The organism is Micromonospora sp. NPDC047812 (genome assembly GCF_040704175.1).
Taxonomy (GTDB): Bacteria; Actinomycetota; Actinomycetes; order Mycobacteriales; family Micromonosporaceae; genus Micromonospora.
On the sequence record NZ_JBEYRY010000012.1, the window covers coordinates 1 to 56,329 of the forward strand.

The 56,329-nt window shown below is 73.8% G+C and carries 50 protein-coding genes, 1 tRNA gene and 2 pseudogenes; 24 read left to right on the forward strand and 29 right to left on the reverse strand.

The features are described 5' to 3' along the window. Positions 1–151 precede the first annotated feature (151 nt). The 3 genes from AB0883_RS27240 to AB0883_RS27250 are packed head-to-tail and all read right to left on the reverse strand — an operon-like array spanning position 152 to position 3,713. Positions 152–1,489 carry an NAD(P)/FAD-dependent oxidoreductase gene (locus AB0883_RS27240; protein ID WP_366644182.1) on the reverse strand — a complete coding sequence of 446 codons (1,338 nt, stop codon included), beginning with the start codon at positions 1,487–1,489 and terminating at the stop codon, positions 152–154. Continuing rightward, positions 1,486–2,793: a kynureninase gene (gene kynU / locus AB0883_RS27245; RefSeq protein WP_366644183.1), complete on the reverse strand. Its 1,308-nt coding sequence runs from the start codon at positions 2,791–2,793 to the stop codon at positions 1,486–1,488. The genes AB0883_RS27240 and kynU overlap by 4 nt, the downstream gene beginning before the upstream one ends. 20 nt (positions 2,794–2,813) lie before the next feature. Further along, positions 2,814–3,713: a tryptophan 2,3-dioxygenase family protein gene (locus AB0883_RS27250; RefSeq protein ID WP_366644184.1), complete on the reverse strand. Its 900-nt coding sequence runs from the start codon at positions 3,711–3,713 to the stop codon at positions 2,814–2,816. Positions 3,714–3,893: 180 nt separating this feature from the next. Between AB0883_RS27250 and AB0883_RS27255 the strand changes: the two genes are divergently transcribed. From AB0883_RS27255 to AB0883_RS27265, 3 genes are all read left to right on the forward strand, one after another. Further along, positions 3,894–4,349 (forward strand): Lrp/AsnC family transcriptional regulator, encoded by a 456-nt coding sequence (locus AB0883_RS27255; RefSeq protein WP_366644185.1) that lies wholly within the window; start codon positions 3,894–3,896, stop codon positions 4,347–4,349. An 89-nt stretch (positions 4,350–4,438) separates the two neighbouring features. Then, the gene (locus tag AB0883_RS27260; RefSeq protein ID WP_366644186.1) at positions 4,439–4,960 is read left to right on the forward strand and encodes a hypothetical protein; all 522 of its coding nucleotides are present in this window, start codon (positions 4,439–4,441) and stop codon (positions 4,958–4,960) included. A gap of 12 nt (positions 4,961–4,972) precedes the next feature. Beyond that, entirely contained in the window at positions 4,973–5,824 is an 852-nt protein-coding gene (locus tag AB0883_RS27265) for a class F sortase (protein WP_366644187.1), read from the forward strand. A 40-nt stretch (positions 5,825–5,864) separates the two neighbouring features. Here AB0883_RS27265 and AB0883_RS27270 read toward each other — a convergent pair whose 3' ends face one another. From AB0883_RS27270 to AB0883_RS27280, 3 genes are all read right to left on the reverse strand, one after another. Further along, the gene (locus AB0883_RS27270) at positions 5,865–6,398 is read right to left on the reverse strand and encodes an HNH endonuclease (RefSeq protein ID WP_210832062.1); all 534 of its coding nucleotides are present in this window, start codon (positions 6,396–6,398) and stop codon (positions 5,865–5,867) included. Positions 6,399–7,379: 981 nt separating this feature from the next. After that, a complete protein-coding gene (locus tag AB0883_RS27275) occupies positions 7,380–8,021 on the reverse strand; it encodes a hypothetical protein (protein ID WP_366644188.1) in 642 nt (213 codons plus the stop codon). 17 nt (positions 8,022–8,038) lie between these two features. After that, a complete protein-coding gene (locus AB0883_RS27280; RefSeq protein ID WP_366644189.1) occupies positions 8,039–8,731 on the reverse strand; it encodes a papain-like cysteine protease family protein in 693 nt (230 codons plus the stop codon). Between the two features lie 522 nt (positions 8,732–9,253). On the opposite strand from AB0883_RS27280, the gene AB0883_RS27285 reads away from it, so the two are divergent. The 3 genes from AB0883_RS27285 to AB0883_RS27295 all read left to right on the forward strand — a co-directional run bounded on the left by AB0883_RS27285 (position 9,254) and on the right by AB0883_RS27295 (position 12,399). After that, the gene (locus AB0883_RS27285) at positions 9,254–10,276 is read left to right on the forward strand and encodes a mechanosensitive ion channel family protein (RefSeq protein WP_233600133.1); all 1,023 of its coding nucleotides are present in this window, start codon (positions 9,254–9,256) and stop codon (positions 10,274–10,276) included. 229 nt (positions 10,277–10,505) lie between these two features. Beyond that, entirely contained in the window at positions 10,506–11,912 is a 1,407-nt protein-coding gene (locus tag AB0883_RS27290) for an MFS transporter (RefSeq protein WP_366644190.1), read from the forward strand. A gap of 97 nt (positions 11,913–12,009) precedes the next feature. Next, positions 12,010–12,399 (forward strand): globin, encoded by a 390-nt coding sequence (locus AB0883_RS27295; RefSeq protein ID WP_192581484.1) that lies wholly within the window; start codon positions 12,010–12,012, stop codon positions 12,397–12,399. A gap of 88 nt (positions 12,400–12,487) precedes the next feature. Here the strand turns inward: AB0883_RS27295 and AB0883_RS27300 are convergent, their stop codons facing one another. The 4 genes from AB0883_RS27300 to ettA all read right to left on the reverse strand — a co-directional run bounded on the left by AB0883_RS27300 (position 12,488) and on the right by ettA (position 16,071). After that, positions 12,488–13,075: a YbjN domain-containing protein gene (locus AB0883_RS27300; RefSeq protein ID WP_366644191.1), complete on the reverse strand. Its 588-nt coding sequence runs from the start codon at positions 13,073–13,075 to the stop codon at positions 12,488–12,490. A gap of 149 nt (positions 13,076–13,224) precedes the next feature. After that, on the reverse strand, positions 13,225–13,929 hold the full coding sequence (locus AB0883_RS27305; RefSeq protein WP_366644283.1) for a hypothetical protein: 705 nt from the start codon (positions 13,927–13,929) through the stop codon (positions 13,225–13,227). A 17-nt stretch (positions 13,930–13,946) separates the two neighbouring features. Next, entirely contained in the window at positions 13,947–14,393 is a 447-nt protein-coding gene (locus tag AB0883_RS27310) for a thioesterase family protein (protein WP_366644192.1), read from the reverse strand. Position 14,394: 1 nt separating this feature from the next. After that, positions 14,395–16,071 carry an energy-dependent translational throttle protein EttA gene (ettA, locus tag AB0883_RS27315; RefSeq protein ID WP_121399423.1) on the reverse strand — a complete coding sequence of 559 codons (1,677 nt, stop codon included), beginning with the start codon at positions 16,069–16,071 and terminating at the stop codon, positions 14,395–14,397. 331 nt (positions 16,072–16,402) lie between these two features. Here ettA and AB0883_RS27320 point away from each other — a divergent pair, with 331 nt between their 5' ends. After that, positions 16,403–17,803 carry a trehalose-6-phosphate synthase gene (locus tag AB0883_RS27320; protein WP_366644193.1) on the forward strand — a complete coding sequence of 467 codons (1,401 nt, stop codon included), beginning with the start codon at positions 16,403–16,405 and terminating at the stop codon, positions 17,801–17,803. Next, on the forward strand, positions 17,800–20,403 hold the full coding sequence (gene otsB, locus AB0883_RS27325; protein ID WP_366644194.1) for a trehalose-phosphatase: 2,604 nt from the start codon (positions 17,800–17,802) through the stop codon (positions 20,401–20,403). Before AB0883_RS27320 ends, otsB begins: the two co-directional genes overlap by 4 nt. A 141-nt stretch (positions 20,404–20,544) precedes the next feature. Here the strand turns inward: otsB and cobA are convergent, their stop codons facing one another. The 3 genes from cobA to cobC are packed head-to-tail and all read right to left on the reverse strand — an operon-like array spanning position 20,545 to position 24,054. Then, positions 20,545–21,828 carry a uroporphyrinogen-III C-methyltransferase gene (gene cobA, locus AB0883_RS27330; protein ID WP_366644195.1) on the reverse strand — a complete coding sequence of 428 codons (1,284 nt, stop codon included), beginning with the start codon at positions 21,826–21,828 and terminating at the stop codon, positions 20,545–20,547. 37 nt (positions 21,829–21,865) lie between these two features. Further along, a complete protein-coding gene (gene cobT, locus AB0883_RS27335; RefSeq protein WP_366644284.1) occupies positions 21,866–22,960 on the reverse strand; it encodes a nicotinate-nucleotide--dimethylbenzimidazole phosphoribosyltransferase in 1,095 nt (364 codons plus the stop codon). Next, entirely contained in the window at positions 22,960–24,054 is a 1,095-nt protein-coding gene (gene cobC, locus AB0883_RS27340; protein WP_366644196.1) for an Rv2231c family pyridoxal phosphate-dependent protein CobC, read from the reverse strand. Before cobC ends, cobT begins: the two co-directional genes overlap by 1 nt. A gap of 121 nt (positions 24,055–24,175) precedes the next feature. Here cobC and AB0883_RS27345 point away from each other — a divergent pair, with 121 nt between their 5' ends. After that, the gene (locus AB0883_RS27345; protein ID WP_366644197.1) at positions 24,176–26,308 is read left to right on the forward strand and encodes a transglycosylase domain-containing protein; all 2,133 of its coding nucleotides are present in this window, start codon (positions 24,176–24,178) and stop codon (positions 26,306–26,308) included. Between the two features lie 65 nt (positions 26,309–26,373). On the opposite strand, the gene AB0883_RS27350 is transcribed toward AB0883_RS27345, so the two are convergent. Beyond that, complete coding sequence (locus AB0883_RS27350; protein ID WP_357867275.1) at positions 26,374–26,943, reverse strand: GNAT family protein; 570 nt, start codon at positions 26,941–26,943, stop codon at positions 26,374–26,376. Beyond that, on the reverse strand, positions 26,940–28,328 hold the full coding sequence (locus AB0883_RS27355; RefSeq protein WP_366644198.1) for a cobyrinate a,c-diamide synthase: 1,389 nt from the start codon (positions 28,326–28,328) through the stop codon (positions 26,940–26,942). The genes AB0883_RS27350 and AB0883_RS27355 overlap by 4 nt, the downstream gene beginning before the upstream one ends. A 207-nt stretch (positions 28,329–28,535) precedes the next feature. Here AB0883_RS27355 and AB0883_RS27360 point away from each other — a divergent pair, with 207 nt between their 5' ends. Beyond that, positions 28,536–29,363 (forward strand): SURF1 family protein, encoded by an 828-nt coding sequence (locus AB0883_RS27360; RefSeq protein WP_366644199.1) that lies wholly within the window; start codon positions 28,536–28,538, stop codon positions 29,361–29,363. Positions 29,364–29,394: 31 nt separating this feature from the next. On the opposite strand, the gene AB0883_RS27365 is transcribed toward AB0883_RS27360, so the two are convergent. The 4 genes from AB0883_RS27365 to AB0883_RS27380 all read right to left on the reverse strand — a co-directional run bounded on the left by AB0883_RS27365 (position 29,395) and on the right by AB0883_RS27380 (position 33,673). Further along, the gene (locus tag AB0883_RS27365; RefSeq protein ID WP_366644200.1) at positions 29,395–30,987 is read right to left on the reverse strand and encodes an ATP-dependent DNA ligase; all 1,593 of its coding nucleotides are present in this window, start codon (positions 30,985–30,987) and stop codon (positions 29,395–29,397) included. An 81-nt stretch (positions 30,988–31,068) separates the two neighbouring features. Further along, the gene (locus AB0883_RS27370) at positions 31,069–31,275 is read right to left on the reverse strand and encodes a hypothetical protein (protein WP_121399432.1); all 207 of its coding nucleotides are present in this window, start codon (positions 31,273–31,275) and stop codon (positions 31,069–31,071) included. 77 nt (positions 31,276–31,352) lie between these two features. After that, positions 31,353–32,705, reverse strand: coding sequence for a dipeptidase (locus AB0883_RS27375; protein WP_366644285.1), 1,353 nt, complete (start codon positions 32,703–32,705; stop codon positions 31,353–31,355). A 344-nt stretch (positions 32,706–33,049) separates the two neighbouring features. Next, a complete protein-coding gene (locus AB0883_RS27380) occupies positions 33,050–33,673 on the reverse strand; it encodes a hypothetical protein (RefSeq protein ID WP_366644201.1) in 624 nt (207 codons plus the stop codon). Between the two features lie 232 nt (positions 33,674–33,905). Between AB0883_RS27380 and AB0883_RS27385 the strand changes: the two genes are divergently transcribed. Next, positions 33,906–34,307, forward strand: coding sequence for a rhodanese-like domain-containing protein (locus AB0883_RS27385; RefSeq protein ID WP_121400090.1), 402 nt, complete (start codon positions 33,906–33,908; stop codon positions 34,305–34,307). A gap of 271 nt (positions 34,308–34,578) precedes the next feature. Here the strand turns inward: AB0883_RS27385 and AB0883_RS27390 are convergent, their stop codons facing one another. The 3 genes from AB0883_RS27390 to ssb all read right to left on the reverse strand — a co-directional run bounded on the left by AB0883_RS27390 (position 34,579) and on the right by ssb (position 38,389). Further along, positions 34,579–36,123, reverse strand: coding sequence for a cobyric acid synthase (locus AB0883_RS27390; RefSeq protein ID WP_366644202.1), 1,545 nt, complete (start codon positions 36,121–36,123; stop codon positions 34,579–34,581). Beyond that, positions 36,120–37,271: a cobalamin biosynthesis protein gene (locus AB0883_RS27395; protein ID WP_366644203.1), complete on the reverse strand. Its 1,152-nt coding sequence runs from the start codon at positions 37,269–37,271 to the stop codon at positions 36,120–36,122. Before AB0883_RS27395 ends, AB0883_RS27390 begins: the two co-directional genes overlap by 4 nt. Before the next feature lie 323 nt (positions 37,272–37,594). Continuing rightward, positions 37,595–38,389, reverse strand: coding sequence for a single-stranded DNA-binding protein (gene ssb / locus AB0883_RS27400; RefSeq protein ID WP_366644204.1), 795 nt, complete (start codon positions 38,387–38,389; stop codon positions 37,595–37,597). 369 nt (positions 38,390–38,758) lie between these two features. Here ssb and AB0883_RS27405 point away from each other — a divergent pair, with 369 nt between their 5' ends. Next, a complete protein-coding gene (locus tag AB0883_RS27405; RefSeq protein ID WP_366644205.1) occupies positions 38,759–39,175 on the forward strand; it encodes an HPF/RaiA family ribosome-associated protein in 417 nt (138 codons plus the stop codon). 98 nt (positions 39,176–39,273) lie between these two features. Continuing rightward, positions 39,274–40,311 (forward strand): alpha/beta hydrolase, encoded by a 1,038-nt coding sequence (locus AB0883_RS27410; RefSeq protein WP_366644206.1) that lies wholly within the window; start codon positions 39,274–39,276, stop codon positions 40,309–40,311. Positions 40,312–40,397: 86 nt separating this feature from the next. On the opposite strand, the gene AB0883_RS27415 is transcribed toward AB0883_RS27410, so the two are convergent. Further along, positions 40,398–41,099 carry a hypothetical protein gene (locus AB0883_RS27415; RefSeq protein WP_366644207.1) on the reverse strand — a complete coding sequence of 234 codons (702 nt, stop codon included), beginning with the start codon at positions 41,097–41,099 and terminating at the stop codon, positions 40,398–40,400. Between the two features lie 165 nt (positions 41,100–41,264). Between AB0883_RS27415 and AB0883_RS27420 the strand changes: the two genes are divergently transcribed. The 5 genes and pseudogenes from AB0883_RS27420 to AB0883_RS27440 all read left to right on the forward strand — a co-directional run bounded on the left by AB0883_RS27420 (position 41,265) and on the right by AB0883_RS27440 (position 44,934). After that, positions 41,265–41,337 (forward strand) — tRNA-Arg (locus tag AB0883_RS27420). 165 nt (positions 41,338–41,502) lie between these two features. After that, a pseudogene (locus tag AB0883_RS27425) lies at positions 41,503–41,779 on the forward strand (transposase); the annotation flags it as partial. 234 nt (positions 41,780–42,013) lie between these two features. Beyond that, positions 42,014–42,298 (forward strand): annotated as a pseudogene (locus AB0883_RS27430) (cellulose binding domain-containing protein); the annotation flags it as partial. A 147-nt stretch (positions 42,299–42,445) separates the two neighbouring features. Beyond that, on the forward strand, positions 42,446–43,489 hold the full coding sequence (locus AB0883_RS27435) for a cellulase family glycosylhydrolase (protein ID WP_366644286.1): 1,044 nt from the start codon (positions 42,446–42,448) through the stop codon (positions 43,487–43,489). Between the two features lie 212 nt (positions 43,490–43,701). Continuing rightward, entirely contained in the window at positions 43,702–44,934 is a 1,233-nt protein-coding gene (locus AB0883_RS27440) for a hypothetical protein (RefSeq protein WP_366644208.1), read from the forward strand. A gap of 173 nt (positions 44,935–45,107) precedes the next feature. On the opposite strand, the gene AB0883_RS27445 is transcribed toward AB0883_RS27440, so the two are convergent. Beyond that, positions 45,108–45,704, reverse strand: a complete 597-nt coding sequence (locus AB0883_RS27445) for a hypothetical protein (protein ID WP_366644209.1) — start codon at positions 45,702–45,704, stop codon at positions 45,108–45,110. A gap of 95 nt (positions 45,705–45,799) precedes the next feature. Between AB0883_RS27445 and AB0883_RS27450 the strand changes: the two genes are divergently transcribed. The 6 genes from AB0883_RS27450 (at position 45,800) to AB0883_RS27475 (ending at position 51,360) form a co-directional block, all read left to right on the forward strand. Continuing rightward, on the forward strand, positions 45,800–46,357 hold the full coding sequence (locus AB0883_RS27450; RefSeq protein ID WP_366644210.1) for a DinB family protein: 558 nt from the start codon (positions 45,800–45,802) through the stop codon (positions 46,355–46,357). Positions 46,358–46,441: 84 nt separating this feature from the next. Next, positions 46,442–47,335, forward strand: coding sequence for a septum formation family protein (locus AB0883_RS27455; protein WP_366644211.1), 894 nt, complete (start codon positions 46,442–46,444; stop codon positions 47,333–47,335). A 196-nt stretch (positions 47,336–47,531) separates the two neighbouring features. Beyond that, complete coding sequence (locus AB0883_RS27460; RefSeq protein ID WP_366644212.1) at positions 47,532–48,710, forward strand: ATP-binding protein; 1,179 nt, start codon at positions 47,532–47,534, stop codon at positions 48,708–48,710. Between the two features lie 25 nt (positions 48,711–48,735). Then, positions 48,736–49,875 carry a hypothetical protein gene (locus AB0883_RS27465; RefSeq protein ID WP_366644287.1) on the forward strand — a complete coding sequence of 380 codons (1,140 nt, stop codon included), beginning with the start codon at positions 48,736–48,738 and terminating at the stop codon, positions 49,873–49,875. Then, a complete protein-coding gene (locus tag AB0883_RS27470) occupies positions 49,848–50,561 on the forward strand; it encodes a response regulator transcription factor (RefSeq protein WP_366644213.1) in 714 nt (237 codons plus the stop codon). Before AB0883_RS27465 ends, AB0883_RS27470 begins: the two co-directional genes overlap by 28 nt. Positions 50,562–50,634: 73 nt before the next feature. Continuing rightward, on the forward strand, positions 50,635–51,360 hold the full coding sequence (locus AB0883_RS27475; protein WP_366644288.1) for a hypothetical protein: 726 nt from the start codon (positions 50,635–50,637) through the stop codon (positions 51,358–51,360). On the opposite strand, the gene AB0883_RS27480 is transcribed toward AB0883_RS27475, so the two are convergent. The 5 genes from AB0883_RS27480 to AB0883_RS27500 form a co-directional block, all read right to left on the reverse strand. Then, complete coding sequence (locus tag AB0883_RS27480; protein WP_366644214.1) at positions 51,242–52,222, reverse strand: DJ-1/PfpI family protein; 981 nt, start codon at positions 52,220–52,222, stop codon at positions 51,242–51,244. The genes AB0883_RS27475 and AB0883_RS27480 overlap by 119 nt on opposite strands. A 4-nt stretch (positions 52,223–52,226) precedes the next feature. Continuing rightward, positions 52,227–52,835, reverse strand: a complete 609-nt coding sequence (locus AB0883_RS27485) for an isochorismatase family protein (RefSeq protein WP_366644215.1) — start codon at positions 52,833–52,835, stop codon at positions 52,227–52,229. 129 nt (positions 52,836–52,964) lie between these two features. After that, positions 52,965–53,723 carry a lysophospholipid acyltransferase family protein gene (locus tag AB0883_RS27490; protein WP_366644216.1) on the reverse strand — a complete coding sequence of 253 codons (759 nt, stop codon included), beginning with the start codon at positions 53,721–53,723 and terminating at the stop codon, positions 52,965–52,967. A 159-nt stretch (positions 53,724–53,882) separates the two neighbouring features. Beyond that, on the reverse strand, positions 53,883–55,940 hold the full coding sequence (locus AB0883_RS27495; protein ID WP_366644217.1) for a glycogen debranching N-terminal domain-containing protein: 2,058 nt from the start codon (positions 55,938–55,940) through the stop codon (positions 53,883–53,885). Next, positions 55,940–56,317 (reverse strand): SCP2 sterol-binding domain-containing protein, encoded by a 378-nt coding sequence (locus AB0883_RS27500; protein ID WP_366644218.1) that lies wholly within the window; start codon positions 56,315–56,317, stop codon positions 55,940–55,942. The genes AB0883_RS27495 and AB0883_RS27500 overlap by 1 nt, the downstream gene beginning before the upstream one ends. Between the last annotated feature and the right edge of the window lie 12 nt (positions 56,318–56,329).

Here is a 56,329-nt window from a genome sequence, read left to right on the forward strand (position 1 = left end):
TCGGCCACCTCGAACACCGGCTCACCCGTCACCGGACTGCGCTTGACGAACCGCCGCCCGCCCTCGACGAACTCACCACCGACGAAGTTGCGCAGCAGGCCCGGACCGTCGGGCGCCCGCCCGGCCATCAGCCGGGGATCCCAGGTCACTGTCATCGACGCCTCCCTCGGCTGATCGTGAGGCCGACCGCGCCGGCCAGCAGCGCCGCCGCCCCGGCGGCCACCGCCCCGAGCACCCGGTGCTGCCGGCGGACCCGGCGACGCACCTCCGCGTACGGGGTGGTCGAGAAGGACACCAGCTCGTAGCGGGAGACGTACCGGCCCGGCAGCACCCGCTCCAGCGCGTGCTCGACCTTCCGGCCGGCCTGGAACAGCGGCGAGGCGACCTTGTCCCGCATCTCCACGAAGTTCGCCAGCGCCATCTGCGCGATCGCCTCGGCGTTCTCCTGCCGCCGCTGCTGGAACAGCGGCAGCGCCTCCGACCAGTCGTCGGCGCACTCGTCCAGGCAGCGGTCCAGCTCGACCACGTCCTCGAAGGCGCAGTTCGCGCCCTGGCCGTAGAACGGGACGATGGCGTGTGCCGCGTCGCCGAGCAGGCCGACCCTCCCGTACGCCTGCCAGGGGGTGCAGCGGACGGTGCCGAGCACGCCCACCGGGTTGTGCTGGTAGTCGTCGACGAGGCCCGGGGCGAGCGGCGGCAGGTCCGGGTAGTGCTCGGCGAAGTGCCGCTCGACGGCCGCCGGGCTGCCCAGCGAGGCGAAGCTGGCGGTGCCGTGGGTGGGCCAGAAGAGCGTGCAGGTGAACGAGCGGTCCGGGTTCGGCAGCGCGATCATCATCGAGGTGCCGCGCGGCCAGATGTGCAGCGCCTCCGGGTCGAGGGCGAAGTCCTCGCCCAGCGGCGGGATCGTCAGCTCCTTGTAGCCGTAGTCGAGGAAGTCCACGCTCTCGGTCAGCAGCCCGTACGCCAGCAGCTGCCCGCGCACCGCCGAGCCGGCGCCGTCGGTGCCGAGGACGACCGACGCGGTGGCCGCGACCGTGCCCTGCGGGGTCTCGAAGGTCATCTCGCCGCTGGTCGGGTCGAGCCCGACGAGCCGGTGGTCGAAGGCGACCCGCACCCCGGGCAGGCTGGTGGCCGCGTCGAGCAGGGCGTTGTTCAGCGCGCCCCGGCTGATCGAGTTGATCGCCCGGTCGCCGGAGGCGCTGTACGACTGGAACTGCGCCTCGCCGTCGACGGGGTGGATCATCCGGCCGCGCATCGGCAGCCCGTCCGCCAACACCTGCTCGTCCAGGCCGATGCGGCGCAGCGCGTCCAGGCCCCGCTCGGAAAGTGCCAGGTTGATGGAGCGTCCCCGCTCCACCGTGCCGGTACGCGGGTCGGGTCGCCGCTCGTAGAGCGCCACCGGGTAGCCGCGCCGGGCCAGGAAGCAGGCCAGCAGGCAGCCGGCCAGGCCCGCGCCGACCACCGCGATCTCGTTCCGCTCGTCGGTCATGAGTTCACCTCCACCGTGGCGGCCAGCGCGTCGGCGACCCGCCAGCAGTCGTGGAACGTGGAATAGAGCGGTACCGGGGCGAACCGGATGATGTCCGGCTCCCGGGCGTCGGCGATCACGCCGTGCTCGTGCCGCAGCCGCTTGGCCAGCCCGGCCGCGCTGCCCGCACCGATGCGTACCGAGAGCTGGCAGCCGCGCCGCTCCGGCTCGCACGGGGTGACCACGGTCAGCGGACGGTTCGCGGTCACCTCGTCGAGCAGCCCGGCCAGGTAGCCGGTGAGCCGGAGGCTGCGCTCGCGCAGCGCGGGCATCCCGACGGCGTCGAAGAGTTCCAGCGAGGTCCGCACCGGGCCCATCGCGAAGATCGGCGGGTTGGAGATCTGCCAGGCCTCGACGGTGGCCGGCGGCCGGGAGACGGGGGTCATCTCGAACCGGGTGGCCGCCTCGGTGCTCCACCAGCCCTCGAAGCGGGGCAGGTCCGGGTCGCCGAGGTGCCGCTCGTGCACGAAGACGCCGGCCAGCGCGCCGGGACCGGAGTTCAGGTACTTGTAGGAGCACCAGGCCGCGAAGTCGACGTCCCAGTCGTGCAGGGCCAGCGGGACGTTGCCGGCGGCGTGCGCCAGGTCCCAGCCGACCACGGCGCCCGCCGCACGGCCGGCGGCGGTGATCGTCGGGATGTCCATCAGCTCGCCGGTGAGGTAGTTGACCCCGCCGAGCAGCAGCAGCGCCACCGTGTCGCCCTCGGCGGCCAGGTAGGCGGTCACGTCCTCGGTGCGCAGGGTGTCCTCGCCCGCGCGCGGGCGCAGCCGGACGACATCGGTGTCCGGATCCAGGCCGTGGAAGCGGACCTGGCTGCGCACGGCGTAGCTGTCCGAGGGGAAGGCGCTGTCCTCGATGACGATCCTGGTGCGGGCCCCCGCCGGCCGGTAGAAGCTGACCATCAGCAGGTGCAGGTTGACGGTGAGGGAGTTCATCACCACGACCTCCGCCGGGGCGGCGCCGACCAGTCGCGCGGCCGGCGCCGTCAGCAGCTCGTGGTACGGCAGCCAGGGGCGTTCCGCCTCCAGGTGCCCCTCGACCCCGAGCCGGCGCCACGCGTCCAGGTCGGCGAGGAGTTCGTCGCGGGTGGCCCGCGGTTGCAGGCCCAGGGAGTTGCCGGCCAGGTACGCGGCGTCGCGGAAGCGCCCGCCGTCGGCCGGCGGCACGTGGAACAGGTGGCGGTGCCCGGGGTGGGCGGCGTCGAGGCGGCGCGCCTCGGCCTCACCGGCGGCGAAGCTGGACGAATCGGATGTGGGGGTGGTCATGGGGTCGTCTCGCTCTCGGGTCACATCGCTGTCCGGGCCGACCACAGCTCGGGGAAGACCACCCGGGCCATGCTGCGCTGCAACCACGCCAGTCCGGCGGAGCCACCGCTGCCGACCTTGGCGCCCATTGTCCGCTGCACCGCCTTGACGTGGTGCTGCCGCCAATCGCCGAACTGCTCGGCCACCTCGGTGAGCGCCTCGCCCAGCATCCGCAGGTGGTTCTCCGGCCCGGGCTCGGCGTAGATCCGCACCCAGGCGGCCTCCACGGCGGCGTGCGGCTGGTGCTCGGCGGCGAACTCCCGGTCGAGCAGGTCGGCCGGCAGGTCGTGGCCCTGCCGGGCCAGCAGGGCGAGCACGTCGTCCCAGAGGCTCGGCGCCGCCAGGGTGGCGCGCAGCCCGGCGTAGACGTCGGTCTGCCGCCGGAACGGCCGGATCAGCGTCTCGTCGCGGAGGCCGAGCAGGAACTCCAGGTGCCGGTACATCGCCGACTGGAAGCCGGAGCCCTCGCCCAGCAGGTTGCGGAACCGGTTGAAGTCGGCCGGGGTCATCCAGCGCAGCCCGTTCCAGGCCGCGTTCAGCCCCTCCAGGTGCAGCGCGGCGCGGCGCAGCGGGGCCAGCGCGTCCCACACCCGGTCGCCCCGCAGCAGCCGCTGCGTCTCGCGCAGCTCGTGGCAGGTCAGCCCGAAGTACAGCTCCATGATCTGGCTGACCATCAGGAAGGACATCTCACCCGGGTCGTCGCTCAGCGGCTGTTGCAGTTGGTGCAGCGTGCTGGCGTGCACGTACGCGTCGTACGGCACCCGCTCGGCGAACTCCAGCGTCGGTTCGCCGCCGTTGCGGGCGGCGCGGGCCGCGCGCTGCCGCGGGGTCGCCGGGCGCACCGCCGCCTTGGCGGGTACGCGCACGTCCGTCTGCTTCACCGGTGGCCTCCCTCTGCTTCGTCACCCCGGGACGGCCGACGGTCGGCCGTTTTCGGGATGCCGACATGATCTCTCGGCGGAACCCCCGGATGGAATGCCGGATCAACGGCGCTCACCCCGTCTGACCTGCTACGCAGAAGGCATGAGCCGGATTCGGCTTCGAGAAAGTAAGGTCGCCTCATGGACGACATGGACTGGGCGCTGCTGCGGGAACTGCAGGCCGACGCGCGCCTCTCCTTCAGCGAGCTCTCCCGTCGGGTGCACCTGTCGCCGCCGGCCGTGGCCGAGCGGGTGCGCCGGCTGGAGGAGTCCGGGGTGATCACCGGCTACCACGCCCACGTCGACCTGACCCGGGCCGGCCGCACCGTGGTCGCGCTGATCCGGATGTCCTGTTACGGGGCGCGGTGCATCCTGCACGACCCGGACGTGGCGGGCTGGCCGGAGATCCTGGAGATCCACCGCATCACCGGCGACGCGTGCAGCATGCTCAAGGTGGCCGCCGGGTCGATCGACGACTTCGAGGGCGTCATCGACCGGCTCGCCCCGTACGGCCAGCCGTCCAGCACGATGGTGCTCTCCACCCCCCTGGCGTGGCAGCCCGTCACCCCGCTGCCCCCCGCCGACCGGCAGCGCTGACCCGCCCCGGGTTTGCCCCCCGGCCAGCGGGAAAGCAGGCCCTGTTGCCCGGGGGAGGATTCCGGTGATCGTCACCGGAAGGGGGGATCATGCCGGTGCTCACAGCGTTCCAACGTGCCCTGACCCGTGCCCTGACCGTCTTGGGGCTGGTCGGGGCCTTCGTCCTGACGACCGTCGCACCCGCGTGGGCGGGTGAGAACACCTTCGTCGAGGTGGTGCCCAACAGCGCGCAGGCCGGCACCCGGGTCAGCATCCGGGCCGGTTGCGACAACGCCAACAACCGCCAGGCCGACGTGCACTCCGACGCCTTCGGGCGGGTGATGCTGCGGCCGGACAACGGCTTCCTGACCGGCCAGGTCACCATCCCGGGCAGCAAGGAGCCCGGCGACTACCCGGTCGACCTGCGCTGCGACAACGGCAAGACCGCGACCACCACGCTCACGGTGCTGAACATGGAGCAGCCCAGCAAGGGCCCGGCCACCGGGGGCGGCGGCACCGCCGGCGCCTCGGGCACGGGCTCGATGCTGATGATCGGCGGCCTCGCGGTCGTGGCCCTGGCCGTGGGCTTCGGCTTCTTCGGCAACCGCCGCCGGACCGGGTCCGGTTCCTGACCCGCCGTCGCCATGGCCGGCTCCCAGAGGCGTACCAGGCGATCGGATCCGGGCCGGGTCCGGGCGACCACCCGGCGGGCGCTGCGGGCGTCCCGCCGGGCGGCGGCCGCGACCGCCCGCCGGCTGCGCCGGGTGGCCGGGGAGGCGGTGTCGGCGAGCGTCGCCACCACCGACCCGGCCGCCGGCCCGCTGCCCGCCCGGCCCCGGTACCGCCGGATCCCGGCCGGCCGCGGCCGGTGGACCCCCGGCCGGGGGCCCGGCCTGCCGGTCCTCGTGATCGGGACGCTGATGGCGCTGATCATCACGATGCTCGGCGTGGAGCGGATCGCCGGCGTGAGCGTGCTGCCGGAGCGGTTCCTCGCGGGGCTGCGGCCCGCGCCGAAGAAGTTCCCGGTGCTGCCCGCGAGCCGGCCCGTCGGCATCGCCATCGACCCGATCGACGTCCGGGCGCCCGTGCACGGCGTCGGCATCGCCCCGGACGGCAGCATCGCGGTGCCGGACGCCGCCCGCGCGCAGGAGGCCGGCTGGTACGACCAGGGCCCGACCCCCGGTCAGTACGGACCTTCGGTGATCGTCGGGCACGTCGACACCAGCACCGGGCCGGCGGTCTTCCACAAGCTGCGGGACCTGCACGACGGGGACCGGATCGAGATCGCCCGGCAGGACCGGTCGGTGGCCGTCTTCGAGGTGGACTCCGTCGAACGCTTCGACAAGGACCGGCTGCCGGTGGACGAGGTCTTCGGGGACTTCAGCCGCCCCCGGCTGCGCCTGATCACCTGCGGCGGGCGCTGGGTGGGCGGGCAGACCGGGTACGCCGACAACGTGGTGGTGTTCGCGTCCCTGGTCCGGGCCCGCACGTCGTGACCGGGCCTCGCGGGCCAGGTTTCCCCGGCGCGGGCGACGGTCAGGCCGCCTCGGGCTCACGCAGGTCGAGCCAGTCGGCCCAGCGGGGATCCGGCGCCCGGTGACCGAGCACCCGCCAGGCGGTGCCCTTCGGGGCCGCCGGCAGCGCGTGCAGCCGCCAGCCCAGCTCGGCCGGCGTCTTGTCGCCCTTGGTGTGGTTGCACCGGGCGCAGGCCGCCACGACGTTCTCCCAGGCGTGCCGGCCACCCCGGCTGCGCGGGAAGACGTGGTCGATGGTCTCGGCGGGGCCCCGGCAGTAGGCGCAACGCCAGCCGTCCCGGGCGAAGATGCCGCGGCGGGAGAGCCCGACGTGGGTGCGGTAGGGCACGCGTACGAAGCGGGTGAGCCGGACGACCGACGGCACCGGCAGCGCGTCACGGGCGCTGTGCAGGATGCCGTCGCCGTCGGCGACGCAGACCGCCTTGGCGGAGAGCACGAGAATGGCGGCACGACGCACGGACACGACGCACAGCGGCTCGTAGGTGGCGTTGAGGACCAGCGCACCGGAGCCCACCGTGGGTCGTATGTCAGGCATCGCGTTCACCCTCCCGGTTCAGCGGCCCCTGCTCGCCACCGCCGACCGGAAACGGGCACGGCGACCCACCACGGCCGACGCCGGCCGGATCACCGACGTCCGTGCGCCCATCGTCCCTGATCGGACCCCGGATTGCACGTACTAATGTGACAAGCCAAGTGGGCATCACCCGGAAACGGGCAGATCTGGCCCTGAGCAGGGCGGAACCCCTCCAACGCCTCTCGACGCTTGACACCCGTTTTCGATCTCAGTTGCGCCGGATCCGTGCCCGATGATCATGTCCCGCATTGGACTTGATGAATTTGATCAAGGCAGATAAGGATCATTGGAGTGCCCCGGGTGAAGCGGGAAGCCCTCTCGAAACGCTGGCCTTGGGGTTCTCCTGTCCGTCGTCGTCATGGCGTGCACCGGGGCGCTAGCCAGTTCCTGCGGCGTGGGCGGCGAGAGCCCGGGTTGAGGCGGAGCGGGGAGAGCATGCCCCGGATGCTGCGGTGGCCGTCCATCCGCTGCGGCTGAGCAGCGGAGATGGTGGCGGGCTGCGTCGAGTGCCGTGCCGGTCGTGGAGGATCCGAACTCGCCCTGGTGCGGCGGCATCCCTGCCCGGCTGGGCTACTCCGTCCCGGCCGGGCAGGGCGACCTTCGAGCAGGGAGGAGCCCCATGCCTGCCGGACAGCAGGGCCGCACGTGGGCCAGGCCGCAACGTCCCTCACCCAAGCCCGGTGATGAGCCGTGTATCGATCGGGAAGCCTCGGTGCAGTTCGCAACTCGGCACCACCTCGGCCGGGCCCAGTCACCATCACGACCACGGCGGCCCCCGGCGGCATCCTCGACAGGGTGAGCGGCCACCGCGAGTCGACAACCGTGCGCGCCGGGGCGTGAGCGGCCGCCAGGCGGCACGCGCGCCCCGGCGCAGCACGGCGGCGGGCCGCTTACGGCCCGCCGCTTGACCAAGTGAAGAAAGTCTGAACACACACGTTTCAGCTAACGACCCGGCAATCCCGGATTCCTATTTCTGTCTGCCGGCGGCTGTGGCGTTCGTGGGCCGTCTCCCGGGCTGGGGACTCGGCGGGATCGGTATTCGCGGGCCGCCGCGACGAGTTCCCGGAAGAACACGGATGGCGGTGTGATCTTGCCTTCGTTCCCGATTGGGGAGGGTGCTAGCGGTATGAGCAGGTCGGCGTGGGGTGAGTGCAGCCACAGGGCCATCTGGTAGAGCTCCGGGATCCGCAGGAGTCGTAGGTCGAATCCGGCTGCTTCGAGCTGCGGCAGGGCCCGCGCGGCTTTGATCGCGGTGGCGGTGGCTCCGACCGATGAGCTTCTGTAGAAACTCGGTGGGAAGGTGCGTTCTGGCGTCTCGGAGACTTCGGCGCCGGCGATCACGTTGCCGCCGGACTCCAGCAGGAAGCGCCACCCTACCGGCTGCGCCCGCTCCAGACCGCCATCGGCCTCGATATCGTCGGGCGCCAGGACGAACACCTGGTGCGGGGTGGACACCTCCACGTCTTCCGGGGCGACCTCGCCCAGCAATTTCGGGCCACCCCCGCCAGCCCTGGCGACATGGCCGAGCTTGGAGCGTGCTTCCTCCCGGATCCGACCCGGCGGCTCAGGCATGTTCAACGGCATTTCGAACCTCTCTTAGGCTAGTTTCTCCGAGTCTTGAAAGTCCGGTTCCATGTGCCGTTTACGCCGCCTGGATATCCGCCGAAAAGCGTATCCCATTCGACCCAGAGGATGGGGGTGTCTTCCAAGCCTTCGTGCTGCCCTCCCGTGTCCTCCCAGGGGTCGTGCACGAACACGTGTACCAGCTCGTTGCTGCCTGCCCGGTAGCTGTACCCCCAGATGTTGACGATGTGGCCGCTGAGCCCACCGCGCCAGCCTATGTTCATGACGATCGGGCGCCCGGCGTCTATCTCCGCCTTGACCTCTTCCTTCGTCAACGCGTTGAACCTCTTGAGCTCACCCCAGGTGATGGTATTGGTGTCACGGGAGAACTTGCCCGGGTCTTCACCGGCGGGAACTGGAACATCGTGCCCGGCCACTCGCAGCGCCGCCTCGTCCGGCCAGTGGCCGTTGTTGCATTCCCAGGGGCCGCCGCCAGGCGCACAACAGTCGTACGTCGGCTGATCAGGGTGTTGTGCGTGCCATTCAGCAAAGATCTGGTCCATCACCGGGGTGGCGAGCTGGCACTGGGTAAAACGCTCTGCGGCGGCGTAGTAGTTTGCGACGCTGACCGTCGTCGCGTTCCAACACCAGTTGGTCTTCTTCTGGAACTGCATCCAAGACGAATACGGGCCGATGAACTTGACCATCACGTCCGTGTCCAGTTGTGGCATACGTCGTCCCTTCACTGCGCCGGTTGTGCCGTCGCCGGGGTTTCGGGGCTCTGACGCTAGGGCCCGGAAAGAGCGTAGTCAATACATCGCAGAAAGTAGTCGGATTGCAGGTGAAACCCACACCAGACAAATCGCCGGGGCGAATGTCCTAGATCCGACACGACGTCAAGCGTCAGGTAAAAGTGGTTCTGTCACACTTTCCGCGAAGGGTTCCGTAGGTCCACGGCCTACCTGCGGCGGCCTCCGACAAGGCCTTTAGCGAGAATCCTTGCAGCGGCGTTAACCTTGTGCATTTTCTGCGCGGATTGTGGCGGGCACCGAAGTGGGTGCCGAACGAGGGTGAGGTACTCAACTTATCGAGGTGGCACCTGAGGGACGTCTCGTAACTCGATCCCGCGTCCCGCACGACGCCGTGGTCCCGGGACGCCGGGCGGGGTCACGCCGCGGAGGGTCGGCGGGATCCGGCCCCGCAGGGTGGGGTACGAAGACAGCGTGACCGTTGTCAGCCTGACGCCGCCCGCCCTGCCCGCCGTCGAGGCGCCGGACCCGGCTCCGTCGCCGACCTGCCTGGACGACGCCCTCTGCAAGAGCGTCTACGACATGACCGGCTCGGTGTGGTTCGCCGAGGGCAGCTACTGGATCCTGCTCAAGCCGCTGCGGATCGCGCTGATCCTGCTGCTGGCGGTCGCCGCCCGGTGGCTGGTGCACCGCACGATCCGCCGGCTGGTGCGCACCACCACCGACGCGGGCGTGCCGACCATGCTGCGCCCGTTGCGCGAGCGGATCCCCACCGCCTCCGTCGAGCCGGGCGAGTTCGTCCCGGAGCGACGCCGGCAGCGGGCCGAGGCGATCGGTTCGGTGCTGCGCAGCCTGAGCACCGCGTTCATCTTCGGCATCGCGCTGTTGATGATCCTCAAGGAGTTCAGCTTCGACCTGGCCCCGCTGCTGGCCAGCGCCGGCATCGCGGGCGTGGCCCTCGGCTTCGGCGCGCAGAGCCTGGTCAAGGACCTGATCGCCGGCCTGTTCATGCTGATCGAGGACCAGTACGGCGTCGGCGACACCGTGGACCTCGGCGAGGCGACCGGCGTGGTGGAGTCGGTCGGGCTGCGGGTCACCACCGTCCGCGACGGGAGGGGCGTGCTCTGGTACATCCGCAACGGCGAGATCGTCCGGGTGGGCAACAAGAGCCAGGGTTGGGCCCTGGTGGTGGTCGACCTGCCGATCGGCTTCGCCGGCACGGAGGAGGCCACGGCCGTGCTGCGGACCGCCGCCGCCTCGGTGGCGATCGACCCCGACCTGGCGCCGGAGATCGTCGAGGCCCCGGAGGTGCTGGGCGTGGAGCAGATGACGGTCGACGGCGCCGTCATCCGTACGGTGGTCAAGACGACCGCGGACGGGCAGTTCGCCGTCGGCCGGGAGCTGCGTCGCCGGCTCGCCGAGGCGTTGGAGAACTCCGGCATCACCGCCAAGATCGCCGCCGCCCGGTTCTACCCCGGCATGCCGGTGCGCACCCCCGGCGAGACCGGGCAGGGCGGCGCCACCTGAGGCGTCCGGACGCCGGGTGGCGGGGGTCGCGAGCCGGGTGGCCCCTCGGGTATCGTCCGTTCGTTCAGTCGGAGATGCGACGATCTACCCCTTCGCCCTAGCCACTCGTCGGACGATCGGGCAAAATCCGGTGCACGCGCTCCCCCGGAGCGTGATCACGTCCTCGCTGATCCGTAGATCTGACGACGGTTCCCGGGCCGTCCATCACGAGTGGCCCGCCAGGGGAACGATGGAGGCGACGGTGCCTGACGAGCGACCATCCCCGGAAGGGCCCGCAACCTTCCGCGAGGTGTTCGCCAATCGCGAATACGGCGCCGTCTTCACGGCGAGCGCGCTCTCCTGGATCGGCGACTACATCGCCAAGGCCGCGGTCACCCTGCTGGTCTACGAGGAGACCCGGTCGGTCGCGCTCTCGGCCGCCGCCTTCGCGGTGAGCTACCTGCCCTGGCTGGTCGGCGGCCCCCTGCTCGCCACGCTCGCGGAGCGGCACCGCTACCGGCAGGTCATGGTGGTCTGCGACCTCGTCCGGATGGTGCTGATGGTGTGCATCGCCATCCCCGGCATGCCGGTCCCGATGGTCCTGGCCCTGATCTTCGCCACCACGCTCGCCAATCCACCGAGCCAGGCCGCCAAGTCGGCGCTGATCCCCCTGATCCTCACCGGGGACCGCCTGGTGGTCGGGCTGTCGATGATCAGCAGCGTCGGCCAGGCCGCCCAGGTCGTCGGCTACCTGGCGGGCGCGGCCATCGCCGCGTTCAACCCGACCACCGCGCTCCTGGTGAACGCGGCGACCTTCGCCCTGTCGGCCGCGCTGGTCCGCTTCGGCGTGGCCGACCGACCGACGGCGATGACCGCCGCGCACCGCAGCCACCTGCTGCGGGAGACCGCGCAGGGCTTCCAGATCGTGTTCGGCACGCCGGTGCTGCGGGCCATCGCCCTGCTGGTCTTCGCCGCCATGCTCTTCTCCGTGGTGCCGGAGGGCCTCGCCGCCGCCTGGGCGAGCGAGCACGCCGGCCAGCTGGACGCCGGCGCCGCCCAGGCGATCATCATGGCGGCGAACCCCGTCGGCTTCATCCTCGGCGGCCTGATCGTCAGCCGGGCGTTCGGGCCGGACCGCCGGCTGAGCCTGATGCGGCCGTTGGCGGTGCTCTCCCCGCTGGCCCTGGTGCCCGCCCTGCTCGACCCGCCGCCCCTGGTGGTGGCGCTGCTCGCCGCCGCCTGCGGGTTCGCCGTCGCCGGCATGCTGCCGGTCGCCAACGGGCTCTTCGTCCGGGCGCTGCCCGACGGCTTCCGGGCCCGCGCCTTCGGCGTGATGGCGACCGGCGTCCAGGTCATCCAGGGCCTGGCCGTCCTGGTCACCGGGTTGCTGGCCGAGCGATACTCCATCCCGCTCGTGGTCGGGGTGTGGAGCGCCGTCGGGGTGCTGCTGATGACGCTCGCCGCCCTGCGCTGGCCGAGCCGGTCGGCGATCGACGCGGCCGTCGAGGCGGCCCAGCAGGCGGGCGCAGTGGCCCCCCGGCAGGCGGACGGGGCGACCGGGCCCGCCACGCCGGCGGGCGCGCAGGAGCGCTCCGACGGGCCGGCGGGCCGCTGGGCGGTCTCCCCGGCGAGGCGGGACAGCGGCGGCACACGGTGACCCGGCCCACAGCCGGCACCCCCGGGTCGCCCGACGCGGCACCTGGCAGGATGGAACGGTGAATGCCGCAGGTGAGTCCGACCGTCCCGGTGCGTCGATGACCCTCTTCGAAGCGGTCGGCGGCGAGCCCACTTTCCGCAAGCTGGTGGACGAGTTCTACGCCGGGGTCGCCGACGACCCGCTGCTGCGTCCCATGTATCCCGAGGAGGACCTGGGCCCGGCCGCCGACCGGTTGACCCTGTTCCTCATGCAGTACTGGGGCGGCCCCAACACGTACTCGGCGCAACGGGGGCACCCGCGGCTGCGGATGCGCCACGCGCCGTACCGGATCGGCGCCGCCGAGCGGGACGCGTGGCTGCTCCACATGCGCCGCGCCGTGGACCGCCTCGACCTGCCGCCGGAGATCGCCACCGCGCTGTGGGACTACCTGGAGCGGGCCGCCTACTTCATGGTCAACGCGATGGAGGACCCGGCCGGGCCGGCCTGACCCGGCCGGCCGTCGGGCGGCCCGGCGGATGCCAGGCGGCCCGACGGCGTCGGACGGGTACCGGATCGCCCGGCGGGCGTCCGGCGGCTCAGAGCAGGGCGCCCTCGTCGTGCAGCCAGTCCACGAAGCTGGTGGCGACCGCAGCGCCGCAGTCGAGCATCTCGACCAGCAGCGCGTCGTGAGCCCCGGCACCGAACGGCACCTGCAACTCCGCGTAGATCGGCAACTGGCCGCGCTCGGTCGGGTCGCCGATGTAGGCCTTGCAGAAGCGGCGGGTGTGGTTCCACTCGTTGACCACGCGGTAGGCGCGGTCGGCCCAGTCCGGCGGCACCGTCGCGTGTGGACGGGCCCGCATCACGAGGATCTCGTCCTCCGGACCCTCCAGTGTGACCAGCACGGCGTGCCGCTCCCACATGGCCAGCAGGTTGCCGTCGCCGTCGGCCAGGTAGCGCACGTCGAGCCTGTCGAGTGCGTCGCAGACCCGGCGCAGGGTTACCGGTTCGACCGTGGCGGACATGTCCGCGATCACGGCTCGCTCCGTCGGCGGGCAGTCGTCTGCCGGCTGACGGGGGGTCGGTGGTCCGACCCGGACGGTGCTCTCCACTGTGATCCCGCTCCGCCTTTCCGAGTCGCCGCCGCCGTTGGCGGGACCGGGGCGCCATGACCACCACGGCATCGCTCGCGCACCTCACTCCCCAGCGGATCCAGTCGCCTACGGTGCGTTGGATCCGAGGATGGACGGTACCCGGACAGCCGGGTTGAAGCACCCCCCCAACGACAGCACCAGGACAGAAGAATGACGGCGGGTCATCCGAACGGATGAACTCAGACGGGCCGCACGGCAAGATCGGTGGCCTTCTGCGACCATGTCGCTCCGTACGGTCCCACCAGGCCGACCCATCGGCCGACCGTCCGCACCTGGACGTCGCCCCCGCCGACCGTCCCGGCGGACCCGTCGGCGGATCCCAGGAAGCCCATCCGGACCAACCCCTGGACCATCCGCTGGGTCACCTCGACCGGCTCGCCGGGCGGGCCCTCCGGAGTGACCACCACGGGCACGTGGTCGAGCAGCGCGTCCCGCAGCGCCCGCTGCCCGACCGCACGCCCGCCGACGCCGTGGGTGCTGGCGTCCCGCAGGGCTCCCGCCGCCGCCGCCGCGATCCGCCGCAGCTCCGCGCCCGGCAGCGTCTCCACGCGGCGGCTCGCCGTGGGCGGCAGCGGCCACCGCCACCGCTCGTCCCGCCGCGCCGGCAGGGCCGCGCCGCCCGCCGCCAACTCGGCCAGCAACTCGCCGGCCGCGACCGTGGCGTCGCCGGGGCCCTCGCCGGCCACCGTGCGCACGACCAGCACGCCCCACGGCAGACGCCCCCAGAGGGCCGTACGGCCCGTCGCGCCGGCCGACCTGAGCCGGACCGGCGCGCCGCCGTCCAGCCGGACGAGGCGGGCCAGGAAGGCCTCCGCGTCGGCCGCGTCGACGATCCCGTGCCCGCCGGCGACCGTTCCGCCGCCACCGGCCCCCGCCGGGGCCACCGGCCCGTCGGTCGCCGTCACGCCACCGGCCCCTGCGGCGCGTACGTGAGCAGGAACGTCCGCTCCTCCGGGGTGATCCGCCGGGGCCGCTGCCGGGTCAGGTCGAACGGCACCAGCACCGAACGGGCGCGGCTGGCCAACACGTCGCCGTCGAAGAGCTCGTAGGCGACGGTGAAGGACGCGCCCCGGATCTCCTCCACCCACAGCTCGATGCGCACGGTGGGGGCGGCCTCGGCGGTGGCCCGGCCGAGGGCGTACTCGACCGGGCGCAGGTAGTCGATCTCGTGCCGACTGATCACGACGCCGTCGGCGAACGAGCCCACTCCCCACGCCCGGCCGCCGGCGAACATCAACGCCACCCGCGCCTCCTCGTAGAGGGTGAGGAAGCGCGAGTTGTTGATGTGGCCGTACGCGTCGAGGTCGGACCACCGCAGGGTGCAGTGGTAGACGAAACGGTCCGCCACGTCAGTCGCGGGTCAGCTTGCGGTAGGTCACCCGGTGCGGGCGGGCCGCCTCCGCGCCGAGCCGGTCGACCTTGTTCTTCTCGTACGCCTCGAAGTTGCCCTCGAACCAGAACCACTTCGCCGGGTTCTCGTCGTCGCCCTCCCAGGCCAGGATGTGCGTGGCGACCCGGTCGAGGAACATCCGGTCGTGGGAGATGACCACGGCGCAGCCGGGGAACTCCAGCAGCGCGTTCTCCAGGCTGGAGAGGGTCTCCACGTCGAGGTCGTTGGTCGGCTCGTCGAGCAGGATCACGTTGCCGCCGATCTTCAGCGTCAGCGCGAGGTTGAGCCGGTTGCGCTCGCCGCCGGAGAGCACCTTGGTCGGCTTCTGCTGGTCCGGCCCCTTGAACCCGAACGCGGCGATGTACGCCCGCGACGGCATCTCGACCTTGCCGACCATCAGGTGGTCGAGCCCGTCGGAGACGACCTCCCAGACCGTCTTGTCCCCGGCCAGGCCCTGCCGGTTCTGGTCGACGTACGACAGCGAGACCGTCTCGCCGACCCGGACGTCGCCGCTCGTCGGCTGCTCCAGCCCGACGATGGTCTTGAACAGGGTGGTCTTGCCGACGCCGTTCGGGCCGATGATGCCGACGATGCCGTTGCGGGGCAGCGAGAAGGACAGGTTGTCGATGAGCACCCGGTCGCCGAAGCCCTTGGTCAGGCCGTGCGCCTCGATCACCGTGTTGCCCAGGCGGGGGCCCGGCGGGATCTGGATCTCCTCGAAGTCCAGCTTGCGGGTCTTCTCCGCCTCGGTGGCCATCTCCTCGTAGCGGTCGAGGCGGGCCTTGGACTTGGTCTGCCGCGCCTTGGCGTTGGAGCGGACCCACTCCAGTTCCTCGGTGAGGCGCTTCTTCATCTTGGCGTCGCGGCGGCCCTCGACGGCCAGCCGGGCGGCCTTCTTCTCCAGGTAGGTGGAGTAGTTGCCCTCGTAGCCGACGGCCCGGCCGCGGTCCAGCTCCAGGATCCAGCCGGCCACGTTGTCCAGGAAGTACCGGTCGTGGGTGATCGCCATGACGGTGCCCGCGTACTTGGCCAGGTGCTGCTCCAGCCAGGAGACGCTCTCCGCGTCCAGGTGGTTGGTGGGCTCGTCGAGCAGCAGCAGGTCGGGAGCCTCCAGCAGCAGCTTGCACAGCGCGACCCGGCGCCGCTCGCCCCCGGAGAGCTGCGTGACGTCGGCGTCCGGCGGCGGGCAGCGCAGCGCGTCCATCGCCAGTTCGAGCTTGGAGTCGATGTCCCACGCGTCGGCGTGGTCCAGCTCCTCCTGGAGCTTGCCCATCTCCTCCATCAGCTCGTCGGAGTAGTCGGTGGCCATCTGCTCGGCGATCTTGTTGAACCGCTCCAGCTTGGCCTTGGTCTCGGCGACCGCCTCCTCGACGTTGCCGAGCACGGTCTTGGCGTCGTTGAGCGGGGGCTCCTGGGCGAGCAGGCCGACGGTGTAGCCGGGCATCAGCCGGGCCTCGCCGTTGCTCGGCCGGTCCAGGCCTGCCATGATCTTGAGGAGGCTGGACTTACCGGCGCCGTTCGGGCCGACCACACCGATCTTGGCCCCCGGGAGGAAGCTCAGCGTCACGTTGTCGAGCACGACCTTGTCGCCGTGCGCCTTGCGCGCCTTTTCCAGGACGTAGATGTACTGGGCCACGGTGCGGGCTACCTCCGTAGGTTGCGACTGGGGTCGGCGGGCGCGGGCGCGGGCTGCGACCTCCGCCCGCCGCCGCCGGCCGGTGGCCGGCCGCACGCACGCCATCGTCAATCCTGACAGGTACGCGCCGTCGCGCCCACATCACCCCGCCCCCGACGCTCCGGACGCGTCGCGCCACCCCTGCTTCCGAGCAGGGGTATCGACAAGATCACGCCAAGGGTTGGACCATCGTGGGAAGGGTAGGTGAGTCCGGCACGGGGCCCCAGAAGCCGCAGCTACGCTCAGTACGCTCATTCGCGGTTGACCCGTCAGCACCCGGAGGTGGCCGAACGTGACCGTCCGCAGCTCCTTTGTCGTAGTGGCGAACCGGCTACCCGTCGACGAGGTGAGCACACCTGAGGGACGGCAGTGGCGTCGCAGCCCCGGGGGGCTGGTGACCGCCCTGCACCCCGTCCTCGCCGAGCACCAGGGCACCTGGGTCGGCTGGGCCGGCGGCACCGGCGCCGCCCCCGAGCCCTTCGACCTGGAGGGCATCCGGCTGCACCCGGTACCGCTGAGCGCGGAGGAGCTGGAGCGCTACTACGAGGGCCAGTCCAACGCGACGATCTGGCCGCTCTACCACGACGCGGTGGAGACCCCGGCCTACAAGCGCCGCTGGCGCGAGGCGTACCGCCTGGTCAACGCCCGCTTCGCGGAGGCCGCGGCGGAGGTCGCGGCCGAGGGGGCGACGGTCTGGGTGCAGGACTACCAGCTCCAGCTCGTCCCGGCGATGCTCCGCGAGCTGCGGCCCGACCTGCGGATCGGCTTCTTCCTGCACATCCCGTTCCCGCCCATCGAGCTGTTCATGCAGATGCCGTTCCGCACCGAGATCCTGCGCGGCCTGCTCGGCGCCGACCTGGTCGGGTTCCAGCAGCGCCTCGCCGCGCAGAACTTCGTCCGGCTGGCCCGGCACCTGCTCGGGCTGCGCTACGAGGGGCAGATGATCCAGGTCGACGGCCGCCAGGTGAAGGCCGGCGCGTTCCCGATCTCCATCGACACGAAGGAGATGGAGCGGCTGGCCGCCGACCCGGTGATCCAGGCCCGGGCGAAGGAGATCCGCGAGGAGCTGGGCAACCCGAAGACGATCATCCTGGGCGTCGACCGGCTGGACTACACCAAGGGCATCGAGTTGCGGCTCAAGGCCTTCCGGGAACTGCTGGCTGACGGAAAGTTGACAGTTCCCGACGCGGTCATGGTGCAGGTCGCCACGCCCAGCCGCGAGCGCGTGGAGCACTACCAGGCACTACGCGTGAAGGTCGAGCGGGAGGTCGGCCGGATTAATGGCGAATTCGGCAGGGTCGGCGTGCCGGCGGTGCATTACCTGCATCAGTCGTACAGTCGCACTGAACTCGCCGCGATGTACGCCGCCGCCGACGTGATGATGGTGACCCCGCTGCGAGACGGAATGAACCTGGTAGCCAAGGAGTACGTCGCATCGCGCGCCGACCAGGGCGGTGCACTCGTGCTCAGCGAGTTCGCCGGCGCCGCCACCGAGCTGCGTCAGGCGTTCCTGTGTAACCCGCACGACCCTGACGCGGTCAAGGATGCCCTGCTGAGGGCCGTGCACGTCGAGAAGCCGGAGGCCCGCCGCAGAATGCGGACAATGCAACGCCATCTACGCACCCACGACGTGGGGCACTGGGCGAAGTCGTTCCTCACCGAGCTCGGTGTGCCTCAAACGGAGGACGCGTGAACGCCGCCAGCGAGATCATCACCCCGGCGGCCGGCACGATGGACCCGGAACTGCGCGCGGCCATCGGCCGGATCGCCCGGGTGCCCCAGCTTCTGATCGCCTGCGACTACGACGGCACCCTGGCGCCGATCGTGGAGGACCCGAGCAAGGCCGTGCCGCTGCCGGAGTCCGTGGCCGCCGTCCGGGCGCTGGCCGCCCTGCCCCAGACCACCGTGGCGGTGGTCTCCGGGCGGGCCCTGCGCGACCTGGCGGCGCTCTCCCGGCTGCCCAGCGAGGTCCACCTCGTCGGCAGCCACGGCTCCGAGTTCGACATCGGCTTCGTCGAGCGGCTCTCCCCCGAGCTGATCGCGGTCCGTACCCGGCTGCGCGACGCGCTACGCGAGATCGCCGCGGCCCACCCGGGCATCCGGCTGGAGCGCAAGCCGGCGAGCGTCGCGGTGCACACGCGCGGGGTCGCCCCCGAGGTCGCGGCCGCCGCCATCGAGGCGGTCCGCAGCGGCCCCGCCACCTGGGACGACGTCACGGTGACCCAGGGCAAGGAGGTCATCGAACTGTCGGTGGTCGCCACGCACAAGGGCACGGCCGTCGACCAGCTGCGCACCCAGCTCTCCGCCAGCGCGGTGCTCTTCATCGGCGACGACGTCACCGACGAGAACGCCTTCGGCAACCTGCACGGGCCGGACGTCGGCATCAAGATCGGCCCGGGCGAGACCCAGGCCGGCTACCGGGTCGCCGAGCCGATCGAGGCCGCCCGCGCCCTCGGCCTGCTGCTGGAGACCCGGCGGCACTGGCTCTTCGGCGAGCGGGCGGTGCCCATCGAGCGGCACTCGATGCTGGCCAACGGGCGTACCGTGGCCCTGCTCACGCCCGAGGCCAAGGTCACCTGGCTCTGCCACCCCAAGCCGGACTCGGCGGCGATCTTCGCCGACCTGGTCGGCGGCAGCCCGGCCGGGCACTTCAGCGTCGCGCCGGAACGCGGGGGCATCCCGCTCGGCCAGCGCTACCGCTCGGGCACGATGACCGTCGAGACCCGGTGGTCGGGCCTGACCGTCACCGACTGGCTGGACAAGCCGGCCAGGGAGACCACGCCCGACGGCCCGGCCGTCGTGACCGGCGACTCGACCATGGTCCGGGTGCTCACCGGCTCGGGCCGGGCCCGGCTGGAGTTCGCGCCCCGGCCGGAGTTCGGCCAGGTCGCGGTGCAGTTGCAGCCGATCGGCGACGGCCTGCTGGTGCTCGGCTCCAACGAGCCGGTCGCGCTCTACTCGCCCGGGGTCGAGTGGCAGGTGACCAACGACGGCGGCTACGAGACGGCCAAGGCGGTCGTCGACCTCTCCGCCGCCGGCGGGCAGGTCGTGCTGGAGCTGCGCTTCGGCACGCACAGCCTGGAGCACCACCGGCTGCCGGTCCACGAGCGGCAGGCCCTGGCCGAGCAGCCCTGGAAGGACTGGGTGGCCACCCTGCGGCTGCCGAGCACCGCCCGGGACCTGGTGGTCCGCAGCGCGCTGACCCTGCGCGGGCTCTGCCACGAGGCCACCGGCTCGATCCTGGCCGCCGCGACCACCTCGCTGCCGGAGGAGCTGGGCGGGGTCCGCAACTGGGACTACCGCTACTGCTGGCTGCGGGACGCGGCGATGACCGCGCGGTCCCTGGTCGACCTGGGCTCGATCGAGGAGGCCGAGGCGCTGCTGCGCTGGGTCGACGGGTGCATCGAGCGCACCGGCGGGCACCCGGAGCGGCTGCACCCGCTCTACACGGTGGACGGCTACGAGCTGGGCGCCGAGGCCGTCATCGACACCCTGCCCGGCTACGCCGGCTCCCGGCCGGTCCGGGTCGGCAACCTCGCCAACCACCAGCTCCAGCTCGACGTCTTCGGCCCGATCGCGGACCTCATCGCGGCCGTGGCCGACGCGCGCGGCTCCGTCCGCGAGGACGAGTGGCGGGTGCTCGACAACATGGTCGAGGCGGTCCGCCGCCGCTGGCACGAGCCCGACCACGGCATCTGGGAGGCCCGCCTCCCCCCGCGGCACCACATCTTCTCGAAGGTGATGTGCTGGATGACCGTCGACCGGGCGCTGCACGTGATGCGCCAGCACGGCGGCGAGGACCGGCCGGAGTGGGTGGAGCTGCGCGACCGCATCGGCGCCAACGTGCTGGAGTACGGCTGGCACGAGAACGTCGAGGCCTACAGCGTGGCGTACGGGGACGAGGAGATGGACGCCTCGTCGCTGTGGATCGGGCTCTCCGGCCTGCTCCCCGGCGACGACCCGCGCTTCCTCTCCACCGTCCTGCGGATCGAGGCGGATCTGCGCAGCGGCCCGGTCGTCTACCGCTACCACTGGGACGACGGCCTGCCCGGGCGCGAGGGCGGCTTCCACATCTGCACGGCGTGGCTCATCGAGGCGTACCTGCGCACCGGGCGGCGTACCGACGCCGAGGAGCTGTTCTCGCAGATGGTGGACACCGCCGGCCCGACCGGCCTGCTGCCCGAGCAGTACGACCCGATGGCCGAGCGCGGGCTGGGCAACCACCCGCAGGCCTACAGTCACCTGGGCCTGATCCGCTGCGCCCTGCTGCTGGACAACATGCTCAAGCAGTGACCTGACCAGCGACGACGGCGGCCGGAGACTCCCCAGTCTCCGGCCGCCGTCGTTCGTCCCGTCGAACTCTGCCCGGTCGAACCCGACCCGCCCACGGGCAACACCCACCGGGGAGTTCCGGGCAGTCCGCTCGCGGAGGGATCAGGCCTGGCCGCCCGGGGCGGGCGGGCTCCCCGGAACTCCCTCAGGACCAGCCCCGCCGAGGGCGTCGACCACGTCCCCCAGCACCACCACCGCGGGCGGGCGCAGGCCGGCGGCCGCCACGTCGGCGGCCACCGCGCCGAGCGTGGAGCGCAGCACCCGCTGCGCCCCGGTCGTCGCCTCCTGCACGACGGCGGCCGGCGTCTCGGCCGGGCGGCCGTGCGCGAGCAGCGTCGCGGTGATCGCCGCGAGGTTCTTCAGCCCCATCAGCACGACCAGCGTGCCGCGCAGCCCGGCCAGCGCGTCCCAGCGGACCAGGGAGGCCGGCGAGTCGGGCGCGACGTGCCCGGAGACCACGGTGAACTCGTGGGCCACCCCCCGATGGGTGACCGGGATGCCCGCCGCGGCCGGAGCCGCGATCGAGCTGGTCACGCCGGGCACCACGGTCACCGGCACACCGGCCGCCGCGCAGGCCAGCAGCTCCTCGCCGCCCCGGCCGAAGACGTACGGGTCGCCGCCCTTGAGCCGGACCACGAACTTCCCGGCCAGGGCCCGGTCCACCAGGATCCGGTTGATCTCCTCCTGCGCCCGGGACGGACCGTAGGGGATCTTGGAGGCGTCCACGAGTTCGACGTCGGCGCGCAGCTCGTCGAGGAGCAGCCCCGGGACGAGCCGGTCGGCGACCACCACGTCCGCCTCGGTGAGCAGCCGCCAGCCCCTCACCGTGATCAGCTCCGGGTCGCCCGGGCCCGCACCGACCAGCGCGACCCGCCCGGGACGGGTGCCCGACGGGGTCCCCTCCGGCACGGCGGGCGCCGACAGGGTGCCCTCCCGCACCTCCAGCAGGGCCCGGACGGCGTCGCGGACGGCCATCGCCCGGCGCGGGTCGCCCCCGCCGAGCACCGCCACGGTCACCGGGCCGTGCCGGGTCACCGCCGGCGTCCAGGCGGTGGCGGCGGCGCGGTCGTCGGCGCGTACGCAGAAGATGCGGCGCTCGGCGGCGGCGGCGCTGACCGACGCGGCGGCGAGCGGGTCGTCGACGGCGACCTGGACCAGCCACGCGCCGTCCAGGTCGTCGGGGGCGAACCGGCGCGGCGCCCAGTGCAGCCGCCCGGCGTCGGCGTGCGCGCGCAGCGCCGGGGTCAGCTCGGGCGCGACGAGGAAGACGTGCGCCCCGGCGTCGAGCAGGGCCGGCACCCGCCGGGTGGCCACCGCTCCCCCGCCCACCACGACCACCCGTCGGCCTGCGAGCCGCAGGCCGAGCGGGTACGGGTTGCCGCTCACGCCGCCGCCTCGCCGCCGGAGCCGATGGTGGGCCCGTTCACTTCTCGGCCACCCCCGCCGAGTCGAACGTGGCGACCTCGTGCAGCACCCGGACCGCTCCGGTGACCACCGGCAGCGCGAGCAGCGCGCCGGTGCCCTCGCCCAGGCGCAGCCCGAGGTCGATCAGCGGCTCCAGGCCCAGCCGGCGCAGCGCGACCGTCGCCCCCGGCTCGGCCGAGCGGTGCCCGGCCACCATGGCGGCCACGGCGGGCGGGGCGAAGGCCGCCGCGGCGAGCGCCGCGGCGACCGCGATCACCCCGTCCAGCAGCACCGGCGTCCGGCGGGCGGCGGCGCCCAGGATCAGCCCGGTCAGCGCGGCGTGCTCCAGGCCGCCGACGGCGGCCAGCACGCCCAGCGGGTCGGCCGGGTCGGGGGCGTGCCGGCGCAGCGCGGCCCGCACGACGTCGACCTTGCGGGCGTACGTCGGGTCGTCGACCCCGGTGCCCCGGCCCGTCGTCTCCGTCGGGTCGATGCCGGCGAACGCGGCGATCAGGGCGGCGGCCGGCGTGGTGTTGCCGATGCCCATGTCCCCGGTGAGCAGGATGCCCGCGCCCGCGTCGATCAGCTCGTCGGCCACCCGGATGCCGGTCTCGACGGCCGCGCGCGCCTCGTCGCGGCTGAGCGCGGCGGTCACCGCCAGGTCCCGGGTGCCGGGGCGGACGTTCGCCGCGACCAGCCGGGGCGCGTCGCGGGTCGGCGGGGCTCCCCCGGCCTCCTCGCCCGGCGCGGCGGCCGGGAGCGGGGTGGCCACGCCGACGTCGACCACGGTCACCGAGGCGCCGGCCTGCCGGGCGAACGCGTTGACCACCGCGCCGCCGGCCAGGAAGTTGCCGATCATCTGCGCGGTGACCTCCTGCGGCCAGGGCGTCACCCCCTGGGCGTGCACGCCGTGGTCGCCGGCGAAGATCGCTACGGCGGCCGGCTCGGGCAGCGGCGGCGGGCAGTGCCCGGCCAGGCCGGCGAGGCGTACGGAGAGGTCCTCCAGGGCGCCGAGCGAGCCGGCGGGCTTGGTCAGCCGCCCCTGCAACTCCCGGGCGGCGGCCATGGCCGACTCGTCCGGCGGCCGGATCGCCGCGATGGTGGTCTCCAGCATCATGCCTCCAGGATCTCCGCCAGTACCTCGGTGAACGCGTCGGTGGTCGCCGGGTCGCGCACGGCGACGCGCAGCCAGTCCGGGCCGAGGCCGGGGAAGGTGTCGCCCCGGCGTACCGCCCAGCCGCGTCGGCGCAGGGCGAGCCGCACGTCGGCGGCGTCGGGGACGTGCACCAGCACGAACGCGCTGGCGGGGCGGCCGGCGACGCGTACGCCGGGCAGGGCCGACAGGCGGGCGACCAGGTGCTCGCGGTCGGCGGCGAGTCGGGCGGCGATGGCGCGCTCGGCCTCGACCGCGACGGGCGTGGCGCAGGCCGACGCGGCGGCCAGGGCGGGGGTGGAGACGGCCCAGAGCGGCTGGGCGGCGGCCAGCCGCTCCAGCAGCGGGGCCTCGCCGAGCAGGTAGCCGATCCGCAGGCCGGCCAGGCCCCAGGTTTTGGTGAGGCTGCGGACCACCAGCAGGCCGGGCAGGTCCCGCCGGGCGGCCAGCGACTCCGGTTCGCCGGCCACGCCGGGGGCGACGGTGGTGTCGGCGAACGCCTCGTCGACCACCAGCACCCGGCCGGGCCGGGCCAGGGCGGTCAGGTCGCCGGCGGGGTGCAGCACCGACGTCGGGTTGGTCGGGTTGCCGATCATCACGAGGTCGGCGTCGGCGGGCACCCGGGCCGGGTCGAGCCGGAAGTCGTCGGCCGCGTCGAGCAGCACCCGCTCCACCTGGTGCCCGGCGGCACGCAACGCCGCCTCGGGCTCGGTGAACTGCGGGTGCACCACCACCGGTCGGCGTACGCCGGTCAGCGCCCGGGCGATCAGCACGAAGCCCTCGGCCGCGCCGGCGGTCAGCAGCACCTCGGCCGGCGGGCGGCCGTGCCGGGCCGCGACGGCCGCGCGCGCCGGCCCCGGGTCGGGGTACGCGGCGAGGTCGCCGAGCGCGGCGGTGATCGGGTCGGCCAGCCAGTCCGGCATCGCGTCGCGTCGCACGTTGACGGCGAGGTCGACGAGCCCCGGCCCCACCTCGGCGTCGCCGTGGTGGGCAAGGTCGGGTTCGTGTCCGGTGGGCCCCGGTCCGGGGTGGGTCTCGGTCGGCTGACCACGCATGTCCGCGATCCTGCCGGGAAGGTGCCGCGCGGGACAGCGGATCCCGGCGTGGGCCGCGTCACCACACGGGCGTTTATGAATATTTCTCAGGTACGAATCGGAAATGTCATAACTTGAGCGGGTGAGCAATCGACCCCTTGCTGCCGCTGGTCGTCTCGTTCCCCTCCTCCGCGCCGGACTGATCGCCGGGATCGTGGTCGCCGCCGTGGCGTACCCGGTGGCCGCCGCCACCGGCCTCGGCGCCAAGGTCACGGCGCACGCCATGGAACACAAGACCAAGATCCTCGCCACCGCGCTGCCGGCCGAGACGTCGTACGTCTACGCGCCGGACGGCAAGACGGTGCTGACGATGTTCTACGAGGAGTACCGGCAGTACACGAAGCTCGCCGACATCTCCCCGAACATGCAGCAGGCGATCGTCGCCGCCGAGGACAACCGCTTCTACCAGCACCGGGGCGTCGACCCGAAGGGCGTCGCCCGCGCCTTCGTGGCCAACGCCCGCTCCAGCGGCGTCTCCCAGGGCGCCTCCACGCTCACCATGCAGTACGTGCGGATGGCGCTGCGGGACAGCGCGAAGACGCCGAAGGAGGTGCAGGAGGCCACCCAGCAGACCAGCCTGCGCAAGGTCCGGGAGATGCGGATGGCGATGGACCTGGAGAAGGAACTCAGCAAGGAGCAGATCCTGGAGCGCTACCTCAACTCCGCGTACTTCGGGCACCGCGCGTACGGCATCTACGCGGCCAGCGAGATCTTCTTCTCCAAGGCCCCCAAGGACCTCAGCGCCGTCGAGGCGGCCACCCTCGCCGGCCTGGTCAAGTCCCCGTCCGAGTACGACCCGGCCAGCTCGGACCAGAAGGACGCCACCGGCCGGCGCAACTACGTGCTGGACCGGATGGCCCAGCTCGGCTACCTCTCGCCCGGCGCCGTCACGCAGGCGAAGACCGAGCCGATCCGGCTGAAGCTGACCTACCCGCCGAACGACTGCGCCTCCGTGCCGGAGAAGTGGAACAGCTGGGGCTTCGCCTGCGACTACATGAAGAACTGGTGGAGCGCGCAGCCCGCGTTCGGGGAGAACCGGCTGGAGCGCATGGACAAGCTGCGCCGGGGCGGCTACCGGATCGTGCTCAGCCTGGACCCGAAGATCCAGGAGGCGGCGGAGAAGAACGTCGGCACCAAGGAGAACACCGGCAGCCCGTTCGCCAACGGCATCGTGGTCTCCGAGCCCGGCACCGGGCGGGTCAAGGCCATGGCGGTGAACCGGACGTACTCGCTGGACCTGAGCGAGAACGGGCAGAGCTCCAACCCCGAGGCCGGGCCGAACATCAAGGCGAACTACCCGAACACCGTGGCGCCCCTGCTCGGCGGCGGCGACCTACCCGGCTACCAGGCCGGCTCGACGTTCAAGATGTTCCCGATGCTGGCCGCGCTCGACTCGGGCATGCCGCTGTCCACCTCGTTCAACGCGCCGCACCGGTACCGCTCCGAGGTCTACGACGGCTGGTCGCCCTCCAACGCCAGCGGCGCGATGAGCGGCAACCAGACCATGTGGTCCGGCTTCGGCAAGTCGGTGAACACGTACTTCGTGTGGCTGGAGGAGCAGGTCGGCGCGGACAAGGCGGTCCGCTTGGCCGAGCAGCTCGGGCTGCGCTGGCGTACCGACGTCGACCGGGAGCACGCGTCCCCGGCCAAGGCGAAACAGTGGGGCGCGTTTACCCTCGGCGTCTCCGACGCCACGCCGCTGGAGATGGCCAACGCGTACGCCGCGATCGCCGCGGACGGCCGCTACTGCGAGGCGATCCCGGTGCAGGCGATCTACAACCGGGACGGCACGCCGACCACCTGGAAGACGGCCTCCGGGATCGAACGCGAGGTCGCCAAGCCGCGCTGCCGGCAGGTGGTGGACGCCGACGCCGCCCGCGCCGCCACCGACGCCGCCCGCTGCCCGACCGGCGACACCCCGGCCCGCGGGAGCTGCGGCGGCTGGTCGACCGCGGACAGCGTGCGGGGCACCGTCGGCCGCCCGGTGGCGGGCAAGACGGGCACCACCGACAGCACCCGGTCGGCCTGGTTCGTCGGCTACACCCCGGAGCTGGCGGCGGCGAGCTTCATCTCCGACCCGGACAACCCGTTCAACGCGGTCGGCGACGGCCAGTCGCAGATCCCGATCAAGGCGGTGGCGCAGACCCTGCGCGACGGCCTCAAGGGCCAGCCCACCCGCCAGTTCACCCCACCCTCGGACCGCATGGTCGGCTGACCGGTTCCGCGCACGGGCCGGACGGCTGGCGGCGGTGCAGTCGGGTCGGCGCGGGCCGGGGCGGGTCAGCGGAGATCGGCGGAGACGAGGGACCAGACCTCCAGGTCGACCCGGCCGCCCCGGACGAAGCCGGCGTTGCGGAGCAGGCCCTCGTAGCTGAACCCGGCCTTCTCGGCGACCCGGCGGGAGGCCAGGTTGCCGGGGGCGACCCGCAGCTCGACGCGCTGGAAGCCGTGTTCGAGGATCAGCGCGATGGCGAGCGCGTCGACCGCCTCGGCCGCCAGGCCGAAGCCCCGCGCGTGCGCCGCCATGGCGTAGGAGACCTCCGTGCACCGCGCGCCCCAGTCGGTGCGCCGGGTCCACAGGCAGCCCACCACCCGGTCGTCCTCCCGGCGTACCACCGCGTAGTGGTCGCCGTCGCCGCTGTCGCGCCGCTGCCGGGCCAGGTCGGTGCACCAGGCCAGCCCGTCGATCCGACCGGAGGTGTCGGCCAGCGGCAGCCACCGCTGGGTCTGCCGGTCGGCGAAGACCTCGTCGGCCGCCGCCGCGTCGGCCCCGGTCAGCGCGCGTACCTCGGTGCGGGGCGTCGAGACGGTCAGCGCCGGGAAGCGGCGGACCGCCACCTGACCGATCACGCGGGCACCCCGTCCGGCCGGGCGGTCGCGGGGTCGACCGCCGCCACCGCCGCGTCCACGAGCCGGGCCGCCAGCTGCGGGTACGCGGCCCAGTGCAGGGTGAGTTGCGAGGCGTGCACGCCCCGCCAGACGAAGCCCTCGGGCGCCCCGCCGTCCCAGCTCCACGCCGGCCGCGCCCCGGCGCGCGGGGCGAGCACGCCGCGGTGCTCCTTGTGCCCGGCCACGACCGTGCCCGCCGGCCCCACCAGGCTGTCGGTCAGGGCGGTCGCCTGCCGGTAGCCCACCACCAGGCCGTCGCGGCGCGTCCCCACCGCGTCGAGCACGCCGCACATGGGCAGCCCGTCCAGTTCCCGGGCCAGCCAGAGCAGGCCGGCCCCCTCGGCGACGACGGGCCGCCCGGTGCGGGCCAGCTCGGCGACCGCGATGCAGAGCCGGCGGTTGGCGGAGAGCTGCTCGGCGTACGACTCGGGCAGCCCGCCGCCGACGACCAGCGCGCCGGTGCCGGTGGGCAGCGCCTCGTCGTGCAGCGGGTCGACAGTCACCACCTCGGCGCCGGCCGCCCGGAGCAGCTCGACGGTCTCGGCGTGGCTGTAGCTGCCGCCCGGCGTCCCGGCGACCGCGACGACCGGGCGCGGTCCGGCGTCCTCCCGCCCGGTCGGCGGCGTCCAGGGCGGCGCGGGCAGCGGCGGGGCGGAGCGGGCCAGGCCCAGCAGCCGGTCCAGCTCGACGGTGGCGGCGACCGCCTCGCCGAGCCGGCGGACCGCGCGGGTGGCCTCGTCGGTGCGGGCGAGCGCGGGCACCGCCCCGTACCGGCGGGCGGGCAGCACGGGCGGCAGGTCCTGGCGGCGCAACGCGCCGTAGACGGGCACGCCGATGTCGTCCAGCGCCTCGCGCAGCAGCTCCTCGTGCCGGGAGGACGCCACCCGGTTCAGGATCACCCCGCCGAGCCAGAGCTGCTCGTCGTACGACCGGAAGCCGTGCACCAGGGCGGCCACCGACTGCCCCGTCGCGGCGACGTCGACCACCAGCACGACCGGGCTGCGCAGCGCGGTGGCCACGGCGGCCGTCGACTCGCTCTCCGGGCGGCCGGCGAGACTGTCGTACAGGCCCATGCTGCCCTGCACGACGGCAAGCCCGGCGCCGGCCGCGCCGTGGCCGACGAGGGGGGCGATCCGGTCGGCGCCGACCAGCCGGGGATCCAGGGTCCGACCGGGGCGGCCGGCGGCGAGCCCGAGGTACGCGGCGTCGACGCGGTCGGGGCCGACCTTGAACCCGGCGACGTCGACGCCCCGGTCGGCGAACGCGGCGAGCAGCCCGATCGCCAGCGCGCTCTTGCCGTGGCCGGAGGACGGCGCGCTGAGCACCAGGCGCGGCACGACGGTCATCATCGACTCCCTGCGGGGCGGCGGGGGACCTGCGGCGGGCCGACCGCGCGGTCCGCCCGCGTGACGATAGCCGAAGCGGTCGCCGGGTGGTCGCCGCCGAACGGGCCCGCCGGCGGTGTCGGGCGCGCCGGCGGAGCCGCCGGCACCCCCGCCCGGGCCCGGAAGGGGGCTGTCGAAGCGAGTGCCTCCGGTCACAGGGGTAGCCTCGTGGGCGTGTACCGGTTCCTGCTGACGCCGCGCTGGCTGGGCATTCTCGCGCTGACCCTGGTCGCCGCGGCGGTGATGGTGCTGCTCGGCAACTGGCAGCTGGACCGCTACCACGGCCGTACGGAGGTCAACGAGCGGATCGACGCCGGCCTGCGGATGGCCCCGGTGCCGCTGCGTGACGCGCTGCCCGCCCCGACCGGCGGCAGCGGCACGGCCGGCCCCGCCCCCGCCGCGGAGAAGGCCTGGACCAAGGTCACCGTGACCGGCCGCTACGACCCGGCGAACGTGGTGCTGGTCCGGGGCCGCTCGGTGGACCGCACGGTCGGCTTCGAGGTGGTCACCCCGCTCGTGCTGGCCGACGGCACGGCCGTGCTGGTGGACCGGGGCTGGATCCCGCCGGCCCGCGGCGGCGACGCGACCGTCCAGCCGGACGTGCCGGCCCTCCCGTCCGGCGAGGTCACCGTGACGGGACGGGTGCACCTGAGCGAGAGCGGCTCGGTCGCCGTGACCCGGCGGGACGGCAAGCTGGAGACCCGGCGGATCGGCGTGCCCCGGCTGGCCCGGGAGCTGCCCTACCCGGTGCACGGCGCGTACCTGCTGCTCGACGAGCAGACCCCGGCGGCCGACCCCGCCTTCAGGGACGTGCCGGTCGGATACACCAACAACTGGCAGAACTTCGGCTACGTCGTGCAGTGGTGGATCTTCGCCGCGATGACCCTGTTCGGCTACGGCTGGGTGGCCCGCCGGGAGGCCCGTCGGCTGGCGGGCGTGGAACCGCGGCGGCCCGTCGACCGGGCCGCCGAGCCCGCGCCGCAGGGCGCCGCCTGACCCGCCGCGCCAGCCCGCCCCGCCGGCCCGCTCAGCCGGTGACGCGGCCGGCGTGGATGGCGCGTACGGCGTCGATGGTGTCGGCCTCCGCCGCCGTCTTGTCGTCGCGGTAGCGCACCACGCGGGCGAAGCGCAGCGCCATCCCGCCCGGGTAGCGGGAGCTGGTCTGCACCCCGTCGAAGGCGATCTCGACCACCTGCTCGGGGCGGACCCGCACCACCCAGTCGCCGCGCTCGACGGCGAGGGCGAGGAAGCGCTCGGTCTGCCAGCGCAGCAGCTCGTCGGTGAGACCCTTGAACGTCTTGCCGAGCATGACGAAGTCGCCCGTGCGCGGGTCGCGGGCGCCGAGGTGCAGGTTGGACAGCCAGCCCTGACGCCGGCCGCTGCCCCACTCCACCGCCAGCACCACCAGGTCGAGGGTGTGCCGGGGCTTCACCTTCACCCAGGCGGCACCCCGCCGGCCGGCGTCGTAGGGGGCGTCGGGCGCCTTCACGACGACCCCTTCCTGGCCGGCGTCGATGGCGGCGGCGAACGCCTCGCCGGCCCGTTCCGGGCCGTCGACCTCCATCCGGCCGACCAGCAGGGAGGCGTCGACCGCGGCGTCGAGCGCGGCCCAACGCTCGCGGCCGGGCCGGTCGACGAGGTCGTCGCCGTCGAGGTGCAGCAGGTCGAAGAAGTACGGCGTCAGGACCGTCCCGCCGGTGGTCGCGGCGGCGGCGCGCACGGCCGGAGCCACCGGGGCGCTTCCGGAACTGCTCGGCGTGGTGCGCCGCGCCGCCCGGCTCGACGTCTGCTGGAAGGGCAGCGGCCGGCCCGTCTCGTCGAGCCCGATCGCCTCTCCGTCGAGCACCAGCTCGCGGGCGGGCAGCGCCCGCACGGCGGCGACCACCTCCGGCACCCGGGCGGTGATGTCGTCCAGGCTGCGGGTGAACACGGCGATGTCGTCGCCGGAGCGGTGCACCTGGATCCGGATGCCGTCGAGCTTGACGTCGACCACGGCGGGGGTGCCCGTGGCCGCGAGCGCCTCGTCCACCGAGGGCGCGCTCTGGGCCAGCATCGGCGCGAGCGGGCGGCCGACCTGGAGCCCGAAGGCGCCCAGCGCCGCCGCGCCCCCGTCGAGCGCGGCGACCGCGACCGCGCGCAGGTCACCGGCGAGCAGCAGCGCCCGGCGTACGGCGGCGAGCGGCACGTCGGCGGCCCGGGCGACCGCGTCGGCGAGCAGCCCCGCCTGCGCGCCCTGGCGCAGCTCGCCGCTGAACAGGCCGGTCAGCAGCCGCTGCTCCTCGGCGGTGGCGGCGGCGTAGAGCGCGCCCAGCAGCGCCCGGCGGCGGGCCTGGGAACCGGGCCCGCGCACGGACGCGATCTCGTCGATGGCCGCGTCGACGGCGGCCACGGTCAGGGTCGGCTCGGCGGCCGGCGGCGGCAGGTCACGCAGGCTCGCCCAGCCCACCCCGGTCTGCCGCTGGCGCAGCTCGCCGGCCAGCCAGCCGGCGCCCGCCGCGACCTCGGGCGGGTCGAGCGCCCGCAACGCGGCGGCGAGCAGCTCCACCTTGGTCCGCCGGGCCCGGGTGGCGCCGACGGCGGCGGAGGTGGCTGCCAGGTCGAGGAACCGCACGGGCTCCATCCTGCCAGCCACCTCCGACACGACCCCGGGCATTGCCGTGCCCGGGCGCCGGGAAACCTCCGCCCGCCAGGGGTGGGCGGGTCAGGCCGAGACGGGTTCCTCGATGCGCAGGCCGCGGGCGCGGATCTCCTCGGCGACCCGGGAGAGCACCGTGTCGAGAGCGACCAGCGCGGCGGACAGGTCGCCGAGCTGTTCCTTGAGCGTGTCCTCGGACCACGCGGAGACGTCGACGTCCCCCAGGGCGCTGACGGCGGCCTCGAGCCGGCCCATCACCTCATTCGTACGCATGTTCGAGAGGCTATAACAACCCGACCGCCGACACACCGCAAACGCCCACATCGACGGCGAAGTTACGGTTCCGACACCTAACGCCCGGCGACGCCCGCCTCGGCGACCTTCTTGAGCAGCAGCGCCTCGGCCAGGCAGACCCGGGCGAACTCCCCGAGGTGCAGGCTCTCGTTCGGGCCGTGCGCCCGGGCCTGCGGGTCCTCCACGCCCGTCACCAGGATCGCCGCGCGCGGGAACATCTCCTGGAAGGTGGCGATGAACGGGATCGAACCACCGATGCCGAGGTCCACCGGGTCGGTGCCGTCCCAGGCGGTCCGGAACGCCGAGCGGGCCGCGTCGAACATCGGGCCGGACGCGTCGATGACGCACGGGTCGCCGTCGTGTTCGAAGGTGACGCTCACCCGCGCACCCCACGGGGCGTGCTTCTCCAGGTGGGCGCGCAGGGCCGCGTACGCCCGCTTCGGGTCGTCGCCCGGCGCCAGCCGTACGCTCAGCTTGGCCCTGGCGGCCGGCACCAGGGCGTTCGGCGCCTCGGCGGTGGCCGGGGCGTCGATGCCGAGCACCGCGAGGGCCGGCTTGGTCCAGAGCCGGTCGGTGATCCGCCCGGTGCCGATGAGGCCCACGCCCTCGGCCAGCCCCGCCTCGGCCCGGAACCGGTCCTCCGGGTAGTCGACGCTCGCGCCCTCCCGGCCGACCAGCCCGTCGACCGCCACGTCGCCGGCGTCGGTGTGCAGGGTCGCCAGCAACCGCGCCAGGGCGGTCAGCGCGTCCGGCACCGCCCCGCCGAACATGCCGCTGTGCACGGCGTGGTCGAGGGTGCGCACCTCCACGAAGCAGTTGACGATGCCGCGCAGGCTGGTGGTCAGCGCCGGTACGCCGATGTCCCAGTTCGCGGAGTCGGCGATCACGATGACGTCCGAGGCGATCTCGTCGCGGTGCGCGGCGAGCAGCCGCTCCAACGAGTCGGAGCCGTACTCCTCCTCGCCCTCGATGAAGAGCACCACGCCGACCGGCAACGCGTCCCCGTACGCGCGCAGCGCCGCCACGTGCGCCATGATGCCGGCCTTGTCGTCGGCGGCGCCCCGGCCGTAGAGCCGGCCGTCCCGCTCCACCGGCTCGAACGGGTCCGACTCCCACAGCGTGAGGTCGCCGACCGGCTGCACGTCGTGGTGGGCGTAGAGCAGCACCGTCGGCGCCCCGGGCGGGGCCGCCTTCCTGCCGATGACCGCGGGCTGGCCGCCGGAGCGCACGATCTCGACGTCGAGACCGCAGCCGCGCAGCAGCTCGGCCACCGCCTCGGCGGAACGCTCCACGTGCGAGTGGTCGAAGCCCTCGAACGCGATGCCGGGGATGCGGACGAGGCGTTCCAGGTCGGCGCGGACCCCGGGCAGCTCCCGCTCGACGGCAGCCCGGACCTCGGACTCGGACATGATCGGTGTGGTCATGACCGGCATCGTATGCCGGCCTTACCGACCGCACCGCCCGAGCCCGGCGCCGGGGCTATCGGGAGGGCACGCCGGTCAGGCGCGACGGGTCGGTCCCGGCCCGTCAGACGGCCGCAGCAGCGGCGCACGCGGCAACGCCGGCGACGTCACGCCGCCTTGACCAGCGTGGCCCGGCTGGTCGACGGCAACGAGGCCGCCAACGGCGGCGCACGCGGCGGGCCCGCCATCTCGCCGGGGTCGACGGGCGCCGCCAGGTCGCCCCCGGGCGACGCCCCCGCCAGGTCACCCCCGGGCGACGCCCCCGCCAGGTCGCCCCCGGGCGACGGCCCTCAGCGGCGGCGCACGTAGTAGCGGTCGGCGTCGTGCGGCAGGCGCGGGGCGCCGTCGACCACCAGGTCCGCGCGCGCCTCGGTGCCGTCGGCGGCGAAGTGCGACCGCTCCCCGAGGTGCCAGCGACGCAGCTCCGGCAGGATTTCCGGGCCGTCGCGCTCCAGCGCCCGGGCCAGCCGCAACGGCGCCGGGGCGGTGACGAAGACGGCCAGGGTGAGGTCCGCGGTGGCGGCGGCCCGCGCCGCGCTCACCCCCTCGACGAGGAGCACCGGCGCGACCGGCACCGGCACCGGGCGCGGCACGAAGGCCCGACGGACCCAGCTGTACCGGCGGTACGCCCCCGGCCGGCCGGCGCGCAGCGGCCCGAGCACCCAATCCTCCAGCCGGGGCCAGAAGGTGAGCTGGTCGTCCCAGCCGTCGAGCAGGTCGTCGGTGTGCACCACCGGCGGCCGGCCGCCGCCGGGCAGGGCGGCGAGGGCGTCCGCGAGCCGCGCCGCGAACGCGCTCTTGCCCGCGCCGCTCGGCCCGTCCACCGCCACCAGCCGGGTCCGCCCCAACCGCGCCGGCCCGGCGAGCACCCGCCGGGCCAGCCGGTCGTACGCCTCGACCACCGCCACCGCCACGTGGCCGACGGTAACCAGGCCGGATCCCCGGCCACCGCGCGGGCCCGCGATGACGGGCGGCCCAGCGGCGGGCCGCGCGGACGCCGGACCGGGCCGGGTCACCGGGTTGTCGCCGCGGCTGGCGGTGCTCCGATCGGGGGTCGCCCGAACGAGCGTTCGTCGGGTACGCCGGGGCGTTCGTCGGGCGGAGCCCGGGACGGGGCGGGATGATCTGCTGGTGTCCCACAGCGTGATGAGTCCGGGCGTCGACGCCCTCCTGGAACAGGCCCGCGCCGGGGTACGCCGGCTGACCCCGCACCAGACCGTCGAGGCGGTCCGTACCGGGGCGTTGCTGATCGACACCCGCACCGACGCGCAGCGGCAGGAGCAGGGCGACCTGCCCGGCGCCATCGTCATCGACCGGACGGTGCTGGAGTGGCGCCTCGACCCGGCCAGCGCGTGGCGGATCCCGGAGGCCACGGCGTACGACCAGCGCATCGTGGTGGTGTGCCGCCAGGGCTACAGCTCCAGCCTCGCGGTCGCGAGCCTGCGGGCGCTCGGGCTGCACCGCGCGACCGACATGATCGGCGGCGTGCAGGCGTGGCGCGAGGCGGGGCTACCCATGTCCGACCGCCCCGCCGACATCCGCCGCTGACCGGCCCCGGCCCGCCAACCGACTACCCCACCCACCCACCCGGCCGCCCACCCGGCCGCCCGCCCCGCGCCGCGCCCCTGCCCCATGCCCCGCGCCTCATGCCGCGCCCCGCGCCTCATGCCCCATGCCGGTGATCAAGAGGTTTGCGTCCTGGTTCGTGGCTCCACGGGGCGCAAACCTCTTGATCACTCTCGCCAAGGGGCGGGGGTGGGAGCCCGCGCGGGTGGGCGGTGGGGCGGTGGACGGTGGGGCCGTGGGCGGTGGGTCGGGTTCAGGGGAGTTGTGGGGCTCCGGGTGGGATGAAGGGGAGGCCGGCGGGCGGGCCGGACTCGACGAGGCGCCAGAGGGCGTCGGTGTCGAGGTGCTCCTCGACCAGGTCACCGAGCAGGTCCAGGGAGCGCGCGCGGGCGGCGGCGAAGGCGGTGTCCGGGGCCACCGTGAAGCCGGTGCGGCCGGCGAGCCGGGCCACCTCGGTCAGGAACCGGCGACGGAACCCGTCGGACTCGAAGGCGCCGTGCCAGTGGGTGCCGTGCACGGCGCCGACCACGGCTCCCTCGCCGCTGCCGTCCGCGCAGGTCAGCAGCGGGGTCAGCGCCGGGTCGGCGTGTGAGACGTACCCGTGGTGGATCTCGTAGCCGTGTACCGGGACGTCGCCGCGGGCGGTGCCGACCGACTGCCGGACGGTCTTGCGCGGGTCGAAGGTGACCTCGATCGGCAGCAGGCCCAGCCCCGGCACGCTGCCCTGCCGGCTCTCCACCGGGTCGTGGATCGCCCGGGCCAGCATCTGGAAGCCGCCGCAGATGCCGAGCAGCGGCTTGCCCGCCGCCGCGTGCGCCAGGACGGCGTCGGCCAGGCCGGTCTGTCGCAGCCAGGCCAGGTCGGCAACGGTCGACTTCGAGCCGGGCAGCACGACCAGGTCGGCGGCGGCCAGTTCGGCCGGCTCGACGGTCAGCCGGACCCGTACGCCCGGCTCGGTGGCGAGCGCCTCGACGTCGGTGGCGTTGCTGATCCGGGGCAACCGGACCACGGCCACGTCCAGCCAGTCGGTGCCGCGCGGGGCCGCCGGTCGGCCGAGCACCCGGCCGTACGCGAGCGAGTCCTCCGCGTCGAGCCAGAGGTCGAGCGCCCAGGGCAGCACCCCGTACGTCGGTCGGCCGGTGACCTGGCGCAGCATGTCCAGCCCCGGCCGGAGCAGCCCGAGGTCGCCCCGGAACTTGTTGATCACGAAGCCGGCGATCAGCGCCTGGTCGGCCGGGTCCAGCAGTGCGAGGGTGCCGAACATCGAGGCGAAGACCCCGCCCCGGTCGATGTCGCCGACCACGATCGTGGGCAGTCCCGCGTGCCGGGCCAGGCCCATGTTCACGTAGTCGCCGGCCCGCAGGTTGATCTCCGCCGGGCTGCCGGCGCCCTCACAGATCACGACGTCGTACGCGGCCCGCAGCTCGGCGAGCGCCGCGTACGCCGTCTCGGCGAGCCGGGGCCGCAGCTCGCGGAAGTTGCCCGCGGTGACCGTGTCGACGGCCTCGCCGAGCAGCACCACCTGGCTGGCCAGGTCGCTGCCCGGCTTGAGCAGCACCGGGTTGAACCGCAGGTCGGGGGCGAGACCGCAGGCGGCGGCCTGCATCGCCTGCGCCCGCCCGATCTCGCCGCCCCGGCCGTCCGGGCCGACGACGACGGCGGAGTTGTTGGACATGTTCTGCGCCTTGAACGGCGCCACCTTCACGCCCCGGCGGTGCAGCCAGCGGCAGATTCCGGCGGTGAGCACGCTCTTGCCGGCGTCGGAGGTGGTGCCGGCGACCAGCAGGCCGCCGCTCACCGCCCGCTCCCCCGCCCCGCCGCCGCCACAAGGCGCCGCCCGACACCGACCCGATCGACGACGCGCCGCCCGAGGACGCCGCGACCGACGCCGCTTCGGCCGTCGCCGGCCCGCCCGAGGACGGATCGCCCGACGAGTTGGCCGAGGACGGATCGGCCGGCGACGCTCCGGTGCGCGGCCCGGCGCCCGACGGCGCCCACCAGCCGGCCGAGGGTCAGCGGGTACGCGGCGGCCAGCCCGAGCGCGGCCAGCCCGACCGCGCCCGAGATCCGGGCGGCCCGCTTGAGGTGCCGCGCCTCGGGGCGGGGGCCGTCACCGAGGAACGGGCGCACCTCGGAGCGCCCGAAGTAGACGTTGCGGCCGCCCAGCCGTACGCCGAGGGCGCCGGCCATCGCCGCCTCGCACTGCCCGGCGTTCGGGCTGGGGTGGTCGTTGCGGTCCCGGCGCCACACGCGCCACGCCCGTTCCCGGTCGCCGTGCGCGGTCGGCGCGACCGCGACGGTGAGCAGGCCGGTCAGCCGCGCCGGCACCAGGTTGAGCAGGTCGTCGAGGCGGGCGGCGGGGGTGCCGAACCGGGCGTACCGCGGCGAGCGGTGGCCCACCATGGCGTCGAGGGTGTTCGCCGCGCGGTAGCCGAGCAGGCCGGGCAGCCCCGCGACGGCGCCCCACAGCAGCGGCGCGACGACCGCGTCCGAGGTGTTCTCGGCGAGCGACTCCACGGTGGCGCGGGCCAACTCGGGCTCGTCGAGCGCGGACGGGTCCCGGCCGCAGAGGTGGCCGAGCCGCTGCCGGGCGGCCGGGAGGTCGCCGGCGCGCAGCGCCCGCCCCATCACGGTGGCCTCGTGCCGCAGCGTGCGCCCGCCCAGCACCGTCCAGGTGCCGGCGGCGACCAGGGCGGCCCGGGCCACCGGCCGGCGCCGGGTGGCGACCGTGGCGGCCACGCCGAGCAGCACCGGCCCGCCGACCGCCAGCGCGGTGAACGCCGCTCCGGCAAGCCGGTCCGGACGGTACGTCCGCCGCTCCAGTGCCCCGGCGGCACGGCCGAAGCCGGCCACGGGGTGGTACCGGCGGGGGTCTCCGAGGAGCGCGTCGAGGGCGTACCCCGCAACCAGTCCCGCCGCGGTCGCCACCGGCGTCGCCTGTCGCACCCGCCACCACCTCCGGCCGGCCAGCCTAGCTGAGCGCCCAACCCGTCCCCGGCCGAACACCCGTGCCCCGGCGACCGTCGCCCCCGATCGCCCGGGCCGCGCCGGCCACTCCGCCTCCCCCGATGGCCCACGGCCCGGTCGACCGCTTGACCGGTCGGGCGATCGGGCGGTCGGGCGGTCGAGCTGGGGGCAGGAGAAGGGCGCACCGCCCACCGCTCACCCGCTTAGTAGGACGACTCACCGGAGCGGACCGGGGACACGCGGGGTGACGACGGCACCGCCGGCGCCACCCCGCCCCCGTCGTGTCACCCGGGCGCGGGCGGTCACACGGGTTGCGGCACCCGCCCCCGGCTTCGGCGGCCCCGGCCGGCCGGGGAGACCCCCGCCTCGGCCCCCTCGGACGACGGGACCGAATCCCCCACGGCCACGTCGCCCCGACCACTCGGGGCACCCGCGGCGTCCTCCGGTGCGTCGGTCACCGGCGTCGGGCCGTCGGCCTCCGGCTCCGGCCCGTCGGGCTCCCCGCCGTGGGGCTCGTCCGTCGGGTCGTCGAAGGGGTCGAGGGGACCGTCGACGGTGGCGTCGGCCGGCAGGCCGTGACCGGCGAACGCGCCGAAATCGGGCTCGAAGTCGTCGTCGAGCGGTCGGCGGTCCGGCAGGACGGGGGCGTCCTCGTCCGGCACCGGCTCGGTCGTCTCGCCGTGCACCCGGTGCTCGGCCTCGGCGTCCTCGACGGTGCTGGTCGTCATCGTCGGCCGGTTGCGCTGGAACCGGCTGCGGCCCCGGGACAGGTCGTGGCCGACGGCGACCGCCTCCAGCTCGTAGAGCGAGCGGTGGTTGCCGGCGTCGTCCGTCCAGTCGCGGGTGTAGAGCCGGCCGCAGACCACCACCGGGTCGCCGACCATCACCGAGGCGGCCACCCCCTCGGCGAGCTTGCGCCAGCAGTTGACCCGGACGCGCAGGCTGTTGCCGTCGACCCAGCGCCCGCTGTCGCGGTCGAGCCGGCGGGCGGTCGAGGCGACCTTGAAGTTGGCCACCAGGGTGTTGCTCTGGGTGGTGCGACGCCACTCAGGCGCGGTCAGCACGTTGCCCACGATCGTGACGTAGGTGTCGAACATCGTCCCTCCAGGGGGAGATCGGGCTTGCCATCGCGAGTCGACTCGGTGCCGAGCCTGGGCCCTCGGCGTGGGCATCGCCAGCACCGCGCGCCGGCCTGTGGACAACCGGACCGCCTGTGGACAAGAACCTGATCAAGGGCCCGGTGTGCTAGGGCGACCCTGGGGAGCCCGCACGATCGGCTCGACGATCAGGAGACGGAGCCGCGCTCCGGGTGCCACCACGGACGGGGCGACACGTCACGTTCCGGACGGAGCCCGGCGGGGTATGGATTCGATCAACCGCACCGCCGACAGCACCACGAACGAGAGGTCAGCGATCATGAAGATGACCAGCACCGCAGCCACCATCGTCTCCGGCGAGGTGCGGCGATGAGCGCCGTCGCCAACCCGGCCACCGTGGCGGAGTGCCTGCGGGTCGGCGCGGGGTTCTCCCAGGGCGACCGGAACTGGATCGCGGAGCAGTTCGCCACGCTCGACTCCCGGCTGGCCGGCTTCCACGCCGACGCCACCGAGTTGGAGGTGTCGGTCAAGGACCGGGAGGCCAGGGGCCAGAAGGTCACCCTGGAGTGCTGGATCGCCGGTCGCCAGAAGATCGTCACCACCTCCGCCGAGGAGGACCTGCACGCCGCGCTCAACGACGTCCGGGACGACCTGCGGCGGCGGCTCAACGACGCGAAGACCAAGCAGGAGCCGCGGCACAACAAGCACCTGCGCGACGTGCCCCCGCCGGCCGCCGAGGTCGAGCCCGACACGGACCCGGCCCGCGCCGAGGCCGAGACCGTCTGACGCGTACGCCCGAGGCCCCGTCCGCCGGGTGCGGGCGGGCGGGGCCGGGCAGCGCCCAGGGCTACCGCCCGGTAGCTTCCCGGCGTACCGTCGCGGTCGTGGAACCGGACGTGCTGGGCCCGCCGTACGAGCGGCAGACCATCGACCTGGGCACCGACGACGAGGGACCGGTGGTCGCCACCCTGGTCCGTCGCCGGGCCGACCGCCCGACGGGGCGGGCCGTGCTCTACGTGCACGGCTTCACCGACTACTTCTTCCAGGGCCACCTCGGCGACTTCTTCGCCGAGCGGGGCTGGGACTTCTACGCCCTCGACCTGCGCAAGTACGGACGCAGCCTGCGGCCCCACCAGACGCCGAACTTCTGCCGCGACCTCAGCGACTACTTCCCCGAGCTGGACGCCGCCGCGCGGATCATCCGCGAGGACGACGGGCACGACACGCTGCTCGCGATGGGCCACTCGACCGGCGGGCTGATCCTGCCGCTGTGGGCGCACGCCCGCCGCGACGCCGGGATCATCGACGGGCTCTTCCTGAACAGCCCCTTCTTCGACATCAACGCCCCGTGGCTGGTACGCCGGCCGCTCGCCGCCGCCGTCGGCCGGCTGGGCCGCCGGGCGCCGCGCCGGGTGCTGCCGTTCGGGCTGGGCACGGTCTACAGCGAGAGCATCCACGCCGAGCACCACGGCGAGTGGAACTACGACCTGACCTGGAAGCCGCTCGCCGGATTCCCCGTCCGGGCCGGCTGGCTGAACGCCATCCGCACCGCCCAGCGGCAGCTGCGCGTCGGCCTGGACATCCAGGTGCCGGTGCTGCTGGCCTGCTCGACCCGCTCGTTCAAGGGCACGAAGTGGCACGAGTCGGCCGCCCTCGCCGACGCCGTCCTGGACGTCGAGCACATGGTCCGCTGGGCGCCCCGCCTCGGCCGGCACGTCACCGTGGCACGCTTCGACGGCGGCATGCACGACCTCACGCTCTCCGGTCCCACCGTACGGGAGAAGGTCTTCCAGGAGGTCGGACGCTGGGCCGACGCGTTCTTCGACGCCGGGCCGACGGTCCGCGCCGGGGAGCGCCCACCGGCGAGCCGGCAGCCGGCGGACGAGGCCGACCCGGCGGACGCCCCCGCCCAGGGCGGCTGAACGCCGGCCGCCGACAGCCCCACGCGCCGCCGGCCGCCCATTCACCGCCGGCCGCGCCGCGCGCCGTCGGGCTCACGCCGTCGGGCTCACGTCGCGTCGACGGCCTCGCGGATGCGGTCGAAGGTCGCCAGCGGGTGGCCGCCGTCGCCGGCCGGCAGCACCAGGCCCAGGCACCGCAGCCCCGGCTCGCCGTCGCCGCCGGCCTGCACGCCGAAGACCGGCGCGCCCACGTAGCCGGCCGGCAGCTCCGCCAGGAGCCGCACGGCGTCCCCCACCCGCGCCACCCGCTCGATCGCCACCTCCAGCGGCCGGGCGCCGCCCGCGCCGACGCCGTGGGCGAGCACGACGGCGGAGCCCGGCTCCGCGCCGATCCGGGCGATCGCGTCCCGATCGGCCGCGATCGCGCCCGGCACCTGTTGGGTACGCCACCGCCAGCCCTCCCCGGCGGCGTGCTCGTGCAGGCCGACGGTGGGCATGACGGCGACGCCGAGATCCTCGTGGTGCCGCCACCGGTCAGCGAGGTCGGGCAGGGCCACGGCGTCGGCGGCCACCCCGGCCGGCTCGGTCACGCTCGCCCGCAGCCCGATCTCCCCCGCGCCGGATCGCGTGAGCGCGTCGGCGGTCAGCAGGTACTCGCGCCCCTGCCCGGTGAAGAGGAACGCGGTGCCCTCGCCCCGGTCGCCGTCCCCCGTCCCGGCGTCGGTCCGGCGGATGGGCAGGATCGCGCGGCCGAGGAGCTGGCACAACTCGTACGCGACGTCGTTCTCGATCTCCGGGTCAAGCAGCACCAGCCGAGGGTACGACCCGCCGCGTCCGGGGCCGCGCGGGTGCCGGAACCCGGGTGACCGGCACCGGAGGCGCGTGCGACCCTGGTCCGCGACGTGGCACGCGACCACCCGTTCCACCGGTCACCCGGTGAGCGGCGGTACCCTTCTCGCGCGACACGCACGCGCGCGCCCGTAGCTCAGCGGATAGAGCAGGGGACTTCTAATCCCAAGGCCGCAGGTTCGAATCCTGCCGGGCGCACCCACACACAGCAGGCTTGACCTGCTGCTTCTTGCCCTTCTTGAGATCTTTCTTAGCGCCATCCTTTGATGGCTTGGCCCCATGTGAGCCCGAGGCGAGCCCGGAGGTGCTTGGTGGCCCGACGAGGCACAAGCCGGGCCGTAGCCTCGCTGCCTCCATAGCGAGATCCCCCGAATCAGAGGCATCGGCGGCAGGCCAGGGCAACGTCCCGACCGGATCTACGCCGACCGGGGCTACGACTTCGACTGCTACCGCCGCGAGCTACGCACACCCGTCATCGCCCGACGCGGCACCGGCCACGGCTCCGGCCTCGGCACCCGACGCTGGGTCGTCGAGCAGACCATCGCCCTGCTGCACTGGTTCCGCCGCCTCCGGATCCTTTGGGATCCGAGACGACATCCACGAAGCACTCCTCACCCTCGCCTGCGCCATCGTCTGCTAGCGCCGACTCCAACGCTCAAAGAGTTAGGAGTTCTTACTACCGCCTCGGTCCTCCATGCTGCCTCCATCCATTACTCAGGCCCGGCTCGTCAACGTATTGACTTCCGTAACTGACCTAATAAAGGATGACGTGCAAGCGCTCCCATCGATCTCTTAGCACCAGCGAGGAGATCAGATGAAAGATCGTCATGTACTGCTGGCCGCCGCCGCCACCAGCATGCTGATGCTGGGTAGCATGGCAACGGCCAGCCTCCCCGCCGCAGCGGCCTCTACCGGCTGCGCGGTTGAATACACGGTGCAGAGCCAGTGGCCGGGCGGGTTCACCGCCACTGTCGCCGTTACCAACCTCGGCGACGCGGTGTCGAGCTGGAAGTTGGCCTTCGACTTCCCCAGCGCGAGCCAGAAGGTCACCCAGGGCTGGGGTGGCACCTGGACCCAGGCCGGCACCCGGGTGACGGCCGCCAGTATGAGCTGGAACGGATCACTGGGCACCGGCGCCTCGACCTCGATCGGGTTCGGTGGCTCGTGGAATGGCACGAACCCAATACCCGCGTCGTTCGCCCTCAACGGCACCACGTGCACCGGGTCGGTGACTTCGCCAACCACGAGCCCGACCACCCCTCCGCCCACCACCCCTCCGCCCAGCGGGGCGGCACCGGAGCTACGGGTGTCCGGAAACAAGATCGTCACCACGGACGGCAAGCCGTACCGACTGCTGGGCGTGAGCCGGTCCGGCGGGGAGTTCGCCTGCGTGCAGGGCAAGGGTCTGTGGGACTCCGGGCCGGTCGACCAAGCCTCGGTCGACGCGATGAAGACCTGGAACATCCACGCCGTGCGCGTCCCGCTGAACGAGGAATGCTGGCTCGGCGTCAACGGCTCACCCAGCGGCGCCACCTACCAGCAGGGCGTCAAGGACTACGTGAACCGGCTCGTCGCCAATGGCATCAACGTCATCCTCGACTTGCACTGGACGTGGGGGGCCTACCCCGACAGCCCGGACTGGCACTGCAAGGACGAGCACGCCACCTGCCAGAAGCCGATGCCGGACGCGCGGTACGCCCCCCAGTTCTGGACCGGCGTCGCCAACGCGTTCAAGGACAACGACGCGGTCGTGTTCGACCTGTTCAACGAGCCGTACCCGGACATGCCCGCCGACTGGAACAAGACCCTGGGCTGGCAGTGCCTACGTGACGGTGGCACCTGCGCCGGCCTCCCCTACGAGGTAGCCGGCATGCAGGACCTCGTCGATGCGGTCCGGGGCACCGGTGCCACCAACCTACTCATGGTCGGCGGCCTCGAATGGACCAACGACATGCGGGAATGGCTGACCTACAAGCCGAACGATCCGCTGAACAACATCGCCGCTTCCTGGCACGCGTACAGCTTCAACGCCTGCGCCAGCCAGTCCTGCTGGGACAGCCAGATCGCACCGCTGACGCAGCAGGTGCCGGTCGTGCTCGGCGAGTTCGGCCAGGACGACTGCGGCTTCGACTACATGCAGCGGCTGGTGAACTGGGCCGACTCGCACGACGTGAGTTACCTGGCCTGGACCTGGAACCCGTGGGGCTGCACCGGTGGCGCCGTGCTCATCAAGGACTGGGCCGGCACACCGGAGCCCGGCCTCGGCGAGGGTTACAAGGCCCACCTGCTGACCCGGAGCCCGTACGGGGATCAATTCGTACGCGAGCCCATCATCGCGGGCGGCTCGTAGCGTTGCGCGGACGTGTCGGCGGGTGGTCGGGCCGACCGGGCGACGCAAACCAGGGCGTCGGGCCTCCAGGGAGCGACCAGTCGGCAGAGGCCGAGCGAGCGTAATCGATGTATATCAATGTAACATTTTGTGAAGTGACGGGTCGCTGACGACCTGTCGGGGCAGCGCCGCCTCCACCGTACGAAACCGACAATGTCTAGGGAGAACAGACCGTGAACGAACATCGGGAGGGGCGGCTACGGACGCGATGGCGGCGGGCAGCCCGATCCGCCGTCGTGGCGGCGGCCTCCATCGGGATCACCGTGCTGGCCGTCGGGCTTACGGCGGGTGCGGCGACGGCGGGCGTCAGCTCTGCCGACCGCGGCACACCGAACGCCTCCTTCGCCGCCGGGCCGGTGTCCCGGGTCGCCGCAGGCGATCTGCACACCTGTGTGATCCGCACCGACGGAGCACTCTGGTGCTGGGGCAACAACTTCTACGGCCAGCTTGGCGACGCGACCACGACGGACCGGACCGCTCCGGTCCGGATCGGCGACGCCAACACCTGGGCGCGTATCGACGCCAGCATGAGCACCACCTGCGCGGTACGCACGGACGGATCGCTGTGGTGCTGGGGCAGCAACCACAACGGGCAGCTCGGCGACGGGACGACCACGAAACGGAGCAGCCCCGTACGGATCGGCAACGGCACCACCTGGGCCAGCGTCAGCACCGCCGCCAATCACACCTGCGCCGTCCAGACGACCGGTACCCTGTGGTGCTGGGGCCTGAACCGCCACGGGCAGCTCGGCACCGGCGCGACCCCCCTTCTGGCGACCACTCCGGTGCAGGTCGGCACGGCGACCACCTGGGCGAGCGTCACGACCGGGTACGCGCACACCTGCGCCACCCGCGCCGACGGGACCCTGTGGTGCTGGGGCAGCAGTTCGGACGGGCAGCTCGGTCTCGGCATCCGGGACTACCGGGCGACACCGACGCAGGTGGGCACCGCGACCACGTGGACCGGCGTGACGGCCGGGTACGTGCACACCTGCGCGGTCCGCGCCGACGGGACGCTGTGGTGCTGGGGCGAGAACGGGTACGGCCAGGTGGGCGGGGGCGTCGGCTTCCAGACCACCCCACTCCAGGTCGGCACCGCCACCACCTGGGCAAGGGTCGAGACGGGCATCGACTCGTCGTGCGCGACGCGCACCGACGGCAGCCTGTGGTGCTGGGGCAACAACGCGTCCGGGCAACTCGGTGACGGCACCACCACCCACCGGTCGACCCCGACCCGGGTCGGTAGCGCCACCACCTGGACGGACAGCCTCGCCGCGTCCCACCACGCCTGCGCGTTGCGCACCGACGGCAGCCTGTGGTGCTGGGGCGACAACTCGTTCGGGCAGCTCGGCGACGGCACCACCACCCACCGGTCCACCCCGGCACAGGTCGCCCTGCCGGGCTGACCGCCACCGTGGACGAGCGGGGCCGTCGGTCCGCGCCGCTGCCGCGTCGGCGACGGCGCGGACCGACGGCACCCTCCATCAGCTGGTGTCGAGGAGAGCGGAAGTACCTACCAGAACGTGGTCCTCGTCGCGAGCTGCTGGACCGAACCTCCCGGTGGTGCTGTAGCCCAGCGTCAGCGGAGTCGGACGTCGAGGGCCGGGAAGTCGTACCAGCTCAGCTCGAAGGACGACCCGGCCTCCGGGACCACCGGGAACAGGCCCCAGCTCTCCACCCGCTCGCCCGGCGCGATGCTGAAGGACTCGTCGGGCCGCGTCTCGGTGCACCAGGTGGACTCGGGACGCACGGTCCGGCCGTCCGACAGGACGATCCGCGAGGAGGTGCGGTCGACCTCGGCGGTCGGGCAGCTCACCGGCCACGCGACGGGAGAGCCGTTGCGGTACGTGAGGTTCAGCCGCAGCTTGCCGCCGGTGACCTCCGCGCTGACCAGCGTGACGGTCAGGCCCGACTGGCGGTAGACCGACTGGTCGAGCGGGTACGTCCGGGCTGCGGGCTGCGACGGCGACGGGCCCGAGCCGCTGGCCGGAGAGCCCACGGAGGGGCCGCCAGTGGTGGCAGCGGCGGTGGTGGCGGCGACCGTTCCGGACGTGGCGGGGTCGGCCGACCCGGACGCGGTGCGGTCGGCCAGGTACCAGCCACCGAGGGTGCCGACGACGGCGAGGCACGCCGTCGCCGCGACGACGGCGAGCAGGCCCACGTACCTCTTCTGCACGATCGGCTCCCGGCTGGGTGCGGCGGCGATGGCGTGAAGGTAGCACCAGGGTCCAAAGTCGGCGGTACGTCGGAGGCACGGCGTAGCGTCGGGGCATGGACGTCGACTGGAACGGTGAGCTGCTCGAACAGCTCGACTGGCACTGGCGGCTACAGGCCCGCCCGCGCCTCGACGGATTGACCGACGCCGAATACCACTGGGAGCCCTTGCCGGGCGCCTGGGGCGTCCGGCCGCGCGGGCGCAGCACCGCCCCGCTGGCGGTCGGGCAGGGCGACCACGTGATCGACTTCGCGATGCCGCAGCCCGAGCCCGCGCCCGTCACCACGATCGCCTGGCGGCTCGGGCACCTCGTCGTGGGGGTGTTCGGCACCCGCGTCGCCGCCCACTTCGGCGGTCCCCCGGTGGACTACGGCTCCTTCGCGTACGCCGGCACCGCCGACGCGGCGCTGGCGCAGCTCGACGAGGCGTACGACCGCTGGGTCGCCGGGGTGCGCGGCCTGGGCCGCGACGGCCTGGCCCGGCCGTGCGGCCCGGCGGAGGGGCCCTACGCGGACCGGTCGCTGGCGACGCTCGTGCTGCACATCAACCGGGAGGCCATCCACCACCTCGCCGAGGTGGCGCTGCTGCGCGACCTGCACCTGCGACTCGGCTGACCCCGGCGGCACGCCCCGGGGGCATCCGGTGCGACCCCGGGTGCCATATGCTGCGCCGGTTGTCACGGGGCGCGGGAGGACCACATGCGACGCTGGCTGGGCGTCACGGCTTCGGCCGCGCTGGTCGTGGCGGCGGTGAGCGGGTGCGGCACGCCGGCCGGCACGGACGGGGACCTGACCGACGACTGGCGGCCGGTGGCCGAGGCCCGCCAGTTCGCGCCGCAGACCGGCGAGTGCCACGTGGTCGCCGAGCCGACCGCCTACCTCACCAGTCACCAGCCGGTCGACTGCGCGAAGGCGCACCTGGTCGAGACCTTCCACATCGGCACGTTCACCGGCGACCTGGCCGCCCGCCCGATCCCGCCCCGCGTCGGGTCGGCGGCGATGCGGTCCGCGTTCGCCGAGTGCGACGCCAGGGCCAAGGAGTTCGTCGGCGGCGAGTGGCGCGACGCCCGGTTGTCGGTGCAGGTGGCGCCCACGTCGCCGGCCGGCTGGACGGGCGGCAGCCGGTGGTACCGGTGCGACCTGTTCGAGCTCGACGCGGTGAGCGGCGCCAACGGCGACAACGACCGGCCCGTCAACCGGGCGGGCAGCCTCCGTGGCGTGCTGAGCGCGGCCACCCCGCTGCGGTACGGCTGCGCCGAGGAGGACGAGTGGTCGAACCTGCTCGCGGTGCCGTGCACGAAGGTCCACCGCTTCGAGTACGTGGGCGTCTGGACCGCGCCCGACGTGTCCTACGACGACGCGACGAAGGACGAGGACGCCGTCCACGCCAAGTGCCGGCCGGTCATCGCCCGCTACGCGAAGGTGGCGGTCGACGGCATGCTCCGTTACCGCACGGGCAGCACGTACCGGTTCCCGTCCGAGGAGGCGTGGGCGCGCGGCGACCGGGGGGTGCGCTGCTGGTACTGGTCCAGCGGGAAGAAGCTGACCCGCTCGATCGCGGGCGGCGGCACGAAGGTCCTGCCGATCAACTGACCGGGCGTCCGCGGGAGCGGTGCGGGCGGGTCACCGTTTCCGTCGGCGGCCCGGATCCGCACCGGGAAGGGCTGACCGGCCGGCGACACGGCAGGCACCGAGGGTGATCGCGGGCGGTCGCTCGTGCTATTCTCCGGCGTCGATCCCCCGTTTTGGCCCGGATCGGGTCGTTGTCGCAGAAGGACCCTCTTTCCCGATGCCGGCCGTTGCCGCACCGACCACGTCGCCCACCACGCTGGACACTCCGGCCGGCGGCGCGTTCATTCTGATCTTCACCCGCCTGCCGGCGCTGCTGCGCCTGGCCTGCGGCCTGGTCGGCGCGGTGGTCGCCCTGTCGGTGGGTACCCCGCCCGTCGAGCCGGCGCTACTGGTTCCGGCCGTCGCGGCCCTGACCGCCTGGTCGGTCTGGTACGCGTTCCGCGCGCTGCGCCACGGCATCGGCCGTCCGATGGTGCTCGGCGACGTGGCGCTGACCGCCGCCGCCTGCCTGGCGATGCCGGTGCTGGTCGCCCCGGAGGTGCTGCCCGGCGAGGTGAGCTGGATCGCGGTGCTGGCCAGCACCACGGTCCTCAACGCGCAGGCCAACGCCCCCATCGGTTGGTCGGTTCCGGCGGGGCTGTTGGTGACGGCGGCCTACGCGACCGGCGCGCACGCCGCCGGCCAGCCCGACGAGGCCGCCGCGCACGCGGTGACGCTGCTGGTGCAGACGGCCTGCGGCGCGCTGATCACCGCCATCATGCGGCGGCGGATCGGTCGGGCCGACGACGCCTTCGTGGCGCACCAGCGGCTCACCCGGGAGGCGCTGGTCGCCCGGACCGCGCGGGACGCGGAGCGGCGGCAGAACCGGGATCTGCACGACACGGTGCTGGCCACCCTGACGATGGTCGGGCTGGGCGCGGTCGCCGGCCCGTCCGCCGCGCTGCGCGAACGGTGCGCCGCCGACCTGCGTACCCTCACCGCGCTGGCCGACGCGCGGTCCGCGCCCGAGGAGGGGCCGGTGCCGCTGGACGGGCGGCTGCGGGCGGTGCTCGCCCGGCTGCCCGAACTGCCGGTCAGCACCGAGCTGGCGCCGTGCGTCGTGCCCGCCCCGGTCGCGGAGGCGCTCGCGGAGAGCACGTACGCGGCGCTGTCCAACGTGCTCCGGCACGCGCCGGGCGCGTCCGCCGCGCTGCGGCTGAGCCGGGTCGCCGGCACCGTCGTGGTCGAGCTCGCCGACGACGGTCCGGGTTTCGACCCGGCGGCCGTTCCCGCGCACCGGTACGGGCTGCGCGAGTCGGTACGCGGCCGGATGTCCTCCGTCGGGGGGCGCGCCGAGATCGACTCGCGCCCCGGCGCCGGTACCCGGATCCGGTTGGAGTGGTCCAGTGTCGACTGAGGCGACGACGGCTCCGGCGACGACGGTGCCGGCGGCGCGTACGCCGGACGCGGGACGGTCCCCGGTGGACCCGGCGGCGGCGGTGGCCGCCGCCTCCGACGGCGGCGCCCGGGTCGTGGCGGTGGTCATCGCGCTGGCCTGGCACACGGCGATCGCGCTGCCCGCCGTGCTGGGCGCGTGGGCGGAACTGGCCGCGCCGGCGGTGGTCCTCGCCGGCTGGCTGCTCGCGGCGGCGATCGGGGTGCTGGCCGGCCTGCGGCTGCTGCGCGGCGTCCGACTGCCGGCCTGGCCGCTGGCCGCGCTGCTGCTGGTGGTCGACGCGGTGGTGTTCGCGGCGGCCGGTGAGCGGCACCTCTTCACCGCCGCGAACTGGGTGTGGGGCACCCTCGGCTGGTTCTTCGTCATGGTGCTGTGGGGGCGGCGAGCCTCCGGGCTGATCGCGACGCTGGGCGTCCACGCGCTGATCGCGCTGGCCGGGGTGCTCGGCCACGGCGCGACCGCCCCCGCCGACCTGGCCCGGTACGCCATGTCCGTCCACGCCACGTCGACCCTTCAGGTGGCGGTCTTCGTGGGCGGCACGGCGATCGCGCGGCTGGCCCGGCAGCGGGCCGGCGCGGCGGCGGCCGCCCACGCGGCGGAGGCCGAACGGGACGCCGCCGAACGGGCCCGGCGGGAACGGCACGCCCGCCTGACGCTGGTCAGCGGCGCCGCCGAGGAGGTGCTCGCGGAGCTGGCCGAGGGTCGGGCGGACCCGGCCGACCCGGACGTGCAGCGGCGGGCGGTGCTGGCCGCCGCCCGGCTGCGCCGGCTCATCGCCGAGTCCGACGACGTGCCCGACCCGCTGCTGCACGAGCTGCGGGCCGCCGCCGACCTGGCGGACCGCAACGGGCTGCCGATCGACCTGGTGACGATCGGCGACCCGCCGCCCCTGCCGGTGCAGGTGCGCCGCCGGCTGGCCGACCCGCTCACCGCGCTCCTGGCCGACGCCCGGGGCTGGGCCCGGCTGACCGTGGTCGCCGGGCCCGACGAGGTGGTGGTCAGCCTGGTCACGCCCGACCGGCCCGGTCCCGACACCGCCGGGCCGCCGGGCGACGACGGGCGGGTGGAGTATCTCTACGAGCGGGACGGGGAGATCAGATGGGCGCAGACGCGGTGGCGGGGGTGACCGGCGGTCGGCCGATCGGCGTGGCGATCGTGGACGACCACCCGGTCGTCATCGAGGGGGTCCGCGTCTGGCTGGCCGCCGAGCCCCGACTGACGGTGCTGGCGACCGGCGACGACCCGGACGTGGTGCTGCGGGCCGCCCCCGACGCCGACGTGGTCCTGCTCGACCTGCGGCTGCACGGGCGGATGGCCCTCGACAAGCTCGCCGAGTTGAGCGCGGCCGGCCGGCGGGTGGTGGTCTACTCGGAGCACACCGACCCGCAGACGATCCTCGCCGCCCTGGACGCCGGGGCGGTCGCGTTCCTGGCCAAGCACGAGGGGCGCGAACACTGCGTGGCCACCGTGCTGGCCGCCGCCAGCGACCGCCCGTACGTGCCGCCGGCGCTCGCCGGGGCGATCGTGGGTGACCCCCGCCCGGACCGGCCCGCTCTGTCCGACAAGGAACGTGAGGCGCTGCTGCTGTGGTTCCAGTCGATGTCGAAGGCGTCCGTGGCCCGTCGGATGCGGATCAGCGAGCACACCGTCAAGCAGTACGTCGACCGGGCGCGGATCAAGTACACCCGAGCGGGGCGACCGGCCGCCACCAAGGCGGCGCTGCTCGCCCGGGCGATCGAGGACGGCCTAGTCCGGCCGGAGGAGATCGGCATCTATCGGTCACAGGCCTCCTACGACCGGCCGACCCCCTAACGGGCGTCATGACAGCCGGCCGGGGGTCGGCGACGCTCGTGGTCAGATGCCGTCGGCAGCGGAGGTCATGACGATGCACGATGACGCGTCCCCCTTCTTCATCGCCCCGCACCGCTTCGACGCGGACGACGACGTGGCCCCGGCGCTGGACCGGCGGCACGAGCTGGTCGTCGAGGCCGGTGAGCGGGTGCTCGCCCGGCACCGGCTGCACGCGTCGGGGCACCTGCTCGGCCCGACTGAGGCACGGCGGCGGTGGACGCTGCCCGAGCCGGTGACGGTGACCGTCACCGACCGGCGGATCGCGTACGTCGGCGGCGGGCCGCAGCTCGCCCTGGTCGACGGGGCCGGTGACGGCGCGCGGCACCGCCGGGGCGTCCGGCTGCCGGGGCTGGTCAGCGGTCAGATCCGCTGGCAGTGGCCGTCCCGCCTGGAGCTGCTGGCGGCGGGGCCCGCGGAGCAGGCCCGCCTGTTGGTGGTCTGCGACGCGCTGCGCACCATCCAGCAGCCGGCCCTCGGCCTCACCGGCCCCGCCGGGGAGGTCGTCGAGCTGACCCGCCGGGTGCGCCGGGCGGTGGCCGGGTTCCGGCTGGCCCACCCCGAGCTGGTGGACCTGTCGCCGCCCGAGCGGGACGTGCTGGCGGTGCGGGCCGGGGCCGGGCCGGGCGCCGGCGAGGCCCGGATCACCCTGCCCGGGTCGCTGCCGGTCGAGTTCCACTCCCGGGACGACTACTACCGGCCGGGACGCTCCGACCGTGGGTGGCACGGGCCCGCAGCCGGCGCAGCATCCGGGCATCGGTGAAGCCGACGGTACGGGCGGCCCCCTCCACGGTGGCGCCGTGCCCGATGAGGTGCTCGGCGCGTTCCACCCGCAGCAGCTGCTGGTAGCCGAGCGGGGTCAGCCCGGTGGCCCGCCGGAACAGTCGGGTCAGCGTCCGCTCGGCCACCCCGCCGACGGAGGCGAGGTCGGCCAGCGGCAGCGGCTCGGCGAACCGGCGGTCGATCAGGTCCTGCACCCGGTGCACGGCGTCGGAAAGGTGGGACCGGTGCCGCAGCAGGGCGCCGGCCTGCGGCTCGTGACCGTTGCGCCGGGAGTGCAGGACGAGGGTGCGGGCGATCCGCGCTGCCACCGCCGGCCCGTGCCGGGTGGCCACCAGGTGCAGCGCCACGTCCATGCCGCTGGCGATGCCGGCGGAGGTGACCACCCGCTCGTCGACCACGTAGAGCACGTCGCGGACCACCCGCGCCGCCGGGAACCGGCGGGCCAGTTCGTCCTGCACGTCGTGGTGGGTCGTGCAGCGGCGGCCGTCGAGCAGGCCGGCCCGGCCGAGGGCGTACGCGCCGGCGCAGACGCTGGCGACGGTGCCGCCGCCGGCGTGGTGGTCGGCCAGCCGCCGCAGGTCGTCCGGACCGACCGGCCCCTGCGGTCCGTGCGCGCGCAGCCGCCATCCGGGTACGACCACCAGGTCGTCGCGGGTCAGCTCGGGCCACCGTTGCCCGGCCACCAGCGGTACGCCCTGCACGGTCGGCACGACCTCCCGGTCGGCGACGTAGTGCAGCCGGTAGTCGTACCCGAGGTCGGCGGCGGCGGAGAACACCTGGGCCGGGCCGGCGAGGTCCAGCAGGTGCAGCTGCGGGACGAGCAGGAAGACGACCCGGGGCATCGGCTCAGGCCCGCGCGCCGGCCGGAACCGCGCCGGCCACCTCGGCCACGGTGCGGATGGTGGCGAACCGGCCGGCGAGGGCGTACTCGGTGCGGGCGGTCATCTCCTCGTTCGACAGGGTGCGCGGGTCGGCGAGGATCTCCTCCTGCGTGGCCGTGGCCGGCAGGTCCCGGTGCGGGGTCGGGAAGGTCACCGTCGCGTCCGTCACGAAGGTCACCTCGTAGCCGAGGTCGCAGCCGACCCGGGCGGTGGTCTCGACGCACTGTTCGGTGCGAATGCCGCAGACGGTGATCTCGCCGACGCCCGCCGTCGTCAGCAGCTGCTGGAGGTTGGTGGTGGTGAAGGCGTTGTGCGACGTCTTCACCAGCGTGGGTTCCCCCGGGGCGGGTGACAGCCCTTCGATCAGGCGGACGTGCCCGTTGGCCGGGTCGAAGACCCCGCCGGTGCCCGGCTCGGCGTGCAGGACCCAGACGACCAGGGCGCCGCGCCCCCGGGCGGCGGCGACGAGCCGGTCCACCTGGCCGACGATGTCGGGGTTGGAGGCGTACGCCCAGCTGGGGCGGCGGCGGAAGGACTCCTGGACGTCGATGACGACGAGTGCTGATCTGCTCATGGGTGGAATCCTCGCCGGGTACGCGCCGCCGCGGCAGGCACCATCGCGCCCCGCTGCGGAACGATCCGGCCACCCCGGTGCCCGCCGACCGGGAACGTCGTCGGGCGTCGGGTCGACCGGCAACCCTGCTCAGGCGTCGGGGTCGACCGCGGCGGCCCGGCGGCGGACCTCCAGGTCGGCGGCCTCCTCCAGCGTGGGCGCGGTGCCGCCCAGGTGCGCCGGGAGCCACCAGGTGTCGTCGGGGCCGGCGGGGGCGTCGGGGTACTCCCGCTGGGCCCGGTCGACGAGCGCGGTGAGCCGCTCCTTCAGGTCGACGGTCATCGCGTTGGCGTCCGGGTAGGCCGCCGGGTGCATCGGCTCGCCGACCAGGATCGTGATCGGGGTGTGCCGGCGGGTCAGGGTGCGCGGTCGGCCCTTGGTCCAGAGCCGCTGGGTGCCCCAGAGCGCCACCGGCAGCACCGGCACACCGGCCTCGGACGCCATCCGGGTCGTCCCGCTCTTGAGTGACTTGACCGTGAACGACCGGCTGATCGTCGCCTCCGGGAAAACGCCGACCACCTCACCGCGCTTCAGTGCGCTGACCGCCGTCGCGTACGACCCGGCGCCCGCCCGCCGGTCCACCGGGATGTGCCGCATGCCCCGCATCAGCGGGCCGGACACCTTGTGCGTGAAGACGGACTTCTTGGCCATGAACCGCACCAGCCGCTTCGCGGGGTTCGCGCCCAGCCCGCAGAAGATGAAGTCGAGGTAGCTGACGTGGTTGCTGGCCAGCACCGCCCCGCCCGTACGCGGCACGTGATGGGCGCCCTCAATGGTGATCTTCAGGTCGAGGACCCGGAACATCGTCTTGGCGGCGGCGATCACGGGCGGGTACACGAGTTCCGGCATGGCGCGAACTTACCCTGCCCACCTGAACCTCATGCCGACCCGCCGGGCCACCGCGCCCGGCGCGTTCCCGCCCGCCCGTGCGGGCCGGGGCCCCGGTCGCGGAAGGCCGGCGGCGCCCGGTCCGCCCGGTCGCCGCCGGCCCCGCGGGAGCCGGGCCCGCTAGTCGGTGAGCCGGTGCATGTCGAGGCGGCCCCGGGCGAACGCGTCGACGCGGCCCCACCGGCCCGGGATGTCCAGCACCTCGATCCGCCCCATCCCGATCGGCAGCCGGGGCTCCACCGCGAGGTGCCCCTCGTGCGGCTCCAGGCCGAGCATCGTCCGCAGCAGCAGCAGCGGCGTGCCGGTCGACCATGCCTGCGGGCTGCACGCGGTCGGGTACTCCACCGGGAACTTGGTCAGCTCGCGGGGGTAGCCCCCGAACGCCTCCGGCAGCCGGCCCTCGAAGTAGGTGGCCGCGTCGAGGATGCCGTTGGCGATGACCGCCGCCTCCTCGGCGAAGCCGTACCGGCGCAGGCCCCAGGCGATGAACGAGTTGTCGAACGGCCAGATCGTGCCGTTGTGGTAGCCGATCGGGTTGTAGCGGACCTCGCCCTCGGCCAGCGTCCGCACCCCCCAGCCGGTGAAGAGCCGGGGACCGACCAGGTGCTCGGCGATCTTCTCGGCCCGGTCGTGGTCGACGATGCCGCTCCAGAGCAGGTGACCGATGTTGGAGCTCAGCACGTCGCACTGGCGGCCGTCCGGGTCCAGGGCCAGGGCGTAGTACTGGCCGTCCTCCACCCAGAAGTCCCGGTTGAACCGCTCCTTCAGCGCCGCCGCCTCCCGCTCCAGCCGGTCGGCGAAGTCCGGGTCGCCCCAGAACTCGCGCGCCAGGCGGGCGGCCCGCAGCTTCGCGTCGTACGCGTACCCCTGCACCTCGCAGGTGGCCCGGGGGAACGGCGGCAGCTTGCCGTCCCGGTAGGAGATCGAGTCCCAGGAGTCCTTCCAGCACTGGTTCTCCAGGCCGGTGTCGGTGTTGCGCCGCTCGTACCAGATGTAGCCGCTGCCGACCAGGTCGGCGTAGTCGTCGATCCACTTCAGCGCGGCCCGGCACTCCCGCTCCAGCTCCATGACCAGCTCGACGTCACCGCTCCACTTCTCGTACTCGTCGAGCAGCACCAGGAACAGCGGGGTCGCGTCCACCGACCCGTAGTACGGCGAGTGCGGCTGTTCCTCGAAGGCGGCGGTCTCGCCGTACCGCATCTCGTGCAGGATCCGGCCCGGGTCCTCGTCGCGGAAGTCGTCGAACCGGGTGCCCTGGAGCGAGGCCAGGACCCGCAGCGTGGTCTTCGACAGGTCCGGCGTGAACGGCAGCGTCTGCAGGCAGGTCAGGATGCTGTCCCGCCCGAACATGGTCATGAACCAGGGCAGGCCGGCGGCCGGCAACGACGCCCCACCCAGGGAGAGCGGCGAGAAGCGCAGCGCCGCCAGGTCGATCAGGCTGCGCCGGTACGTCGAGGCGACCCGGTCGTGCTGGCTGTTCACCTTGGGAGCCCTGGCGATCCACTCTTCCAGGTCGTGCTGGAGGGCGAGCCGCTCGGTGGTGTGCGCCCGCAGCCCCATCCGCAGGTCCCGGCCGCCCGGCGAGAGCGCCAGGGACTTGACGTCGATCTCGGTCTGCCACTGCTCGTTGGGTTGGAGGTGGATCGAGTAGGCGAAGCCCTTGCGGTCGTAGCGCGGCGCCGGGGTGGCCGAGATCGCCGTCTCCCGGATGAAGTTGCCCCGCCGGTAGCCCAGGCGCAGCCGGTCGGACTCGACCTCCGTGTAGATCTCGCCCTTCTTGTTGAGGATCTCGTCCTTGACCTGGAACAGGTCGGCGAAGTCGGAGGCCGCCTCCATCCGGATTTCCAGGTCGACCGGCTTCTCGTCGTGGTTGAGGATGGTGATCGTCTCCCGGAAGCTGCCCCCCACCGTCCGTTCCCGGACGATCGACAACTTCGCGTCGACGTAGTGCGTCGCCATCCCCGGCACCAGGAAGAAGCGGGCCTCGTAGTACTGGAGGTCGTCGTACGACAGGGGGGTGAGCCGGTCCCCGTTCACCGTGAGCACCCACGTCGACAGGAAGCGGGTGTCCAGGGAGAAGAACCCGGTCGGCTCGCTCGGCGTCGCCTCGATGTCCCCGGTGTCCTCCGACACCACGAAGGTGCTGCCGTCCAGGATGCGGATCGTGTTCTGCGTCATCACCGCACCCCCTGGTGGACCTCGAAGTGCCGGCGTGGTCCCCGGGCGTCCGGATGGGCGGGGAAGAGCCGCTCCATCTGCAGCACCAGTCGGAGGTCCCCGCTCACCGTCATGTCCCCACGCAGCAACGCCGCCACCCCGTGCTCGCGGCCGGCGGCGAGCTCCTCGAAGAGGGCGGGGTTGGTGCCGACCACCGTGTCGGCCTCCTGGTCCTCCCGGCTCACCTGGAGCCGGCCGTGGTCGATCCGCAGCAGCCAGTGCGTCGTTTGCGCCCCCTCGTGCAGGTCCAGGCGCAGGGTCCCGGAGGACTTCGCCAGCAGGGGGTCGTAACCCCGCCGGTCGAGGTCCTCGAAGAACCTCGTCGTCGCGTCCACCATCGGGTCCTCTCC

Excerpts from the sequence above, each read along its gene's own strand:
- AB0883_RS27500 (WP_366644218.1), bottom strand. The coding sequence starts at position 56,317 with ATGGTGGACGCGACGACGAGGTTCTTCGAGGACCTCGACCGGCGGGGT.
- AB0883_RS27270 (WP_210832062.1), bottom strand. The coding sequence starts at position 6,398 with ATGCCTGACATACGACCCACGGTGGGCTCCGGTGCGCTGGTCCTCAAC.
- AB0883_RS27450 (WP_366644210.1), top strand. The coding sequence starts at position 45,800 with ATGGACGTCGACTGGAACGGTGAGCTGCTCGAACAGCTCGACTGGCAC.
- cobT (WP_366644284.1), bottom strand. The coding sequence starts at position 22,960 with ATGCTGGAGACCACCATCGCGGCGATCCGGCCGCCGGACGAGTCGGCC.
- ssb (WP_366644204.1), bottom strand. The coding sequence starts at position 38,389 with ATGTTCGACACCTACGTCACGATCGTGGGCAACGTGCTGACCGCGCCT.
- AB0883_RS27255 (WP_366644185.1), top strand. The coding sequence starts at position 3,894 with ATGGACGACATGGACTGGGCGCTGCTGCGGGAACTGCAGGCCGACGCG.
- AB0883_RS27355 (WP_366644198.1), bottom strand. The coding sequence starts at position 28,328 with ATGACCGTCGTGCCGCGCCTGGTGCTCAGCGCGCCGTCCTCCGGCCAC.
- AB0883_RS27405 (WP_366644205.1), top strand. The coding sequence starts at position 38,759 with ATGAGCGCCGTCGCCAACCCGGCCACCGTGGCGGAGTGCCTGCGGGTC.
- AB0883_RS27300 (WP_366644191.1), bottom strand. The coding sequence starts at position 13,075 with ATGCCGTGGTGGTCATGGCGCCCCGGTCCCGCCAACGGCGGCGGCGAC.
- AB0883_RS27275 (WP_366644188.1), bottom strand. The coding sequence starts at position 8,021 with ATGCCGTTGAACATGCCTGAGCCGCCGGGTCGGATCCGGGAGGAAGCA.
- AB0883_RS27240 (WP_366644182.1), bottom strand. The coding sequence starts at position 1,489 with ATGACCGACGAGCGGAACGAGATCGCGGTGGTCGGCGCGGGCCTGGCC.
- AB0883_RS27485 (WP_366644215.1), bottom strand. The coding sequence starts at position 52,835 with ATGAGCAGATCAGCACTCGTCGTCATCGACGTCCAGGAGTCCTTCCGC.
- AB0883_RS27370 (WP_121399432.1), bottom strand. The coding sequence starts at position 31,275 with ATGCGTACGAATGAGGTGATGGGCCGGCTCGAGGCCGCCGTCAGCGCC.
- AB0883_RS27475 (WP_366644288.1), top strand. The coding sequence starts at position 50,635 with ATGCACGATGACGCGTCCCCCTTCTTCATCGCCCCGCACCGCTTCGAC.
- AB0883_RS27295 (WP_192581484.1), top strand. The coding sequence starts at position 12,010 with ATGACCCTCTTCGAAGCGGTCGGCGGCGAGCCCACTTTCCGCAAGCTG.
- AB0883_RS27495 (WP_366644217.1), bottom strand. The coding sequence starts at position 55,940 with ATGACGCAGAACACGATCCGCATCCTGGACGGCAGCACCTTCGTGGTG.
- AB0883_RS27470 (WP_366644213.1), top strand. The coding sequence starts at position 49,848 with ATGGGCGCAGACGCGGTGGCGGGGGTGACCGGCGGTCGGCCGATCGGC.
- AB0883_RS27490 (WP_366644216.1), bottom strand. The coding sequence starts at position 53,723 with ATGCCGGAACTCGTGTACCCGCCCGTGATCGCCGCCGCCAAGACGATG.
- AB0883_RS27455 (WP_366644211.1), top strand. The coding sequence starts at position 46,442 with ATGCGACGCTGGCTGGGCGTCACGGCTTCGGCCGCGCTGGTCGTGGCG.
- AB0883_RS27460 (WP_366644212.1), top strand. The coding sequence starts at position 47,532 with ATGCCGGCCGTTGCCGCACCGACCACGTCGCCCACCACGCTGGACACT.
- AB0883_RS27280 (WP_366644189.1), bottom strand. The coding sequence starts at position 8,731 with ATGCCACAACTGGACACGGACGTGATGGTCAAGTTCATCGGCCCGTAT.
- AB0883_RS27365 (WP_366644200.1), bottom strand. The coding sequence starts at position 30,987 with ATGGAGCCCGTGCGGTTCCTCGACCTGGCAGCCACCTCCGCCGCCGTC.
- AB0883_RS27385 (WP_121400090.1), top strand. The coding sequence starts at position 33,906 with ATGAGTCCGGGCGTCGACGCCCTCCTGGAACAGGCCCGCGCCGGGGTA.
- AB0883_RS27265 (WP_366644187.1), top strand. The coding sequence starts at position 4,973 with ATGGCCGGCTCCCAGAGGCGTACCAGGCGATCGGATCCGGGCCGGGTC.
- AB0883_RS27290 (WP_366644190.1), top strand. The coding sequence starts at position 10,506 with ATGGAGGCGACGGTGCCTGACGAGCGACCATCCCCGGAAGGGCCCGCA.
- kynU (WP_366644183.1), bottom strand. The coding sequence starts at position 2,793 with ATGACCACCCCCACATCCGATTCGTCCAGCTTCGCCGCCGGTGAGGCC.
- AB0883_RS27260 (WP_366644186.1), top strand. The coding sequence starts at position 4,439 with ATGCCGGTGCTCACAGCGTTCCAACGTGCCCTGACCCGTGCCCTGACC.
- AB0883_RS27375 (WP_366644285.1), bottom strand. The coding sequence starts at position 32,705 with ATGTCCGAGTCCGAGGTCCGGGCTGCCGTCGAGCGGGAGCTGCCCGGG.
- AB0883_RS27480 (WP_366644214.1), bottom strand. The coding sequence starts at position 52,222 with ATGCCCCGGGTCGTCTTCCTGCTCGTCCCGCAGCTGCACCTGCTGGAC.
- cobC (WP_366644196.1), bottom strand. The coding sequence starts at position 24,054 with ATGCGTGGTCAGCCGACCGAGACCCACCCCGGACCGGGGCCCACCGGA.